The organism is Ruegeria sp. YTSA168 (assembly GCF_059610045.1).
Genome location: NZ_JBXWMW010000011.1, coordinates 56,150 through 110,556 on the forward strand (window position 1 = coordinate 56,150; position 54,407 = coordinate 110,556).

The 54,407-nt window shown below is 57.9% G+C and carries 63 protein-coding genes (2 of these 63 running past the window's edge); 37 read left to right on the top strand and 26 right to left on the bottom strand.

What is annotated here, in order from left to right:
• Nucleotides 1-926: the 5' portion of a FliI/YscN family ATPase gene (locus AC2FFE_RS16715; protein WP_496820152.1), read on the bottom strand. 412 nt of this gene lie to the left of the window's left edge; only the first 926 of its 1,338 coding nucleotides appear in the window; it begins with the start codon at nt 924-926; the stop codon falls past the left edge of the window.
• A gap of 87 nt (nt 927-1,013) precedes the next feature.
• Between AC2FFE_RS16715 and AC2FFE_RS16720 the strand changes: the two genes are divergently transcribed.
• The 9 genes from AC2FFE_RS16720 to AC2FFE_RS16760 are packed head-to-tail and all read left to right on the top strand — an operon-like array spanning nt 1,014 to nt 5,585.
• Nucleotides 1,014-1,403: a FlgB family protein gene (locus tag AC2FFE_RS16720; protein ID WP_480551469.1), complete on the top strand. Its 390-nt coding sequence runs from the start codon at nt 1,014-1,016 to the stop codon at nt 1,401-1,403.
• A 12-nt stretch (nt 1,404-1,415) separates the two neighbouring features.
• Nucleotides 1,416-1,802, top strand: coding sequence for a flagellar basal body rod protein FlgC (gene flgC / locus AC2FFE_RS16725; protein ID WP_170537180.1), 387 nt, complete (start codon nt 1,416-1,418; stop codon nt 1,800-1,802).
• Between the two features lie 12 nt (nt 1,803-1,814).
• On the top strand, nt 1,815-2,105 hold the full coding sequence (gene fliE / locus AC2FFE_RS16730) for a flagellar hook-basal body complex protein FliE (protein WP_496820151.1): 291 nt from the start codon (nt 1,815-1,817) through the stop codon (nt 2,103-2,105).
• A 3-nt stretch (nt 2,106-2,108) separates the two neighbouring features.
• A complete protein-coding gene (locus tag AC2FFE_RS16735) occupies nt 2,109-2,381 on the top strand; it encodes a flagellar biosynthetic protein FliQ (protein WP_480551472.1) in 273 nt (90 codons plus the stop codon).
• Entirely contained in the window at nt 2,381-3,091 is a 711-nt protein-coding gene (locus tag AC2FFE_RS16740) for a flagellar hook-basal body complex protein (RefSeq protein WP_496820150.1), read from the top strand. Before AC2FFE_RS16735 ends, AC2FFE_RS16740 begins: the two co-directional genes overlap by 1 nt.
• A gap of 21 nt (nt 3,092-3,112) precedes the next feature.
• Nucleotides 3,113-3,898 (top strand): flagellar basal-body rod protein FlgG, encoded by a 786-nt coding sequence (gene flgG / locus AC2FFE_RS16745; RefSeq protein ID WP_496820149.1) that lies wholly within the window; start codon nt 3,113-3,115, stop codon nt 3,896-3,898.
• The gene (flgA, locus tag AC2FFE_RS16750; RefSeq protein WP_496820148.1) at nt 3,898-4,314 is read left to right on the top strand and encodes a flagellar basal body P-ring formation chaperone FlgA; all 417 of its coding nucleotides are present in this window, start codon (nt 3,898-3,900) and stop codon (nt 4,312-4,314) included. The genes flgG and flgA overlap by 1 nt, the downstream gene beginning before the upstream one ends.
• Entirely contained in the window at nt 4,314-5,045 is a 732-nt protein-coding gene (gene flgH, locus AC2FFE_RS16755) for a flagellar basal body L-ring protein FlgH (RefSeq protein WP_496820147.1), read from the top strand. The genes flgA and flgH overlap by 1 nt, the downstream gene beginning before the upstream one ends.
• Nucleotides 5,046-5,054: 9 nt before the next feature.
• Nucleotides 5,055-5,585: a flagellar basal body-associated protein FliL gene (locus AC2FFE_RS16760; protein WP_496847168.1), complete on the top strand. Its 531-nt coding sequence runs from the start codon at nt 5,055-5,057 to the stop codon at nt 5,583-5,585.
• 34 nt (nt 5,586-5,619) lie between these two features.
• On the opposite strand, the gene AC2FFE_RS16765 is transcribed toward AC2FFE_RS16760, so the two are convergent.
• The 7 genes from AC2FFE_RS16765 to AC2FFE_RS16795 form a co-directional block, all read right to left on the bottom strand.
• Nucleotides 5,620-6,006: a hypothetical protein gene (locus AC2FFE_RS16765; protein WP_496820145.1), complete on the bottom strand. Its 387-nt coding sequence runs from the start codon at nt 6,004-6,006 to the stop codon at nt 5,620-5,622.
• The gene (gene flhB, locus AC2FFE_RS16770) at nt 6,003-7,091 is read right to left on the bottom strand and encodes a flagellar type III secretion system protein FlhB (RefSeq protein WP_496820143.1); all 1,089 of its coding nucleotides are present in this window, start codon (nt 7,089-7,091) and stop codon (nt 6,003-6,005) included. The genes AC2FFE_RS16765 and flhB overlap by 4 nt, the downstream gene beginning before the upstream one ends.
• Nucleotides 7,088-7,858: a flagellar biosynthetic protein FliR gene (locus AC2FFE_RS16775; protein WP_496847169.1), complete on the bottom strand. Its 771-nt coding sequence runs from the start codon at nt 7,856-7,858 to the stop codon at nt 7,088-7,090. Before AC2FFE_RS16775 ends, flhB begins: the two co-directional genes overlap by 4 nt.
• Nucleotides 7,855-9,882 carry a flagellar biosynthesis protein FlhA gene (gene flhA / locus AC2FFE_RS16780; RefSeq protein ID WP_496847195.1) on the bottom strand — a complete coding sequence of 676 codons (2,028 nt, stop codon included), beginning with the start codon at nt 9,880-9,882 and terminating at the stop codon, nt 7,855-7,857. Before flhA ends, AC2FFE_RS16775 begins: the two co-directional genes overlap by 4 nt.
• A gap of 69 nt (nt 9,883-9,951) precedes the next feature.
• On the bottom strand, nt 9,952-10,650 hold the full coding sequence (locus AC2FFE_RS16785; RefSeq protein WP_496820141.1) for a transglycosylase SLT domain-containing protein: 699 nt from the start codon (nt 10,648-10,650) through the stop codon (nt 9,952-9,954).
• 73 nt (nt 10,651-10,723) lie between these two features.
• Nucleotides 10,724-11,152, bottom strand: a complete 429-nt coding sequence (locus tag AC2FFE_RS16790; RefSeq protein WP_496847170.1) for an Lrp/AsnC family transcriptional regulator — start codon at nt 11,150-11,152, stop codon at nt 10,724-10,726.
• A gap of 51 nt (nt 11,153-11,203) precedes the next feature.
• Nucleotides 11,204-12,424: an MFS transporter gene (locus AC2FFE_RS16795; protein WP_496847171.1), complete on the bottom strand. Its 1,221-nt coding sequence runs from the start codon at nt 12,422-12,424 to the stop codon at nt 11,204-11,206.
• Nucleotides 12,425-12,634: 210 nt separating this feature from the next.
• Between AC2FFE_RS16795 and AC2FFE_RS16800 the strand changes: the two genes are divergently transcribed.
• From AC2FFE_RS16800 to AC2FFE_RS16830, 7 genes are all read left to right on the top strand, one after another.
• Nucleotides 12,635-13,249: a ribonuclease D gene (locus AC2FFE_RS16800; protein WP_496847172.1), complete on the top strand. Its 615-nt coding sequence runs from the start codon at nt 12,635-12,637 to the stop codon at nt 13,247-13,249.
• Complete coding sequence (locus tag AC2FFE_RS16805; RefSeq protein ID WP_496820137.1) at nt 13,246-14,208, top strand: KpsF/GutQ family sugar-phosphate isomerase; 963 nt, start codon at nt 13,246-13,248, stop codon at nt 14,206-14,208. Before AC2FFE_RS16800 ends, AC2FFE_RS16805 begins: the two co-directional genes overlap by 4 nt.
• Nucleotides 14,209-14,220: 12 nt before the next feature.
• Entirely contained in the window at nt 14,221-14,820 is a 600-nt protein-coding gene (locus AC2FFE_RS16810) for an LPS export ABC transporter periplasmic protein LptC (RefSeq protein ID WP_496820136.1), read from the top strand.
• Nucleotides 14,821-14,823: 3 nt separating this feature from the next.
• A complete protein-coding gene (locus tag AC2FFE_RS16815; RefSeq protein ID WP_496847173.1) occupies nt 14,824-15,315 on the top strand; it encodes an LptA/OstA family protein in 492 nt (163 codons plus the stop codon).
• Entirely contained in the window at nt 15,315-16,073 is a 759-nt protein-coding gene (gene lptB, locus AC2FFE_RS16820; protein WP_170537150.1) for an LPS export ABC transporter ATP-binding protein, read from the top strand. The genes AC2FFE_RS16815 and lptB overlap by 1 nt, the downstream gene beginning before the upstream one ends.
• Before the next feature lie 252 nt (nt 16,074-16,325).
• A complete protein-coding gene (gene hpf, locus AC2FFE_RS16825; protein ID WP_496820135.1) occupies nt 16,326-16,889 on the top strand; it encodes a ribosome hibernation-promoting factor, HPF/YfiA family in 564 nt (187 codons plus the stop codon).
• Between the two features lie 58 nt (nt 16,890-16,947).
• Nucleotides 16,948-17,412: a PTS sugar transporter subunit IIA gene (locus AC2FFE_RS16830; protein ID WP_496820134.1), complete on the top strand. Its 465-nt coding sequence runs from the start codon at nt 16,948-16,950 to the stop codon at nt 17,410-17,412.
• A 65-nt stretch (nt 17,413-17,477) separates the two neighbouring features.
• Here AC2FFE_RS16830 and dalA read toward each other — a convergent pair whose 3' ends face one another.
• Entirely contained in the window at nt 17,478-17,993 is a 516-nt protein-coding gene (gene dalA / locus AC2FFE_RS16835; protein ID WP_496820133.1) for a divisome-associated lipoprotein DalA, read from the bottom strand.
• Between the two features lie 168 nt (nt 17,994-18,161).
• Between dalA and AC2FFE_RS16840 the strand changes: the two genes are divergently transcribed.
• Nucleotides 18,162-18,761, top strand: a complete 600-nt coding sequence (locus tag AC2FFE_RS16840) for a L,D-transpeptidase (RefSeq protein ID WP_496820132.1) — start codon at nt 18,162-18,164, stop codon at nt 18,759-18,761.
• 140 nt (nt 18,762-18,901) lie between these two features.
• The gene (locus tag AC2FFE_RS16845; RefSeq protein WP_170455786.1) at nt 18,902-19,084 is read left to right on the top strand and encodes a hypothetical protein; all 183 of its coding nucleotides are present in this window, start codon (nt 18,902-18,904) and stop codon (nt 19,082-19,084) included.
• A gap of 75 nt (nt 19,085-19,159) precedes the next feature.
• Here the strand turns inward: AC2FFE_RS16845 and hemH are convergent, their stop codons facing one another.
• Nucleotides 19,160-20,209: a ferrochelatase gene (gene hemH, locus AC2FFE_RS16850; protein WP_496820131.1), complete on the bottom strand. Its 1,050-nt coding sequence runs from the start codon at nt 20,207-20,209 to the stop codon at nt 19,160-19,162.
• Between the two features lie 56 nt (nt 20,210-20,265).
• Nucleotides 20,266-21,096: a methyltransferase domain-containing protein gene (locus AC2FFE_RS16855; protein WP_496820130.1), complete on the bottom strand. Its 831-nt coding sequence runs from the start codon at nt 21,094-21,096 to the stop codon at nt 20,266-20,268.
• Between AC2FFE_RS16855 and AC2FFE_RS16860 the strand changes: the two genes are divergently transcribed.
• The 4 genes from AC2FFE_RS16860 to AC2FFE_RS16875 are packed head-to-tail and all read left to right on the top strand — an operon-like array spanning nt 21,077 to nt 23,421.
• Nucleotides 21,077-21,856, top strand: coding sequence for a double zinc ribbon domain-containing protein (locus AC2FFE_RS16860; RefSeq protein WP_496847174.1), 780 nt, complete (start codon nt 21,077-21,079; stop codon nt 21,854-21,856). The two genes, AC2FFE_RS16855 and AC2FFE_RS16860, sit on opposite strands and share 20 nt — an antisense overlap.
• Nucleotides 21,857-21,879: 23 nt before the next feature.
• Nucleotides 21,880-22,137, top strand: a complete 258-nt coding sequence (grxC, locus tag AC2FFE_RS16865; protein WP_480551495.1) for a glutaredoxin 3 — start codon at nt 21,880-21,882, stop codon at nt 22,135-22,137.
• Nucleotides 22,137-22,967 carry a carbon-nitrogen hydrolase family protein gene (locus AC2FFE_RS16870; RefSeq protein WP_496820127.1) on the top strand — a complete coding sequence of 277 codons (831 nt, stop codon included), beginning with the start codon at nt 22,137-22,139 and terminating at the stop codon, nt 22,965-22,967. Before grxC ends, AC2FFE_RS16870 begins: the two co-directional genes overlap by 1 nt.
• A 13-nt stretch (nt 22,968-22,980) precedes the next feature.
• Nucleotides 22,981-23,421, top strand: a complete 441-nt coding sequence (locus AC2FFE_RS16875; RefSeq protein WP_496820126.1) for a MarR family winged helix-turn-helix transcriptional regulator — start codon at nt 22,981-22,983, stop codon at nt 23,419-23,421.
• A gap of 2 nt (nt 23,422-23,423) precedes the next feature.
• On the opposite strand, the gene ubiG is transcribed toward AC2FFE_RS16875, so the two are convergent.
• Nucleotides 23,424-24,170, bottom strand: coding sequence for a bifunctional 2-polyprenyl-6-hydroxyphenol methylase/3-demethylubiquinol 3-O-methyltransferase UbiG (ubiG, locus tag AC2FFE_RS16880; RefSeq protein WP_496847175.1), 747 nt, complete (start codon nt 24,168-24,170; stop codon nt 23,424-23,426).
• Nucleotides 24,171-24,218: 48 nt separating this feature from the next.
• Here ubiG and pip point away from each other — a divergent pair, with 48 nt between their 5' ends.
• The 6 genes from pip to infB all read left to right on the top strand — a co-directional run bounded on the left by pip (nt 24,219) and on the right by infB (nt 31,509).
• Complete coding sequence (gene pip, locus AC2FFE_RS16885; protein WP_496820124.1) at nt 24,219-25,196, top strand: prolyl aminopeptidase; 978 nt, start codon at nt 24,219-24,221, stop codon at nt 25,194-25,196.
• A complete protein-coding gene (locus AC2FFE_RS16890) occupies nt 25,193-26,011 on the top strand; it encodes an ABC transporter substrate-binding protein (protein WP_496820122.1) in 819 nt (272 codons plus the stop codon). The genes pip and AC2FFE_RS16890 overlap by 4 nt, the downstream gene beginning before the upstream one ends.
• Nucleotides 26,012-26,170: 159 nt before the next feature.
• A complete protein-coding gene (gene rimP / locus AC2FFE_RS16895) occupies nt 26,171-26,761 on the top strand; it encodes a ribosome maturation factor RimP (protein ID WP_496847176.1) in 591 nt (196 codons plus the stop codon).
• Complete coding sequence (gene nusA / locus AC2FFE_RS16900) at nt 26,761-28,377, top strand: transcription termination factor NusA (RefSeq protein WP_496820119.1); 1,617 nt, start codon at nt 26,761-26,763, stop codon at nt 28,375-28,377. Before rimP ends, nusA begins: the two co-directional genes overlap by 1 nt.
• Nucleotides 28,378-28,399: 22 nt before the next feature.
• Complete coding sequence (locus AC2FFE_RS16905) at nt 28,400-29,023, top strand: RNA-binding protein (protein WP_496820118.1); 624 nt, start codon at nt 28,400-28,402, stop codon at nt 29,021-29,023.
• Between the two features lie 8 nt (nt 29,024-29,031).
• Complete coding sequence (infB, locus tag AC2FFE_RS16910) at nt 29,032-31,509, top strand: translation initiation factor IF-2 (RefSeq protein WP_496820117.1); 2,478 nt, start codon at nt 29,032-29,034, stop codon at nt 31,507-31,509.
• A gap of 186 nt (nt 31,510-31,695) precedes the next feature.
• Here the strand turns inward: infB and AC2FFE_RS16915 are convergent, their stop codons facing one another.
• The 8 genes from AC2FFE_RS16915 to AC2FFE_RS16950 form a co-directional block, all read right to left on the bottom strand.
• A complete protein-coding gene (locus AC2FFE_RS16915; protein ID WP_496847177.1) occupies nt 31,696-33,015 on the bottom strand; it encodes a ferredoxin reductase family protein in 1,320 nt (439 codons plus the stop codon).
• Between the two features lie 27 nt (nt 33,016-33,042).
• Complete coding sequence (locus tag AC2FFE_RS16920; protein WP_496847178.1) at nt 33,043-33,477, bottom strand: helix-turn-helix transcriptional regulator; 435 nt, start codon at nt 33,475-33,477, stop codon at nt 33,043-33,045.
• A gap of 134 nt (nt 33,478-33,611) precedes the next feature.
• Nucleotides 33,612-33,923 (bottom strand): PepSY domain-containing protein, encoded by a 312-nt coding sequence (locus AC2FFE_RS16925; RefSeq protein WP_496820114.1) that lies wholly within the window; start codon nt 33,921-33,923, stop codon nt 33,612-33,614.
• A 267-nt stretch (nt 33,924-34,190) separates the two neighbouring features.
• Nucleotides 34,191-35,018, bottom strand: coding sequence for an alpha/beta hydrolase (locus tag AC2FFE_RS16930; protein ID WP_496847179.1), 828 nt, complete (start codon nt 35,016-35,018; stop codon nt 34,191-34,193).
• Nucleotides 35,019-35,021: 3 nt separating this feature from the next.
• Entirely contained in the window at nt 35,022-35,909 is an 888-nt protein-coding gene (locus AC2FFE_RS16935) for a tryptophan 2,3-dioxygenase (protein WP_496847180.1), read from the bottom strand.
• 64 nt (nt 35,910-35,973) lie between these two features.
• Nucleotides 35,974-37,002 (bottom strand): L-threonine 3-dehydrogenase, encoded by a 1,029-nt coding sequence (gene tdh, locus AC2FFE_RS16940; RefSeq protein ID WP_496847196.1) that lies wholly within the window; start codon nt 37,000-37,002, stop codon nt 35,974-35,976.
• Nucleotides 37,003-37,016: 14 nt separating this feature from the next.
• Entirely contained in the window at nt 37,017-38,201 is a 1,185-nt protein-coding gene (locus tag AC2FFE_RS16945; RefSeq protein ID WP_496847181.1) for a glycine C-acetyltransferase, read from the bottom strand.
• A 107-nt stretch (nt 38,202-38,308) separates the two neighbouring features.
• A complete protein-coding gene (locus AC2FFE_RS16950) occupies nt 38,309-38,872 on the bottom strand; it encodes a helix-turn-helix domain-containing protein (RefSeq protein WP_496820110.1) in 564 nt (187 codons plus the stop codon).
• 116 nt (nt 38,873-38,988) lie between these two features.
• Here AC2FFE_RS16950 and AC2FFE_RS16955 point away from each other — a divergent pair, with 116 nt between their 5' ends.
• A complete protein-coding gene (locus AC2FFE_RS16955) occupies nt 38,989-40,164 on the top strand; it encodes an acetyl-CoA C-acyltransferase family protein (protein ID WP_496820109.1) in 1,176 nt (391 codons plus the stop codon).
• 96 nt (nt 40,165-40,260) lie between these two features.
• Here AC2FFE_RS16955 and ubiB read toward each other — a convergent pair whose 3' ends face one another.
• On the bottom strand, nt 40,261-41,790 hold the full coding sequence (ubiB, locus tag AC2FFE_RS16960; RefSeq protein ID WP_496820108.1) for a 2-polyprenylphenol 6-hydroxylase: 1,530 nt from the start codon (nt 41,788-41,790) through the stop codon (nt 40,261-40,263).
• Nucleotides 41,791-42,543 (bottom strand): bifunctional demethylmenaquinone methyltransferase/2-methoxy-6-polyprenyl-1,4-benzoquinol methylase UbiE, encoded by a 753-nt coding sequence (gene ubiE, locus AC2FFE_RS16965; protein WP_496847182.1) that lies wholly within the window; start codon nt 42,541-42,543, stop codon nt 41,791-41,793. It abuts the gene before it with no gap.
• An 86-nt stretch (nt 42,544-42,629) separates the two neighbouring features.
• Between ubiE and mutM the strand changes: the two genes are divergently transcribed.
• The 6 genes from mutM to recF all read left to right on the top strand — a co-directional run bounded on the left by mutM (nt 42,630) and on the right by recF (nt 49,274).
• Nucleotides 42,630-43,481 carry a bifunctional DNA-formamidopyrimidine glycosylase/DNA-(apurinic or apyrimidinic site) lyase gene (gene mutM / locus AC2FFE_RS16970; protein WP_496820106.1) on the top strand — a complete coding sequence of 284 codons (852 nt, stop codon included), beginning with the start codon at nt 42,630-42,632 and terminating at the stop codon, nt 43,479-43,481.
• A gap of 65 nt (nt 43,482-43,546) precedes the next feature.
• Complete coding sequence (gene acuK, locus AC2FFE_RS16975; RefSeq protein WP_496820105.1) at nt 43,547-44,323, top strand: acryloyl-CoA hydratase; 777 nt, start codon at nt 43,547-43,549, stop codon at nt 44,321-44,323.
• Nucleotides 44,324-44,550: 227 nt separating this feature from the next.
• Entirely contained in the window at nt 44,551-44,814 is a 264-nt protein-coding gene (gene rpsT, locus AC2FFE_RS16980; protein WP_496820104.1) for a 30S ribosomal protein S20, read from the top strand.
• A gap of 556 nt (nt 44,815-45,370) precedes the next feature.
• Nucleotides 45,371-46,768 carry a chromosomal replication initiator protein DnaA gene (gene dnaA / locus AC2FFE_RS16985; protein WP_496847183.1) on the top strand — a complete coding sequence of 466 codons (1,398 nt, stop codon included), beginning with the start codon at nt 45,371-45,373 and terminating at the stop codon, nt 46,766-46,768.
• Between the two features lie 227 nt (nt 46,769-46,995).
• The gene (gene dnaN / locus AC2FFE_RS16990; RefSeq protein ID WP_496820102.1) at nt 46,996-48,117 is read left to right on the top strand and encodes a DNA polymerase III subunit beta; all 1,122 of its coding nucleotides are present in this window, start codon (nt 46,996-46,998) and stop codon (nt 48,115-48,117) included.
• Between the two features lie 59 nt (nt 48,118-48,176).
• Nucleotides 48,177-49,274, top strand: a complete 1,098-nt coding sequence (recF, locus tag AC2FFE_RS16995; protein ID WP_496847184.1) for a DNA replication/repair protein RecF — start codon at nt 48,177-48,179, stop codon at nt 49,272-49,274.
• Here the strand turns inward: recF and AC2FFE_RS17000 are convergent.
• Entirely contained in the window at nt 49,271-49,837 is a 567-nt protein-coding gene (locus AC2FFE_RS17000) for a carboxymuconolactone decarboxylase family protein (RefSeq protein ID WP_496847185.1), read from the bottom strand. The two genes, recF and AC2FFE_RS17000, sit on opposite strands and share 4 nt — an antisense overlap.
• Before the next feature lie 100 nt (nt 49,838-49,937).
• On the opposite strand from AC2FFE_RS17000, the gene AC2FFE_RS17005 reads away from it, so the two are divergent.
• Together AC2FFE_RS17005 and gyrB are read left to right on the top strand one after the other, a co-directional pair.
• Nucleotides 49,938-50,510 carry a TetR/AcrR family transcriptional regulator gene (locus tag AC2FFE_RS17005; protein WP_496847186.1) on the top strand — a complete coding sequence of 191 codons (573 nt, stop codon included), beginning with the start codon at nt 49,938-49,940 and terminating at the stop codon, nt 50,508-50,510.
• 102 nt (nt 50,511-50,612) lie between these two features.
• Nucleotides 50,613-53,030, top strand: a complete 2,418-nt coding sequence (gyrB, locus tag AC2FFE_RS17010) for a DNA topoisomerase (ATP-hydrolyzing) subunit B (RefSeq protein WP_496820098.1) — start codon at nt 50,613-50,615, stop codon at nt 53,028-53,030.
• Between the two features lie 63 nt (nt 53,031-53,093).
• On the opposite strand, the gene AC2FFE_RS17015 is transcribed toward gyrB, so the two are convergent.
• The 3 genes from AC2FFE_RS17015 to AC2FFE_RS17025 all read right to left on the bottom strand — a co-directional run.
• Nucleotides 53,094-53,606: a GNAT family N-acetyltransferase gene (locus tag AC2FFE_RS17015; protein ID WP_496847187.1), complete on the bottom strand. Its 513-nt coding sequence runs from the start codon at nt 53,604-53,606 to the stop codon at nt 53,094-53,096.
• Entirely contained in the window at nt 53,603-54,157 is a 555-nt protein-coding gene (locus AC2FFE_RS17020; RefSeq protein WP_496820096.1) for a helix-turn-helix domain-containing protein, read from the bottom strand. Before AC2FFE_RS17020 ends, AC2FFE_RS17015 begins: the two co-directional genes overlap by 4 nt.
• A 120-nt stretch (nt 54,158-54,277) precedes the next feature.
• Nucleotides 54,278-54,407: the final stretch of a Fe(3+) ABC transporter substrate-binding protein gene (locus AC2FFE_RS17025; RefSeq protein ID WP_496820235.1), read on the bottom strand. 887 nt of this gene lie beyond the right edge of the window; 130 of the gene's 1,017 nt are visible here — the last part of the coding sequence; the start codon falls outside the window, past its right edge — the gene reads right to left on this strand; the stop codon is at nt 54,278-54,280.

Sequence of the window (54,407 nt, forward strand, 5' to 3'; positions counted from 1 at the left end):
GCGGTGATGTCGCCTTGTTCCGGCGTGCCGGGCCCGGCGCGTTCGCAGAGCCTTGAGATGAGGGGCGTGACCGAAGGAGGGAAACCACGCAGCGAAGGGGCTTCCCCCATCGCAACGGCAATCTCGCGATGGGCCTCGGCAAAGCGGGTGACCGAATCGGCTAGAAACAGAACGCTCAACCCCTGATCACGCAGATATTCGGCCACCGACATGGCCGACCAGGCGCACCTCCGTCGCGCCAAGGCGGATTGATCTGACGTGGCTGCGATCACAACCGACCGTTTCATTGCCTTAGGGCCAAGGGCATGGGTGACAAACTCATTCACCTCGCGCCCGCGCTCACCCACCAGGGCTACAACGACCGCATCGGCCTGCATTGATTGCGCCAGCGTGGCCAGCAGGGTCGATTTCCCAACGCCAGAGCCCGCGAACAGACCAATGCGCTGCCCGCGGACGATGGGAAGCATGGTGTTGAGCGCGGCAAGACCGGTCGCCATCCGGGCCCCCAATGGCTTGCGATCAACAGCGGGTGGCGGAGGATGCATGATGTCGCGTTCCTGCGTACCACCCAAAAGCGGTTTGCCATCCAGCGGTTTGCCGAACGGGTCTATCACCCGACCCAGCCAATGCATCCCAGGTGCAAAACCCGGCGAAGGGTCTAGAATCACCCGATCCCCCAGGCTCACGCCATCGGCTGTGCCTCCGGGCATCATGTGAATATGGTCTGTATCCACATGCAACACCTCGCCGGTCAGATCGGGCCCGGAGCGGCGGTGCAGAGTCAGCAAATCCCCGACGCACGCTTTTTGGTTCAACCCACTGATTTCTATGGTGCCTTGTGCAACGCCAGACACCAGTCCGACATGACGTGCCGTATTCATCCGATCAAATTCGCATTTCAGAAGCATAGGGTCGAGGTCTGACATCGTGGGTTCTCCAACTGAGTTCTGAAAACTGTTTCTAAAGGAATCGGGGTTAAGCCTTGATTGAAATTGATCGAGGGAGAAGCCCCGATGTTCTATGACCTGAACGTCTTTAAGACAGCGCACGCAATGGCAACCCATGCTGGACAACGGCAGGCCGTCATCGCGCGCAACATGGCCAATGCAGATACACCGGGGTACCAGCCCCGCGATATTGAGGCCTTTAAATCAGCCTTCGAAAACACCGGTCCACAAACGCAGATGATGGCCACCCGGCATGGGCATCTGAATGGTGTCGGCATGACCGGGCACAGCTGGGCTGAGTTTGCAGCCGACCCCAGCGGTGATCCAAATGGCAACGGTGTGTCACTGGAAGAAGAGATGCTGAAAGCCGTCGACGTCAAACGGCAGCATGACAGGGCGCTGGCCATCTATAAATCCTCGATGAACGTTCTGCGCACCAGTCTGGGTCGCGGGTAAGCGGAGGGTGAGATGAGCGATTTTTCCCACTCCCTCACGGCCTCGGCCAGCGCTTTGCGAGCGCAGGCGGCCCGGCTGCGTCACGTGTCCGAGAATATCTCGAACGCGGATACGCCCGGATACCGGCGCAAGACGGTTCCGTTTGAAACGGTGCAGCAGGACGGCAAAGCCATGGTGCAGGCCGGGCGCGTGCAATTGGATCGTCGCGATCTGCAACGCGTGCACGACCCAAGCCATCCGATGGCGGATGAAAGCGGGCACTACCTGGGCTCAAATGTTGATCTGATGATCGAGATCGCCGACGCGCGCGAAGCGCAGCGCAGTTACGAGGCCAATCTCAAGATGTTCGACCAGACGCGCAAAATGTCGTCGTCGCTAATGGAATTACTCCGGAAATAAAGGAACGCCAGAATGGATATCCGATCCCTTACCGCCGCGCAGAACTATGCCGGCGCACGCCCCGCCACGCAGGCCGACCCTGATCACAGCGCTATGGCGCAGGGGATGCGCGCGTCTTTTCAAGACTTTGCGGCGACGCTGAAACAGAGCGAGCAGATATCGCAGGCCGCGATGACCGGACAGGCGGATCCGCACGCGCTGGTGCAGGCGCTGGCCCAGACCGAACTGGCCGTCGAAACTGCGGTTATCGTGCGGAACAAGGTGGTCGAGGCCTATCAGGAAATCCTGCGGATGCCGGTCTGAGCGATGCTGAGCGAAGGTTTGTTCTATGACATCGTGCGCCAGGCGCTGTGGATCGCGGTGATCACCTCGGTTCCCATCCTCGCCGTGGCGTTGGTGTCGGGGTTGGTCGTTGGTCTGTTCCAGGCGCTGACCTCGGTCCAGGAAATGACCCTGACCTTCGTGCCCAAACTGATCGCAATCGTCATCGTGTTCTGGATTTCCATGGGCTTCATGACCCAAACGCTTGTCACCTTTTTTACAGGCACCCTGGTGCCGCTGATCGCCGGAGGTCGCTGATGGATACCGCCTATGTCACTTTATCCCGTCAATCCGGGTTGATGAACGAAATGCGGCTGGTGGCGAACAACATCGCCAACGCCAATACCACCGGCTATCGTCAGCAGGGGTTGGTGTTCTCGGAATTCATTCGTGACATGCCCAATACGCCGTCCCTGTCCATGAGCCGGGCCGAGGCGCGCAATACCTCTCTGCAACAGGGGGTGTTGACTGAGACCGGAGGGCAGTTTGACTTCGCCATCGAGGGTGAGGGGTTCTTTATGCTCGAAACGCCCGACGGCAATCGCCTGACGCGGGCGGGCAGTTTCACACCAAATGCGCAGGGTGATCTGGTGGCCGCGGATGGTTCCGCCGTTCTGGACAGTAATGGATCACCGGTGTTCATTCCCCCGGATGCGGCGACCATCGATGTCGGCGCGGATGGAACGCTCAGCGTAAATGGGCAGTTGTTGGGGCAGATTGGCGTCTATCGGGTGGCTGATCCTACGACTTTGGTTCGTGAAGGCAACACGCGCTTTCGGCCTCAGGGCGATGTCGATCCGGTTGATGAACCCGTTGTCCTGCATCGCTTTCTGGAAGGATCCAACGTGAACGCGATTGAGCAGGTCACGCGCCTGATCGAGATTCAGCGCGCCTATGAGCTGGGTCAAAGCTTTCTGGAAACCGAGGATGCGCGTGTGCGCGGGGCCCTCGATGCGCTGATGCGCTGACCTGAACAAGGAGAATTTGATATGCGTGCTTTGAAAATCGCAGCCACAGGCATGACGGCGCAGCAGATGCGGGTGGAGACGATCTCGAACAACCTCGCGAACATGAACACCACCGGTTACAACGCCCGACGCGCCGAATTTGCCGATCTGCACTATCAGCAGATGGCACGCGCTGGCGCAGTCAATGCGTCGGACGGAACGGTTCTGCCGACAGGTATCCAACTGGGTCTGGGGGTTCGCCCCGCCGCTGTCTCGGTCCAGCTGGCGCAAGGCGCGCTGTCGGCCACGGGTAGTGACCTCGACGTTGCCATCGAAGGGCGCGGTTATCTTGAGGTGACGCTGCCAAATGGGCAATCCGCCTTTACGCGCGACGGTAGCCTGAAGCGATCCGCCGAAGGGCTGATCGTCACGTCGGACGGGTTCGCCGTGGCGCCTGAGATCACGATCCCCGATGATGCGCGGTCGATCTCGATCAACGCCTCCGGTGAAGTCTACGCCTATTTCGACGACACACCCGAAGGGCAGTTGCTGGGTGAGTTTTCGCTGGCCAGTTTCTCCAATGCCAAAGGGCTTGAGGCGATTGGCAGCAATCTGTTCAAAGAAACCGAAGCCTCGGGCGCGCCAATCCAGGGTGTGCCTGGCGAGGATGGGCTTGGCACCTTGCGACAGGGATACCTGGAAGACAGTTCAGTCGACGCCGTGCGCGAGGTCACTGAACTGATCGAAGCGCAACGCGGGTATGAGATGAACGCCAAAGTCATCACCGCCGTCGATCAGATGATGAGCGCTACGACACAGGTGCGCTGATGAGGGTTCTTGGTCTGATCTTTCTAATGGTGGCGCCGATAAGTGCACTTGCCGATATAGTGGTCCCGACCCGCACGATACGCGCGAAAGAGGTCATTTCGGCGGCTGATCTGGAATTGAAACACGCTGATATGCCCGGCGCGGTAAGCGACCCCGAGGAGCTGATCGGGTTTGAGGCACGGGTCGCCTTGTATCCGGGCCGGCCGGTACGTGCGGCAGATGTCGGCCCGCCGGCCATCGTGGATCGGAATGATTTGGTGGTCTTGGTCTTCAAGCGGCAACCCCTGTCGATCACCACCGAGGGGCGGGCCCTTGGGCGCGGTGCCGTGGGTGAACGTATCCGGGTCATGAACCTGTCGTCCCGCACAACGGTCACCGGTCTGATCCGGCCCGATGGTCAAATCGAGGTAAAGTAATGTCTAGACTGTCTAAACCCTTTCTGCTGACGATTTTCGCGCTTTCGGCCTGCAGCCGCTTTGATCACCTGGGCAAACCGCCCAGCTTTACACCCAAAGACGACTCACCCGAGCAGGTGGCGATGCTGTGGCCGGGATTGCCTTTGCATACTCAAACCCAGCGCGCGGTCGATAGATCATCGCTCTGGAGTGGTGGCCAGCAATCCCTTCTGGGTGATCAAAGGGCGATCAAGAAAGGCGATATTCTGACGGTCGTCATTGAGCTGGACGAAGAGGCGGAATTCTCGAACAATACCAGCCGCTCGCGTTCGGGTTCGGAATCCCTTGAGGTTCCTAACCTGTTCGGCCTGCCTCAGCGTGCGGAAGACCACTTGCCCGAAGGGGTAACGTTAGAAGATGCGGTTGGGATTGAATCCGATTCCGCCAGTTCCGGCCGCGGATCGGTCCGGCGAAACGAGAAGCTGACCTTGCGGGTCGCCGCGACCGTTCTGGATGTGTTGCCAAACGGTGTTTTGTCGATATCGGGATCGCAGGAACTGCGGGTCAACTTTGAACTGCGAGAGCTTTTGGTTGCTGGCTATGTCCGCCCCCAAGATATCTCGCGCAAGAACGAGATCACCTATGACAAAATCGCGTCCGCCCGCGTGTCTTACGGTGGGCGCGGCCAGATCACCGATGTTCAGCAACCTCGTTTGGGTCAGCAAGTGCTCGACTCGCTATTGCCCTTCTGAGGATTGCATATGATGAAGATCTTGCTTCCAGTCGTGTTTCTTGTGCTGGGTCTGGGCGCCGGGATTGGTGCCGGTGTGTTCTTGATGCCTGAAAAAGCACCCGAGGCTGTTTCCGAGGAAAAAGAGACCAAGGAAAAGCCGGATAAAGGCGACAAGAAAGACAAAAATGATAAGAAAAAAGTATCAAAAAAAGCTGCGAAAGACGATGAGGCAGGCGGCTTTGAGTATCTAAAGCTGCCCAAGCAGTTTGTTGTTCCCGTGGTCAAGGATGACCAGATCACGGCGATGGTAACGATGTCTCTCAGCATCGAGGCTGATCCGGCGATCACCGAAACATTTTATGCTATCGAACCCAAATTGAGGGACAGGTTTCTGCAGGTGCTTTTTGATCATGCCAATACCGGCGGATTTGACGGGATATTTACCGAGTCCGACAATCTGACCGTGTTGCGCAAAGCGCTGCTGGAAGTTGCGCGCAAGGATTTGGGCTCATATGTCTCTCAGGTTTTGATCATGAGCGTGAACCGGCAAGATAGCTGATTTCGTTCTTGCCTGACCGGTCACGGCCAGGCCTTTAAAGGTTCGAGCGCGTCTTGTCTTTTGCTTTTTGCTGCGCATCACGCATGGTCTCGGATACAGATGCGATGGCCTGCTGGCGCCCGAACGCAGTCCGAAGTTGTTGCATCGCGACCAGTTTCTGAGCACGCACACGCGCCAGCTCCATGTTCAATTGGCGGCGCGTCGCAGATTCCCAGGCATTCCAAAGGATATCCGTTCCGGTAACACGATAGCCTTCGGCCCCTGCACTGTCCTGTCGTGCCTGTGTCACCTGATTGTCCAACCGCACCAATTGTGTCTGTACCTGTGCTTCTGCCTCGATCACCGGGCGCAGCGCCTGATGGTGCTTCTGAAACATGGCATCGGTTGCCATCTGCAAGGCCGAGAGTTTTTTCAGATTCATCGGATCTGACCTTTCGCCCGTTTGCGCATTGCTTCGGCAAATCGGATCGCAGCCGCGACAGGGCGGTAGTGTTCCTCTGGAACTTCCTCGCCGATATCCACCGTTGCGTGCAGGGCACGGGCTGTAGGTGGGTCAGAATGGATGGGAACACCGGCCTCACTGGCGGTCGATCTGATTGCAGCTGCGACTTCGTCCACACCTTTGGCCACGCAAACGGGTGCGGAACCCGGCGTGCGCGACCATTTGAGGGCCACGGCGAAATGGGTCGGGTTGACAATGATGACATCCGCCGTGGGCACGTCAGACATCATCTGGTTGGTTGCAATTTCCTGAGCGCGTTGACGCCGCTGTTGTTTCACATGCGGATCACCTTCGGCGTCTTTGGTTTCGTCCTGTATTTCTTTGCGGGACATGCGGTTTTTGCGCATATGCTCGGCATATTGCCAAATGTAGTCGATGACGCCGATGGCGAATGCGATGGTGATCACGATGAATAGAAACCGAAACAGAAGGTTCATCATCAGCAGGATAGATGATATCGCAGGCGCTGCGCTTGCCGAAACGATCTCGGTCAGGTTTGCCTTTAGGAACAAGGCCAGACAGATACCGTAGATCAGCAGTTTCGAGAAGCTTTTGGCAAACTCGAACAACCCGCCGCGCCCGAATTTGTTTTTTGCATTCGAAACGATCGAAATGCGCGATATCTTGGGTTTCAGTTTGGTCGGCGCAAAGATTAGCGCGCGCTGGGCGATCAGGCTCAGCAGGACAGCGGCCGCAGGGATCGCAAAAAGCATGGATACTGGTATCAAGGCTCCTCGCAAAAGTCCGGCTACTGGTGTGGTGGCTGGCCCGGTCGTCAATAGCTGCGCCAGAGTATCCGACTGATCAATCATGACCATAAACAATGTGCCCAGATGCTGGGCCGTGTACTGACCGGCGGTTAACAGCGCGATGATCAGCCCGGTATAGCCGGCGACCACGGACAGGTCGCTGGATTTGGCCACCTCACCCTTTTCACGTGCTTTTAGCAGTTTCTGGGGGGTGGGTTCAAATGACTTGTCACTGTCATCATCCGAGGCGCTCATGGTGTAGCTCCGGCCGGGTTGATCAGAAAGCCGTTCAAGGCGTCAGACCAAACTGACAGGATCAGCGGCGCACCGGCAAAGAGCAGAAACAGGCCTGCGAACGTGATCGCAGGGGCCCCGACAAAGGCTACCATAAGCTGCGGCATCGCTCTGTTGATGACGCCCAGCGCCAGGTTGTAGATCAGTGAGGCGATCACGAACGGGGCCGCCAGCGCAAACGCCAGATTGAAACTGGACGAGATCTGAGCGACCCCCCATTGCGACAGGTCCGAAGAGGCGGGAAGGCTGCCCATCGGGAACATCGCATAGCTGTGGATCAGGAACTGGGCGGCGCGGATATGAAGCCCCAGGATGACGGCCAGGGTCAGCCCGGCCAGCATCAAAAAGTACCCCATCGCCGGAAGAGGGTCAGCTGCCCCACCCAGTAGTTGCGAGAGCGAGGTGGACTGCGCGGCGATGGCTCCAGCGGTTTGTAAGGCCAGAACGAACAGGCGCAGCCCGATACCAAGGACCATTCCGACCAGAACCTCCGTTCCCACCAGGCGCACCATGGGCAAAAAACCGGGCGCAAGGTCTGGCGGTGTAACGGCGGATAAGATGATCAGTGTGAAGGCAATCGAAATGCCCAGTTTCACACGCACGGGAATGCTGCGTTCGCCAAAGGCGGGCAACAGCGACACGAAGGCCGAAACCCGCAAAAAAACCGCAAACAGATGCCAGAGGTTTTGGCCGATCGGCCCCAATAATTCTGGCGGTAAGGCGATCATGCAGGAATGGTTCCGACCAGGGACGGGCGTGCCTCTAGCCCGATCTCTTCAAACGACAGAACCGGGTTTGCAATGCCCCGCGCCTGCATGATTGTGCGCAGCAACCGACGCCGCCGGGTCGAGGTTACGACGGCCGGAAACAGCCCGTTATCTGCAGACTTGGCAACGCTGCTGACCACGCCATCGGCCAGTTTGTTAAACAGATTGGGGGGTAGCGCGACATCCAGCCCGGCATTGGGCGCGTCGATCTGGTAACTGGCGAACGCATCCTCCCACTCCGGGGCGAGCTGGATCAGGGGGATCGATCCGTCTTCGCGTTTCATTTCGGCGACCAGTTGGAAGCCCAGCCGTTGGCGGACAATCTCGCAAATCCCTTCGGGTTGGGTGGTGGTCAGCCGTGCCTCGGCCACGCTTTCCAGGATCAGGGCCATGTTGCGGATCGAAACGCGCTCGTCCAGCAACAGCCGGAGAACCGCGTGCAACGTGTCGATCGGAACTTTGTCCGGGATCAGTTCGTCCAGCAGTTTCTTATTCGCCTCGGCCCGCACCGGATCGCTCAGCCGGGTCATTTCAGAGAGCAGACGCCGCAGTGATTTCAGCGTCAACAGGCGCGAGAAGTTCTGTTTGATGATCTCCAGCAGATGGGTCGCCAGTATTTCGGGGGGTGAGACGATGGTGGCGCCGCTCAGCGCGGCATCTTCCTGATCTTTGGGCAATATCCAGCGTGCAGGGGCCCCGTAGACAGGTTCAGTCACGTCATTGCCGTCAGGCAGCAGGTCAAACCCGTCCTGCACCAGCGCAAGGACCAGATCGGGATTCAGAACACCACGCGCCTGTTCCACGCCCTGTACCTTGATCACATAGGTACCGGTTGGCAGGTCGGCGCGGTCGGTGAGGCGAATTTCGGGGAGGATCAGGCCGAAGGTCGAGGCGACATAGGTTCGCATATTGGCGATTCGCGCATCCAACCCGGTGCCCTGGTTCAGCACCATGCTGACCAGATCAGGCGCAAATTCCAGATGGACATCGTCGAGGTCCAGAATATCCCCGATGGCTTGCGATACGGGCGCGTCTGCCTCGTTCGATTGAGGTTCTGGCGCAAGCGCCTCTGCCTTTTGGCTGCGGTGGACGTGGTACGCCGCATAGCCAAGCACGCTCGCGCCGAGGATAAAGGGCAAAAACGGCAGGCCGGGCACCAAGGCAAACAGAACCATCAGCAGCGCTACCGTGGCGAGCGCTGCGGGGTGCTTGCCCAGCTGTGAGAAAATCGCGTTGTCGGTGGCCCCTTGGGTGCCGCCGCGCGCCAGCAGTAGGGCAGAGGCGATTGAGATGATCACAGCCGGAATTTGCGAGACCAGTCCGTCACCCACCGTCAGGATGGCATAGGTCTCGAACGCGGACGCCACCGGCATTCCATGCACGATCACGCCCATCACCAGCCCCATGACAAGGTTCAGCAGGGTGATCAATAGCCCGGCAACAGCGTCCCCTTTAACGAATTTCGAAGCCCCGTCGAGCGAGCCGAAGAAGGTGGTTTCCTGTTGCTCACGCTCGCGCCGCTCCTTGGCTTGCTGGTGGTCAATAGCCCCGGCGGACATGTCGCTGTCGATGGCCAGCTGTTTGCCGGGCATACCGTCCAACGCAAACCTTGCCCCGACCTCGGCCATACGGGCAGCGCCCTTGGTGATGACCATGAAGTTCACGATCAGCAGCACGCCGAACACCACAAGGCCCAAAAAGATGCTGCCGCCCATAACGAAATTGGCAAACCCTTCAATCACATCCCCGGCGGCGTTGGGACCGGTATGGCCCTGACCGATGATCAGCTTGGTCGAGGATACATTCAACGACAGCCGCAGCATCAGCGACGCCAGCAGGATCGTCGGAAAGGACGAGAAATCCAGCGGGCGTTCAATGAACAAGGTCAGCGTGAAGATCAGAATCGCCAGCGCGAAAGAGGCGGCCAGCCCCACATCCAGCACCCAGGCGGGCATGGGCAGGATCATCATCACGATGATCGTCATCAGCGCCAGCGCCAGCAAAACGGTGGGCGAGAACAGGGATCGGGGGTCGATCTTGAGCAAGCTGAACTCCTAGTTGAAGGCGATGAAGGCCGTGGCGCCGCCGCCGCTTGGCACCAGTGATCCCAGCATTCCCTGCCCCGATTGCGTGGGCTGAAGCGGGATCAGCGGGGCGGCAGCGTCGGTGAATGGATCGCGTGACATCGCTGCAGTTTGTGCCGCGGGTGCTGTATCCAACTGGGCCAACACGGTCTGGAATCGGCCTTTGTAGGCGCGCGCCAAATCAGGTGTGCGCGAATGATAGGCCCCCGCGGCGGCAGGCCAGGACCCCAGTTCCGTATACAGGTCCTTCAGAAATCGCGCGGCATAAAGGGCATTTTCATCCGGATTGAACATAGCGTCGATGGAGCGGAATGCCGCGCCGTGCCAACGATAGTTGAGTTGAAAACATCCGACATCAAAGCTGCGTTTGCCCGCTTTGAACACGTTGAACACATAAGATTTAGCCTCGATTTCGGTATCGAACCAAACCCCTTGCCCTTCGACATTGATGGTCCAGGGCCAAGGGGTGTAGTGGTCGCCAAAGCTGCGACCGGTTTCAACCCGCGTTATCGCGCGCAGCACATCCAGCGGAACATCTTCGGACAATGACGCCCTGCGCGCCGCCTGATCGCAGATATCACCGGTGCGCGCATCGGGCAGGGCAAAACCCGCCTGTGCGGTCAGCACTTGCGTCACTAAAAGAGAAAACAAAAATTGGCGTGTTGGCATTCTGCCGGTCCGGGATTCTGATCTGTCCCGGCCAAGCTAGCCAAGCATTGGTTTACAGGCGGTTATCGGCGGTTCATTTTCGGTCGATGCGCCGACCGAATACCACGCTGGTATTGGTGCGCAAAACGCCGGGGATTTTGGCCAGATCATCGACCAGAATATCCAGATCTTCGATCCGGGGAGCCTCGGCCGACAGCAGAAGGTCAAACTCGCCATTGATTGACAAGCAGAGTTTGACCTCGGGGTAGGTTTCCAGCCGCTTGATGATACGGGTGGTTTCCTTTTGCTGCACTTCAAGCAGTACAATCACCTGCACCCGAGGCGCGTCATCGGCTGTGTTCAAAACAACGGAATAGCCCGCAATCACGCCGCGTTCTTCCATGCGCTTGATCCGCTCGTGCACCGTGGTGCGGGCCAGGCCCAGCTTTGCTGCGATGGTCGTGGTAGTGTCGCGGGCGTTGTGTTGCAGAGCTGCGATAATGCGGCGGTCAATCTGATCCATGAGGTCTCCGGCATGGGGTCATATTGGTGTAAAGCAGGTTTGCACCGCGGCTCAAGGTTTCTGCGTCGCTTGGATGTGGTCGGACCGGGGCCAGATCGACAGGGCGGTGATCAGACCCAGACTGGCAGCACTGCCCATACCAGCCAGCGCGATTGTTGCCCCAAACCGTGTCATCAGCCAACCAGCGAGCGGGTACAGCACCAGCCAGCAGGCGTGAGTAAGTGTGAATTGGGCGGCGAAGGCGGCCGGGCGATCCTCGGGCTTGGCCGAACGGGTCAGCAGGCGGCCCGACGGCGTCATGGACATGGAATACCCAAACCCGGCCAGCACCCAAAGCCCGGTCAGCATCGGCAGTGACAAGGTTGTGGTGCTTGATACGATGGCTGCAAGCACCATCGTGGCCGTTCCAATTGTCGCACCGGTCAACATGACCCGTCGCTCCGGCACCTGATCCAGCAAGGGCGGCAATAGAAACGCTGCGATCATCGATCCCCCGCCGAAGCCCGCAAGGGCAATGGCCACAGCGCTTTCGGGCAGGCCCAGATCGGATCGCACCAGGACCACCGTATTCACGATGACCATCGAACTGATTGCCGCAGCGCACCAACTCAGCGCCAGCAAACCGCGCAGGCGGGGTGTCGCCAGATAAAGACGGATGCCGCGTGTGGTCCGGTCATAAATGCCTTTGCGTCCAGATGGTTTGGGCGATGGGAGGATCACCGAGACCACCAGAAGGGCCGAGGCGATAAAGCCGAGGCTTGTGCCCAGAAACAGGGTGTTGAAGCTGACAAACAGCAACAAAAGCGCCGCCAGAGTCGGACTAAGCAGGCTTTCAAGGTCATAAGCCAGGCGCGACAGAGACAGAGCGCGGGTATAGTCGTGCTCATCCGTCAGCACATCGGGGATCGTTGCCTGAAAGGCCGGGGTGAACCCTGCCGAGGCCGATTGCAGCACAAAGATCAGAACAAAGACCTGCCAAATATCCGTAACAAAAGGCAGGCACAGTGCGGCGGCTGCGCGAACAAGGTCAAGAACCACCAGCAGTTTGCGCCGATCAAGCTGTTCCGCAAAGGCTGCCGCAAGTGGGGCGATGGTTACATAGGCAATCATTTTGATGGTCAAAGCCGTACCCAAGACCAACCCCGCGGCCTCGCCCGCCAGATCATAGGCCAGAAGGCCAAGCGCGACAGTGGCCAACCCCGTTCCCGTCAAGGCAACGACCTGCGCGGCCAGCAGGTGGCGATAGGTTCGGTTGTGCAGGACGCTGAGCATAGGTCAGACATGCTCCGTAAGGGGTATGGGTTTCAATTGCCCCCATCGTGTTCGGTTGGGATACGACCATCGGGGAGACTGGCCATTATGAGCCACTATCCAACAATTTAGGCGGATAACAAGACGCGTTGACCTTACAAGCCGGACGGCGTTGAGTTTAGTGTCCAAACCGCCTATCTCGGGGTGCGAGACCGCACAAAGGATAAATCCGTGGCGAACCATCTGTATAAGAATGACCTGCCGGACGGGCTGGACCTGGGGCCTGTCGTGGCCATCGACTGTGAAACCATGGGGCTGAACCCGCATCGGGATCGCCTGTGCGTGATCCAGATGTCCGGAGGCGATGGCAACAGCCATATTATTCAAGTCGAAAAAGGACAGACTGAGGCTCCGAACCTGTGCGCCATGCTGGAAAATCCCAATGTGTTGAAACTGTTTCACTTTGGTCGGTTCGATATCGCCGCGATGTATCATGCGTTTGGGGCGCTGGCGGCTCCGGTCTACTGCACCAAAATCGCCAGCCGTCTGGTGCGCACCTATACCGACCGTCATGGGCTTAAGAACCTGTGTCAGGAGCTGATCGGCGTCGATATCTCGAAACAACAGCAGATGAGCGATTGGGGCGCCGAAACCCTGACCGATGCGCAGTTGGATTATGCCGCGTCAGACGTTCTGTACCTGCATCAACTGCGCGACGCGTTGGACGGGCGGCTGGACCGCGAAGGTCGGTCCGAGATGGCGCAAGCCTGTTTTGACTTCCTTCCAATGCGTGCGAAACTTGACCTCGCAGGCTGGCCCGAAACGGATATTTTTGCGCACTCATGACTGATACCGAAGCTTTCCTGAAAACAGCCCGACAGGTTGTCACCGATGAGGCCCGCGCGTTGGACGTGTTGGCCGACAGTCTGGACGCGCATTTTGTAGAGGCGATTCAGATGATCCTTCAGGCCACGGGCCGTCTGATCGTCAGCGGGATCGGTAAATCCGGCCATATCGGTCACAAGATCGCAGCAACCCTGGCCAGCACCGGTACGCCTGCCTATTTCGTGCATCCCGCCGAGGCGAGCCATGGCGATCTGGGCATGGTGTCGAAGGGCGATGTGGTTTTGGCGATCTCGAACTCTGGCGAAGCGCCGGAACTGGCCAACCTGTTGGCCTTTACCCGCCGGTTCGGCATTCCGTTGATTGGTCTGTCCAGCAAGCCTGAAAGCTCACTGATGAAACAGGCCGATGTTCATTTGCTGATCCCATCGATGGGTGAGGCCTGCGGGTTCGGCATGGTGCCTTCGATCTCGACGACATTGACCCTGGCCATGGGCGATGCGCTGGCGATCGCGTTGATGAAGTACCGTGATTTCAAGCCCGAGAACTTCCGCGACTTCCACCCCGGCGGTAAGCTGGGCGCGCAGTTGAGCAAGGTGCGGGACCTGATGCATACGGATATGCCGGTTGTGACCTCTGAAACTCCGATGAGTGATGCCCTGCTGGTCATGAGCCAAAAGAGCTTCGGCGTTGTGGGGGTCACTGACGAGGCTGGGCGCCTGTTGGGCATCGTCACGGATGGTGACTTGCGTAGGAACATGGATGGCTTGTTGGAGAAATCCACCCAGGAGGTGATGACCCGTGACCCGATGACCATTGCACCCAATGCTTTGGCCGAAGAAGCGGTGGCCATCATGAATGACCGCAAGATAACCTCACTTTTTGTGGTCGACCCGGATGCAGGTGGGCAGGCGCAGGGGCTGCTGCATATTCACGACTGTCTGCGCGTCGGGCTGGGTTAAGGAGTGGCAGAGGTGGACCGCTATTCCCGCATGGTACAGTTCCTGAAGGTTCTGTTGCCGCTTGCGGCCATTTTGCTGCTGTCCACCGTATTCCTTTTGTCGCGTAGCATTGAAACCAATGTATCGGGCCCGTTTACGCAGCAGGATATCGATGCGCGTTTGGCTGAACAGGTGGTCACGCAGCCCGATTATCGCGGCACCACCCGCAAAGGCGAAGACGTGCAGATCGGTGCCACAAAAGCAACGCAAGGCACAGAAGGGTCGATGCCAACAGCCTCAGAGTTCCAGGGTCGGTTTGGGTTGCTAAGCGGTGGCGCAATCACGCTGGATTCGAATTCAGGCATGATCCGCCCCGACAAAGGCACAGCGACCTTTGTGGGTGATGTGGTGATCAGAACAGCAGATGGCATCGAAGTTACCACCGATTTGCTGAACACCGCTTTGGACGAAATCCGGGGGGATACGCCGGGTCAGGTCAACGGAACCGGCCCCATCGGTGATTTTTCCGCGGGTCGCATGACGTTTGGGGCCGAAAAAAAGGACGGCCCGGTCCATATTCTTTTTACAGACGGCGTGAAGCTGGTGTATGAGCCTCAGAAAGCAGAAAGATAACCTGTGTTTGATTTTCGTTTCGTCCTTTTGAGTTTTGCGCTTGTAACAGGTGCTGTTTCTGCAACTGCGCAGCAGGCGCAGGTGGCTTTTGGTGCCACGCGCGCGGACCCGACCCTGCCGGTCGAGGTGACCTCGGAAACCCTGAATGTGAACCAACAGGACGGCTCGGCCGAGTTTGTCGGCAATGTGGTTGTCGTGCAGGGCGAAATGCGGCTGACGGCCGAACGGGTTCTGGTGATCTACAACCAGGAACGATCCGCCATTGAACGGCTGGAAGCGACCGAGAATGTGGTTCTGGTCAGCCCGCCCGACGCTGCCGAAGGTGATTGGGCCGAATACACTATCGACAGCGGCGTGATCGTGATGCGGGGCAATGTGTTGCTGACCCAAGGGCCCAGCATCATCAGCGGTGATCAGATGAATGCAAACCTGACCACAGGCACCGCAACCATGACCGGCCGGGTCAAAACGATCCTGCAGCAGGGGAACAACTGATGGCGCGTCCCCAACTGTCGGTCGCCGAAGGCAATTCCGGGCTTCGGATTGAAAAGCTGCGTAAATCCTATCGGAAGAAAACCGTTATCCGCGACGTGTCGATGACGCTGGACCGGTCCGAAGTTGTTGCGTTGTTGGGCCCAAATGGTTCAGGCAAAACCACAACATTCTATTCTGTGGCCGGGCTGGTCTTTCCCGAAGCAGGCACAGTGACGATTGACGGCCAGAATGTCACCACCTTGCCGATGTACCGTCGCGCCAGGATGGGGATCGGTTATCTACCGCAAGAGATGTCGATTTTTCGGGGTATGAGTGTTGAGGACAACATCGCCTCGGTTCTTGATATCACCGTCAACCATGCGCACCGCCGCAAAGAGCGACTGGAAGAACTGCTGTCGGACTTTTCCATCGAACATCTGCGCCGCGCGCCGGCGCTGGCCTTGTCCGGTGGCGAACGGCGTCGGGTCGAGATTGCGCGCTGTCTCGCTGCTGATCCGAAATACCTGCTACTGGACGAACCCTTTGCGGGTGTTGATCCGATCAGTGTGGGCGATATTCGCCACTTGGTCGCGGATTTGAAAAAGCGCGGGATCGGGGTTTTGATCACCGATCACAATGTTCGTGAAACGCTGGAAATCGTCGATCGCGCCTATATTCTGCACGACGGTCAGGTGCTGATGTCCGGCACGCCGGGCGAAGTGGTGGAGAACGAAAACGTGCGCCGCGTCTATTTGGGCGAAAACTTCCGTATTTCATAGACTTGCGCGGAATTGCGCCGGGCGCATGCTGGAAATCGCGTATATACGCACTTGTTTTGATTGACTCTTCCGCCGCCTCTTGGCTCAATTGGGCCATGGCATTTATTCGGTTCCAGACTGGATCTCGATGTCCCTTCCCCGAAGGGTCGGGTCAACAGCAACCGATCAGAATGTCGATACCCCCCACCCGATAAAAACAAGTACGTTGCGCGATGCAGCGTCAGAATGGGTGTGAATTGTGAAGGAGATCACATGCGTTACCAAATCAGCGGAAAACAGATCGACATCGGCGCGGCCCTGCAAAACCACGTGCAGACCGAGCTGGGCGAGGTCGTTGGCAAATATGCCCAGCGTCCGACTGATGCCAACGTCGTCTTTTCCCGTTCAGCGCATGAATATGTTTGCGAAACCACTGTCCATTTGTCGACGGGCCTGACGGCGCAGGCCAAAGCCCATGCGACCGAGATTTACGCGGCGTTTGAGGCGTGCTGCGACAAGATGGAAACACAATTGCGCCGCTACAAGCGTCGTCTGAAAGACCATCACAAAGATCGGTCCGAGCCGGTTGAACTCTTTGGAGCGTCCTCTTATATCCTCGCCTCTGACGAATCGGACACGGCTGATGAACCCGAATCGCTGCAGCCCATGATTGTGGCTGAGATGGAAACAAAGATCCCATCGCTCAGCGTCGGTGAGGCCGTTATGCAAATGGAACTTGCCGGCGCCCCGGTGCTGGTGTTCAGGAATGAAAACAAGGATGGGTTGAATGTCGTGTATCGTCGGGATGACGGTAACATCGGCTGGATCGATCCTTAACAGGCAAGATTGAAAAGGCGGGGTCCCGCATTTGCCGGGCCCGCTACGGAGCATGATCATGGAGCTTTCGAGCATTCTGAAGCCCGAAGCAGTACGTGTTTTGTCAGCAGCTTCCAGCAAGAAGCGGCTGTTCCAGGAAATCGGTGAGGTCGCTTCGGCGACGCTGGGTCTTGAGGCCCAGTCCATCGTTGATTGCCTGTTGGAGCGTGAAAGCCTTGGCCCAACAGGTGTTGGCCATGGCGTGGCCCTGCCGCATGCACGCCTGCCCGAGATCACCGGCGTATCCGGCGTATTTGTGATGCTGGAGAAACCGATCGATTTTGGATCGGTGGATCGTCAGCCGGTGGACATCGCCTTTTCCCTGTTCGCCCCTGAAGAGGCGGGCGCAGATCATCTGAAGGCATTGGCCCTTGTGTCACGTACCCTGCGTGACAGTTCGGTCTGTGCTAAGCTGCGGGCCAACCCTGATCCGGTCAAGCTCTATGCTATTTTGACCGAAGCACAATCGATGCAAGCTGCTTAGAGACCTGATGGAATAAAAAAAGCCCCCGAGATTCGGGGGCTTCTTTTATTGGGTGTATTCCCGGATCAGCCGCCGGTTCCCATCTCCAGCGTCCACCAGATTTTCCCGCCATCTTCCTGATGCCAGGCAAAGCCCATCTGAGTCGCCTTGGGGTCCATGATCACCGAACGCGGGCCGGATTCCTGCATCCAGGCAGCAAGTGTTTCTGTTTCAGTTTCATAGGTTTCCGAAATCGCCTCGCCCAGGAACGTCCCGAAATACCCGACCCGAGCGGCGCGGTCGATGGGGGATGAGCCGTCCGACCCAAAATGCCAGGGGCGATTCTGCCGGGCCATATCCTTGGAATGTGTCGCCGCAGCCGCGTTGAGCTGTGAGTTGAGCTGTACAGCCTGCAACCCTTGGGCCTGACGCAGCGCATTAACCGAATCCAGCATCCGGAACTGCAGCTTTTCGGGGTTGCCGCGAATTTTATATACGGTGGGCAAGGGGCGGCCATCAGCACCCAAGGTGGTGGGCCCAGTGGTGGTACATGCCGCCAGCGCGACAAGGCAAAGCAAGAGTAAAGAAACGATACGCGTCATGATCGACCTGATGATTGTGTCGTTAACGGGCATACCGTGCCAGACGGTGCGGGGCAAACGCCCAATGTCACAGGGCCGCATGATTCTGCCGGTTTGATTTGCGACTGAAGCATTCTGGCAATAGAATGCCCAAAAATTCAGAACTCGCCCTCGCAAAGGACCGCACTCATGGTCAAGAAACGCATTTCCTCTCAGACCCGTCGGGGTTTCCTGTCTGGCGCGGCTGCCGTGGTGGCAAGCCCGGCGTTGGCGCAGTACATCCCGGGCGATCCATTGCGCCCTGCGCCCGAGCCCGAAGCTGCCGTGCGCCGCAACGTCTCGGGCTTTCGTGCGCTGGAGTGGCAGCCTTACTTCTCGAACACCAGAAACGGGGCCATTCTGGTCGATACGGTGTCGCGGGCGCTGCATTATTGGTCAGATGACCAAACTGTGTACAAACTCTACCCGTCATCGGTGCCGTTGACCGAAGAAATGACCCGACGTGGCCGCACCAGCGTCATCCGCAAGGTCGAGGGCCCAAGCTGGGCGCCGACCCCGTCGATGAAGAAGCGGAATCCTGAATGGCCCGACTATATCCCACCCGGACCGGATAACCCATTGGGAACACACGCTTTATATCTTGGGTGGAAGTACTACCGCATCCACGGAACGCATGACACGCGCAAAATTGGCCGGAAATCATCGAACGGCTGCATCGGTCTGTTCAATGAAGACATCGCCGAACTGTTTTCGATGGCCAAAGTCGGCACGCAAGTGTTGCTAATTTGACGACATTTTCGCGCAGCTGGTGGCTTGGCGTTCAAGTTGCAATTGCATTCCAACCGCTTTGCTGATTAGAAAAAAACCACGAGGTAAGTCTTAGATGCGCGTTCCAAAAAACTGGAATCGCGCAAATTCTGGAGGTTAATATGAAAAAACTCGTTCTCGCCGCTGCTCTGACTGCTGCTGCTTCGACCGCATATGCGGGCAACCTGGAAGAGCCGGTTGTTGAAGCACCTGTTGTTGTCGAAGAAACTCAGGGTTCTTCGCAGGGCATCCTGCTGCCTCTGATCCTGCTGGTCGTTGTGGCCGCAGCTGTTGCAGCTGGCTAAGCTCACGAGCTTTATCCAGAGAAAAGGCGGTGGAGCGATCCACCGCCTTTTTTCATGCCTGAAAGCTGGGGCTGATTAGTCCAGCCAGCCCTTCAGATTGTCTTCGATGATCTTGCCCAGCGCTGAGATGTGCGAATCGTCGTCATTGAGGCAGGGAATGTAAGTAAAGCTTTCGCCGCCTGCCTCTTCAAAGCTTTCCTTGATCTCTTCGTTGATCTCTTCCAGCGTTTCGATGCAATCGGCGGAAAAGGCCGGCGCGATCACGGCGATGTTCTTTTTGCCCTGACGCGCCAGATCAGCCACGTGATCCACGGTATAGGGTTTCAGCCACTCCTCAGGCCCGAAACGGGACTGGAAGGTGGACACAATCTGATCATCCGACCAGCCCAGGCGTTCTTTCAGCAGTCTGGATGTCTTTACGCATTGGCAGTGATAGGGATCGCCCTGTTGCAAATAGCGTTCGGGCATCCCGTGATAGGAACACACAAGCACATCTGGCTTGGCGTTCATAGCGGCATAGGCTTGCTCGACTGACTGCGCCAATGCCTCGATATAGGTGGGTTCGTCGTAGTAGGCCGGTACGGTGCGGCTGGCTGGTTGCCAGGTCTCTTCCATAAGGGCGCGAAAGAACTGATCATTGGCCGTTGCGGTCGTCGCCCCGGCATAGTGTGGGTAAAGCGGAAAAAACAAGATGCGGTTGCAGCCCTCTGCCACCATCTGGCGTACCTTGGACTTTGTCGACGGATTGCCGTAGCGCATGCAGAAATCGACCATCACCTGATCGCCATAGCGCGCCTGCATCGCATCGCGCAGCTTGGCGGTTTGATCCTTGGTGATCGTCATCAACGGGCTTTCGCCCTTATCGTGGTTCCAGATCGATTTATACGCCTCGCCCGAGCTGAAGGGCCGTTTGGTCAGGATGATGCCCTGTAGGATCGGCTGCCATTTCCAGGCCGGGTAGTCGATCACGCGGCGGTCCGACAGAAACTCGTTCAGATAGCGCCGCATCGGCCAGTAGGTGTAATCATCCGGCGTACCCAGATTGGCCAGCAGAATACCCACGCGCCCCATCTTGACTTTGGGGTGATCGGCTGGAGCATGCGCAGGGCGGATTGCATCGAACATTTGGGTCTTCCTGAGTTTTTACATTCTGGCCTGAGATAAAGGGAAAAACCCAATCGTCAATCGGGCAGTTTGCCCTCATCCGTGTTCAGCGCGTCGGCAAGGCGCATCTGAGCCGATCCCGGGCGCAATGGTTTGGGTTGGTTGTCATCCGGTGACCATCCGGTCAGACAGATCATGTCGAACGTGGCGGGCAGGCGGCCATCAGGCGTGGCAAAATGATCGGCATAAACCACTTGCGCACGCGCAAATACCTGTTGGCGGGTAGGTGACTTCAGTCGGTCAGTCAGCACATTGGTCTCTCCCATTGCCCGCAAATCATGCATCAGATGAGTCAGATCGCGATATTCGGCCGTCAGAGGCACTGCATCTGCCACGGGCAAGGCCAGACCGGCCCGCTGAAGCAGCGCGCCCAGGTCCCGAAGTTCTGCCATGGGGGCGATCCGGGGGCTGAGCCCGCCTGTCACCTCAATCTCGGCCTGACCGAGCGATGCGCGCAACTGATGCAGGGTCTCCCCACCCAGACACACAGCCAGCAACAAGCCATCAGGGCGCAGGGCGCGGCGGCATTGGATCAATTGCCCGACCGGATCATTGGCCCAATGCAGCGCCATCCCGTGAACGATCAGATCATGTGCGCCTTGGGTCAGGGCAAGGGTTTCGTCATCTGCGACGATCCGAGCGTCCGGCAATACGTCATGCCAGATATGTGGAAACGGAGTCACAATCGCCGGTGCCGTAAAGGTTCTGTTAACCATGCTCAGCCGATCCTGAACCTCGCCCACGGCGGCGCGGTGCAGGAACAGGGCACTATCCTGAACCCGCGCGCGGCGGCGCGACAGGGTTGGACGATCAAAAAGCGAGGGCGCATTGGACACTGGCAGCTTCATACCCCGCAAGTATCGCATTTGGCAGCGCGTGCAAACCGCGTTGCAACTGGTCTACCCACCCAGATGCCTGAGCTGCGGTGCCTTGACCGACTCGGATTTTGGCCTTTGCGGACAGTGCTGGCGCGACACGCCATTTATTGGCGGGACGGTTTGCGACAGTTGTGGTGTGCCGGTCCCGGGCGAGGGCGATGGGTATCGGATCGACTGCGACGATTGCCGAAAGACACAACGCCCCTGGCAAGACGGTCGGGCCGCCTTGTTATATGAGGGGCGCGCAAAGTCTCTGATCCTGGCACTCAAGCACGGGGATAGGCCCGAACTGGCCCGGCCTGCCGCACGCTGGATGGCACAGGCAGGGCGTGACCTTATCCGGCCTGACATGCTGATCGCTCCGGTTCCGCTGCATTGGTCCCGCATGATAAAAAGGCGTTACAACCAATCCGCGCTTCTGGCCCAACACCTGGCCGCTGAAACGGGGTCAAAGGTCTGCCCGGACCTGCTGGTGCGCCACAAACGTACCCCTGTGCTGGACGGTAAAACCGCTGCGCAACGGGCTGAGGTTCTGGCTGATGTCATCGCGCCGCATCCCAAGCGACGGCAACAGATCTCGGGGCGCGATGTCCTGTTGGTCGATGATGTGATGACATCCGGAGCGACGCTTGCGGCGTGTACGCGGGCGTGCCGCGCTGCCGGGGCAAATCATATTTCCGTGTTGGCGCTGGTACGCGTTGCCAAGGATGCCTATTTCGCCCAAGATTGAGCGAAACCCGAAGGGACGGAAACATGAAACCGGTTGAAATCTATACATCGCCGCTTTGCGGCTTTTGCCATGCCGCAAAGCGCCTGCTGAAGCAAAAAGGCGTTGAATTCAAAGAAATCGACGTGCTGATGCACCCCAAGCGCAAGCCCGAAATGATCCAGCGCGCGGGTGGTAAACGTACTGTGCCGCAGATTTTCATCGGTCCTGACCACGTGGGCGGCTGTGATGACCTTTATGAGCTGGACCGCCAGGGCAAGCTGGATCGTCTTTTGGCGGCCTGATGAAAACCGCCCTGCTGCAAATCACCTCAACGGACGACCCGGCCGCGAATCTGGATATGGTTCGCAACATGATGGCCGAGGCCGCCGCGCAGGGCGCGCAGTTCATCCTTACGCCCGAGGTCACGAATTGCGTGTCCAACAGCACCACGCGGCAGTGCGCGGTGTTGCAGCATGAGGAAGACGATATCACTCTGGCCGGTCTACGGGCACAGGCGGTCGAGTTGGGCGTTTGGCTGCTGATCGGGTCGTTGGGGGTCAAGACCCACGACCCGGATGGCCGCTTTGCGAATCGCAGCTTTATGATCAACCCGCTGGGTCAGATCGTGGCGCGGTATGACAAGATTCATATGTTCGACGTGCAGGTCACCGAAACCGAGACGTTTCAGGAGTCAAAAAACTACCGCCCCGGCGAACACGCGGTTGTAGCCAAGACTGATTTCGGCAAGGTCGGCCTGACCATCTGCTACGACATTCGTTTTCCTCATTTGCATGCCGCGTTGGCGCAGGCCGGAGCGCGTATCCTGACGGTTCCGGCGGCGTTTTCTCCCGTCACCGGAGCGGCCCATTGGGAATCGCTGTTGCGGGCGCGGGCGATTGAAACTGGCTGTTGGGTGCTTGCCCCGGCGCAAACAGGTGCACATCCCACCACGCGGGGAAAGACCCGCCATACCTACGGTCACAGCATGGTCGTGGCTCCGTGGGGAGAGGTCGTCATCGACGCAGGCACCAATCCGGGCATTCACTTTTTCGATTTGGATGATAGTTCTGTGACAGAGGCGCGCCGGCGTGTACCTTCGCTGACGCATCGCCGCCCTTTCGACGGACCCTGATCCAGAACGGACCATGACAGACGACACCAATGCCCTAGCGGTCACGCTGTTCAGCGAGATCCTGACCGCCGATCAGCTATTGCGCAACCGGCTCAGCCGGGTGCTGCCCAAGGGCATGGAAATCTCGCATTTCTCGGTGCTGAATCATCTGGTCTTTGTCGGAGACGAGCGCAGCCCGGCGCAATTGGCCAACACATTCCACGTGACCCGAGGGGCGATGACCAACACCTTGGCCAAGCTGGAATGGGCCGGATACATCCACATCCGCCCTGACTGGGACGACGCCCGCCGCAAGATGGTGGCCATCAGCCCCGCCGGTCGCCGCGCGCGCGATCAGGCGATCGCGTCGATCGCCCCTCTGATCAATCGCGTAGTCGGAGAGCTGGGGTTGGAGCGGGTTCGGAGTACACTACCGGTGTTGAGGGATTTGCGGTTGCAGTTGGAGGGGGAGTAGAGTCACCCCGCCTTCACACTCGCCGTCACATAATTCACGCTCAAATCCCGGTCCGAGATCGACCAGTTCCACAGGATCGGGTTGAACACGAACCCTTTGCGGTCCACCGGCTCCAGCCCGGCTTGGCGTAGCAGGTCAAACAGCTCATCGGGGGTGATGAACTTGTTCCACTCATGCGTGCCGCGCGGCAGCCAGCGCATGACGACCTCGGCCCCGAAAATGGCCATCGCATAGGATTTCGGGTTGCGGTTGATGGTGGAGCACACCTGTAACCCGCCGGGTTTCAGCAGTTGCTGCGTGGCGGTCAGGTAGGATTGCGGGTCGGCCACGTGTTCGACCACTTCCATGTTCAGCACCACGTCGAATTGTTCGCCTGCGGCGGCCATATCCTCGGCCGTGGTGTGGCGATAGTCGATCTCCAGCCCCGATTGTTCGGCATGGATGCGGGCGACGGGCAGGTTGCGCTCGGCGGCATCTGCGCCCACGACCGTCGCGCCAAGGCGGGCCATCGGTTCGCTCAGCAAACCTCCGCCGCAGCCGATATCCAGCAGGCGCAGGCCTTCGAACGGTTCCGCAGCCTTCAGATCACGGTCAAATTCCCCGGCGATTTGCTGTGTGATATAATCCAGACGACACGGATTCAGCATATGCAAAGGCTTGAATTTCCCGTTCGGATCCCACCATTCCGCGGCCATCGCCTCGAATTTTGCGATCTCGGAGGGGTCCACCGTGTTCGGATGCGCTTGCATTCCTGTCTCCGTATGCTCTTTTACGCTTAAGGACTATATAGGGCCATAATGGACAAGTACCCGGACCAAAAGCGCGCAGTGCAATATTTGTACCCGCAGATCGACCCGTTCGATCAGCGATTGGTCAGCGTGGGCGAAGGGCACCAGATTTATATGGAACAAAGCGGCAATCCTGACGGGCTGCCAGTAGTGGTTCTGCATGGCGGTCCCGGTGGTGGTTGCAGCCCCGCGATGCGGCGCTATTTCGATCCGCGCGTGTTCCGGGTGATTCTGTTCGATCAGCGCGGATGCGGGAAGTCGCGCCCCCATGCGTCAGTCGAGGACAATACGACCTGGCATCTGGTTGAAGATATTGAACGCCTGCGGTCGCTTCTGGATATTGACGAATGGACGGTGTTTGGCGGCAGCTGGGGCGCGACTTTGGCGCTGATTTATGCGCAGGCCCATCCGGATCGGGTGAGCCGCCTGGTGCTGCGTGGGGTGTTTCTGGCGACCCAGGCTGAGCTGGATTGGTTCTATGGTGGGGGTGCAGGCAGGTTCTGGCCCGAGCCATGGGCGAAGTTCACTTCGCTGCTGGCCGAAGATGAGCTGTCGGACACGATCAAAGCCTACAACAAACGCCTGTTCTCGGGTGATCGGGCGACCGAGGTCTTGTATGCCAAGGCTTGGTCCGCATGGGAAAATGCGTTGGCATCGATCCATTCAAACGGCGTGGTGGGCGAAAGCCCCGGCGAATATGCTCGGGCCTTTGCGCGGCTCGAAAATCACTATTTCACCAACGGCGCCTTCTTGGAGAAGGACGGGCAGATTCTGGATCAGATGGACCGGATTGCACATATCCCTGGCCATATCGTTCAGGGCCGGTACGATATGATCTGCCCGCCTCAAGCGGCGTGGAGCCTTGCGGATCGCTGGCCAAATGCCGAGCTCAAGATGGTACGTCAGGCCGGGCATGCCCTTTCCGAGCCGGGCATCAGCGCCGAGCTTGTGCGCATCATGGACCGTGTAGCGGAGGGGTGGGCATGACCCGGATGGATCGCCGTGCTTTGTTCGCTTCGGGTGCTGCGGCTGCATTGCTGGCGGCAACGGGGGCGTCTTTGGCGGATACACCCAAGGCTGGCGGGACCTTGCGTTTGGCTGTACCGCGCGATGACAGCCTGGAACAGGTCGCCCGTGGCGCTGTGTTCGATACCCTGACCGAAATCGCGCCCGACGGGACGCTACGGCCCGAGCTTGCGACTTCTTGGCAGACCGATGCGGATGCCCGCGTCTGGACGTTCAATCTGCGAGAGGGCGTTCAATTCCACGATGGGTCTAACCTGGAACTAGCGGATGCTCTTCCCGTGTTGGCCGAATTTGGGCGGGCAGAGGCCTTGTCTGCATCTGCAATGCGCGTTGAGCTTGCGACGCCAAACACGGGGCTGCCGTTCCTGTTGGCAGACACAAGGTTTGTGATTACGCGGAACGGTTCAGGTGTGACGCCCTTGAAACTGGCCAACGGCACGGGCTGTTACCGCGTTGAAAGGGCCGAAGATGATCGGAATTTTCTGGGGCGAAAAGTGGCCGATCACTATAAGGGCAATACCGCCGGATGGGCCGATAAGATTGAGGTCATCGTGATCCCCGACGCGCAGGTCCGGGCCGAGGCGTTGCGCGATGGCTATGTCGATATCGCAGCTGTGCCTGCCGGTGATCAGCTGCGCGACAAACGCGGCCTGCGATTCTTCCCGAATGACAAGGATATGTCGCTGGCTGTTGCGCCGCATGTCGGGATGCCCAGACAGATCGGCAAGGCTGCGCTGGATGATGGGCGCATCGCCGAAAGGTGGTGGCTGGCGTAAATTCGATCACGTTTTGCGCCGGGGGTTGCAGACTCGGAAACTCCTGCGTATATGCAGTTGCAACAGCGGCGCGTTGGACTTCGGGTTCAAGGCTCCACCGGAAAATTCGACGGGCCGCGCGCCCGTTTTTTTGTGCCCGATTGAAGGGTAGAGAACCTGATGACAAACGACCTTATAGCCAAAGCGGCCATCGACCGGCGACTGGCCGAGATCATCACCCCCGTGATCGAGGATCTGGGGTATGAACTTGTCCGCATCCGTTTGATGAGCGGCAAGACCACCACGATGCAGATCATGGCCGATAAGCCCGATGGCGGTATCGAAGTGGATGACTGCGCCGAGATTTCGAACGCGGTCAGCGCCACACTGGATGTCGAGGACCCGATTTTGGACGCTTATACGCTGGAAGTGTCCAGCCCCGGGATCGATCGGCCCCTGACCCGTCTCAAGGATTTTGAGACTTTCGAGGGATACGAGGCCAAGATCGAAACTACCGAACTGATTGACGGTCGCCGCCGATTCAAGGGTGAACTGGCTGGGATCGAAGGGGATGAGGTTCTGATCAACATCCCCGAAGGGCCTGAAACCATCACCATCGGTCTGCAATTCGACTGGCTGAGCGACGCCAAGCTTGTGCTGACCGATGATTTGATCAAGGAAATGCTGCGCCAGCGCAAAGACGCCGGTGCCCTGAACGAAAACGCTTTCGACGAGATTGAGACCGAAGGGTCCGAAGAGGAGACGAACTGATGGCAATCACCTCAGCCAACCAGCTGGAGCTGCTGCAGACCGCCGAGGCCGTGGCCCGCGAAAAGATGATCGACCCCGGTCTGGTTGTCGAAGCGATGGAAGAATCGCTCGCGCGTGCCGCCAAGAGCCGTTACGGCGCCGAGATGGACATCCGCGTCAGCATCGACCGCAAGACCGGCAAGGCGACCTTTACTCGCGTCCGCACCGTGGTCGAGGATGAAGAGCTTGAGAACTATCAGGCAGAGTTTACCGTCGAGCAAGCCAAACAATACATGGAAAACCCCGAGGTCGGTGATGTCTTCGTCGAAGAAGTGCCTCCGGTTGAAATGGGCCGAATTGCGGCTCAGTCCGCCAAGCAGGTAATCCTGCAAAAGGTTCGCGAAGCCGAGCGGGATCGTCAGTACGAAGAATTCAAGGATCGTGCAGGTACCATCATCAACGGTGCCGTCAAGCGCGAGGAATTCGGCAACGTCATCGTCGATCTGGGCGGTGCCGAGGCTGTTCTGCGCCGCAATGACAAGATCGGCCGCGAAAGCTATCGCCCGAATGACCGTGTGCGTGCGTATATCAAAGAGGTTCGTCGCGAAGTACGTGGCCACCAGATCTTCCTGTCGCGCACTGCGCCGGAATTCATGGCCGAGCTGTTCAAAATGGAAGTGCCGGAAATCTATGATGGTATCATCGAGGTCAAGGCCGTGGCCCGTGACCCTGGTTCACGCGCCAAGATTGCCGTGATTTCCTATGACGGTTCCATCGACCCCGTCGGTGCCTGCGTTGGTATGCGCGGTAGCCGCGTGCAAGCCGTTGTGAACGAGCTGCAGGGTGAAAAAATTGACATCATCCCGTGGAACGAAGATCAGCCGACTTTCCTGGTGAATGCTCTGCAGCCTGCCGAGGTCTCCAAGGTTGTTCTGGACGAAGAAGCTGGCAAGATCGAAGTTGTGGTCCCCGAGGAGCAACTGAGCCTCGCCATCGGTCGCCGTGGTCAGAACGTGCGTCTGGCCAGCCAGCTGACCAACCTGGACATCGATATCATGACCGAGGCCGAAGAATCGGCGCGTCGTCAGAAGGAATTCGAAGCTCGCACTCAGCTGTTCATGGAAACGCTGGATCTGGACGAATTCTTCGCCCAGCTGCTGGTGTCGGAAGGGTTCACCAACCTCGAAGAGGTGGCCTATGTCGAGATCGAAGAACTCTTGGTCATCGACGGTGTGGACGAAGGCACCGCACAGGAATTGCAGACGCGTGCGCGGGAATTCCTGGAGGCACAGGCCAAGGCGGCGCTGGATGCGGCTCGTGCGCTGGGCGTCGAGGACAGCCTTATTGAATTCGAAGGCCTGACACCCCAGATGGTAGAGGCGCTGGCCAAGGATGATGTGAAGACGCTGGAAGACTTCGCAACCTGTGCTGACTGGGAACTGGCCGGTGGCTGGACCACGGTCGATGGCGAACGCATCAAGGATGACGGTGTTCTGGAACCCTTCGGCGTCACGCTGGAAGAAGCGCAGGATTTGGTGATGACAGCGCGCATCATGCTGGGTTGGGTTGATCCGGCCGAGCTGGAGCAGGCTGAAGACGAAGACAGCGACGTTGCAGAAGAGGAGGCCGAGGCCTGATTTCAGGGCCTCGGGTGCGCACATGGGTCGCAGTGGCGTCCATAAGGATCGGGCCGACGGGCCAGAGCGGAAATGCATCGCCACGGGCGAGGTACAGCCCAAATATGGGCTGATCCGCTTTGTCGCCGGACCAGATGGGCAGGTCTATCCGGATGTCGCGGCGAAACTGCCGGGGCGCGGGGTTTATGTGGCGGCAGATCGCACCGCATTGGACAAGGCCGTTGGCAAAAAGCTGTTCTCGCGCGGGTTCAAGGCGCAGGTAAGCGCACCCAAAGACCTGATCGACGAGGTGGAAAAGCAGGTTGCACGCCGGGTGATCGAGCTGTTGAGTCTGGCGCGCAAGTCTGGTGATGCGGTCGCGGGTTATGAAAAGGTCAAGACCTGGCTGGACCGTGAAGAGGCGCAAGTGCTGCTTCAGGCCGCAGATGGATCGGGGCGTGGCAAGTCGAAACTCAGCACGCCGCACTTTGGAAAATACATCGGTTGGCTGACGGCAGACGAATTAGGACAGGCATTTGGGCGCCAAACGGTGATTCATGCGGCCTTGGCCTCTGGCGGACTCGCCAAACGTGTTGTAGAGGAAGCGCAGCGCCTGCGTGGCTTGCGCGAAACGGATGACGGCGGCAGGGGCCGCGCGGAAGGGTAAGAAGCTTTATGAGCGATAATGACGGCAAAAAGACATTGGGTCTTCGTGGCGGGGCGCGCCCCGGAAATGTGAAACAGAGTTTCAGCCACGGACGCACCAAGAATGTCGTGGTGGAAACCAAGCGCAAGCGCGTGGTGGTTCCCAAGCCGGGTGCCAGCAAGCCGGGTGGCGGTGCTGCGCCGTCGGGTGATCCGTCGCGTCGTCCTGCAGGCATTTCCGATGCGGAAATGGCACGCCGTATGAAGGCATTGCAGGCCGCCAAGGCCCGCGAATCCGAAGAAGCGGCACAGCGTGAAGCGCAGGAAAAAGCGCGTGAAGAAGAACGTGCCCGCCGTCGTGCAGAGCAAGAGGCCAAGGAGCGCGAGCAGCGCGAAGCTGAAGAACGCGCTCGCGCCAAGGCCGAAGAAGAAGAACGTCAGCGCAAAGAGGCTGAAGAAGCCGCCAAGCGCGCGGCTGCGGCTCCGGCTCCTGAAGAACCAAAAGCCGCGCGCAGCCCGGCTAGCAAACCTGCGCCAGCAGCGACACCACGCAAGCAGGATCGCGAGCGTGAGCAGCGCGGCAACCGCGGCAAGGGACGTGATGACAACCGCCGCTCGGGCAAGCTGACACTGGGTCAGGCGACCGGCGGCGAAGGCAACCGCCAGCGTTCGATGGCAGCCATGAAGCGCAAGCAGGAGCGCGCGCGTCAGAAAGCCATGGGCGGCACGGTCGAGCGGGAAAAGGTCATTCGTGATGTTCAGCTCCCTGAGGCGATCATGGTTTCGGAACTGGCCAACCGTATGGCCGAGCGTGTGGCCGATGTGGTCAAGTCGCTGATGCAGATGGGCATGATGGTTACACAGAACCAGACCATCGACGCCGATACTGCGGAACTGATCATCGAAGAGTTTGGGCATAAGGTGACTCGCGTCTCCGATTCGGATGTCGAAGACGTCATCAAAGAGGTTGAAGACAGCGAAGACGATCTGCAGTCGCGCCCGCCGGTCATTACCATCATGGGTCACGTTGACCACGGGAAAACCTCGTTGTTGGACGCTATCCGCGACGCGCGCGTTGTGGCTGGAGAGGCCGGGGGCATCACCCAGCACATTGGCGCTTATCAGGTAAAAACCGATGGCGGAACGACACTGAGTTTCCTGGATACACCGGGCCACGCGGCCTTTACTTCGATGCGTTCGCGCGGGGCTCAGGTCACGGATATCGTGGTTCTGGTTGTTGCCGCCGATGATGCGGTGATGCCGCAGACGATCGAGGCGATCAACCACGCCAAAGCGGCCGAAGTGCCGATGATCGTGGCGATCAACAAGGTCGACAAGCCAGATGCAAACCCGGACAAGGTGCGCACCGATCTGTTGCAGCACGAAGTCATTGTCGAGAAGATGTCGGGTGAAGTTCAGGACGTCGAAGTGTCCGCGATCACCGGCCAGGGTCTGGACGAATTGCTGGAGGCCATTGCGCTGCAGGCCGAGATTCTGGAATTGAAAGCCAACCCCAACCGCGCCGCCCACGGTGCCGTGATCGAAGCACAGCTGGATGTGGGCCGCGGCCCCGTCGCCACTGTTCTGGTTCAGAACGGCACACTGCGTCAGGGCGATATCTTCGTCGTGGGTGAGCAATACGGTAAGGTTCGTGCGCTGATCAACGACAAGGGTGAGCGCGTCAAAGAGGCTGGCCCCTCGGTTCCGGTCGAGGTTCTGGGTCTCAACGGTACGCCCGAAGCGGGCGACGTTCTGAACGTGACCGAGACCGAAGCGCAAGCGCGCGAGATTGCCGCCTATCGCGAGCAGGCCGCCAAGGACAAACGCGCCGCCGCCGGTGCCGCGACGACCCTTGAGCAGCTGATGCAGAAGGCCAAGGAAGACGAGAACGTCGACGAACTACCAATTCTGATGAAAGCAGACGTTCAAGGCTCGGCTGAGGCCATCGTTCAGGCGATGGAGAAGATCGGCAACGACGAAGTGCGCGTGCGCGTTCTGCACTCGGGCGTAGGTGCAATTACCGAAACGGATGTCGGCCTGGCCGAGGCTTCCGGTGCGCCGATCCTTGGCTTCAACGTGCGTGCCAATGCGTCGGCGCGGAACACAGCGAACCAGAAGGGTGTGGAAATCCGGTATTATTCGGTGATCTATGACCTCGTGGATGACGTGAAAGCTGCCGCATCCGGCCTGCTGAGCGCCGAGATCCGCGAGAAGTTCATCGGTTATGCCGAAATTCGCGAAGTCTTCAAAGTCACTGGCGTTGGCAAGGTTGCCGGCTGTCTGGTCACCGAAGGCGTTGCCCGCCGGTCCGCAGGCGTGCGCCTGCTGCGCGACAATGTGGTGATCCACGAAGGCACGCTGAAGACGCTGAAACGCTTCAAGGACGAAGTGACCGAGGTTCAGTCGGGTCAGGAATGCGGTATGGCATTTGAGAACTACGATGATATACGCCCCGGCGACGTGATCGAGATTTTCGAGCGCGAAGAAGTCACTCGAACGCTGGACTAACTCGGTTCACGAAGAAATTTGAAGCAGCGGTCCAATCGGGCCGCTGTTTTTTTGCGCGGCGAACTTACGGTGCATTGTTTGAGGCGTTCTGCTTCCGGATGGTATCAATCACCATGCAACCTCGGACCTGCTGCCAAGTTGATCTGATCCAATGGCAGGTGTGCGGACGGAGCGGCTGTCAGTATCTTAAGGCTCAATAGCCGCTTCAGCTTGCGGCGAGGCTTTCGGTGCTGAGATCTCCCTTCGCTTCAGGATCCAAGCTGCAAGCGCTTTCAACCCAACGCCCGTCCGGAACTCAAACTCTTCGTAGTGAAAATTTCGAGCATTTACGCCACACTGCGCCAAGCCTTTCCTGAGTGTATCACGCAGCGAAACGGGACCGCAGAATGAGACACGCATCTTTGACAGATTGCCGTGAACACCTTGGGAAATCATCTCTGCTGAAAGTCTCTTTCCCTCGTTCGAGGTGACCAAGTGCAGGTCAAGGTTAGATTTCGCACCCGCAAGGGCCTTCAGCTCCGAAAGATGTGGTGCTTGGTCCCTGGATTTTACGCAGTAAAAGAGATCAACGTGCTCGGCGCTTTCTTCAAGAGCATGTGCCCAAGCCAGAAACGGGGTAATGCCGATGCCCCCGGCAACCCAGATCTCTTGCGTTTTTCCAGTATGTCGAAACCTGCCAAAAGGTCCCTGGACCCGTACATCCTGACCAATCTGAACCGCGTTCTTGAGGCTAGCTGTGAAATCGCCGAGTGCCTTGATCGTTACCCGCAGCGAGCCGTTTTCATCAATCTTCGAAAAGCTGAATGGATGAGGCTCCGCCTTGCCCGCGCCAGTGAACCGCAACACACCGAACTGCCCCGGTTTGGGGCGCATTGGTTTCCCTTCAGGTGACAATGTGATGGCCATGGCGTCACCCGTGGCTTCAATGTCTACGATCTTGTAGCCGTAGCTCGGGCGCATCGTTTCTGGCAGAAGCATCCAGATGTATGCCGCAAGCCCCACCAAACAGAAAAACCCGGTATAGAGCCCTGACGGGTCGCTCATGGCAAAGGGCTTCATGATGAAAAAGAAATGGAATGTCCCTGCGGCGAACATCGCTCCCATGGCTTTGTGGGTCCATTTCCAGAGGTGATATGGAATGAACGTCGCAACCGACACGACCACGAGGATCAACAAGCCATAAAGGCTGATCTCGCCTAAGGTTTCCGCCAATTCGTTAAGTGCAGTTTCGCGGCCCAGGCCGCTCATGTCCGCATCAATCGTATCGTGCAGCAAAAGCGCTATCATGACGAGGATGCCTGCCCATTTGTGCAAGACGTAAACGCGGTCCAACCCACCAAAGAAGGTTTCAATCCCTCGCAACCGAGTAGATAGGATTTGCCCCCAAGCCATCAGGGTCAACGCTGCAAGACCAAGAAACTGTGAAAAGAGGGCAACCTTGTCAGTCACATTCGGCAGCGAAAAGAGTTGAAATGCGGGAAAGAGCGCTGTCGCCGCAATGATCAAAAGTCCAATAGGGTTCATGATAATGTCCTAAATTGCCGCTTTCTGCGTCGAAGCAACCAAGCTATCTGCCATGAGATCATCTAGAAAAACGCTTATGAGCTGCAAACGTCCTGCGACATCTGCCTTCTTGTAGACAGAGGCGCATTGCGCCTTCACCGTTCCCTGCTTGGTGTCACGAATCTTGGCCATTTCCGCGATGGAAAACCCTTTGATTGCCAGAATTGCAATCTCACTTTCAGCATTGGTCAGCGACCAGTCCTTGAAGCGCGATTCCATGACCTCCGTGAATGCGCCAGAAGCGATCTTGATCTGATTTTCCAGTTGGTCATGCCGCGTCAGCAATTGACGGAGTTCATTGCCGGTAAACGCCAACCCAAAAAACAAGGCGATCGTCACCAACGCCTCGAGAACGTCGCTTTCCGCGAAGCGGTTGAATGAGGAAGGCCAAAGCAGATCCCACACGATGTCCATCAGGAAATACGCACAACAGATGGCTTGAAGCGCAAAAAGGGACCAAAGAACCGCAACACGAGACATATTCAAACCTTCATCCTTGGCAAAGGTGCGCCCCTTTTGGAGGGCACACACGAAAATGTTTAATTATTTTCTCCTTCGTCGTCATCCTCGTTTGCGTCTTCACCGTCCTCGTCATCATCCTGGTAGGCGTTGAGCACCAAGCTGGTTTCCGGCGAGACCTCGAACTCGAAGGATTGACCGCCGATCGTGGCTTCGACTTCGATTTCTCCATCCTCCGTTTCGATCTCGGTGATGGTATATCCCTGTGCTTCCAATGCAGCTTGGATAGCAGTCTCCGAAGACCCGAGTTGATCACCAATGTTGACCTGCGCAAGCGCAGCGCCGGGGATAAGAAGCGATGCAAGAAGAGCCGTTTTGCCAAGGTTGGCCATGTTGTTTTCCTTTCATTGACTGATGTCACCGCGTTGTGCGGTTGCTTCTACATCGGCGGAATAGTCACCGGGAAAAATTGGACTTTCGGGAGGTTTTGAGCGGCCTAGGCCGAATGTTTACGAATGAAATCGGCCATTCGTGCGGTCCGCTGCATCGGTGAGTTTGGGCTCCAAGCTGACATTCGAAGCTCTGCACAAAAGTGTGGTTTGTTATGGTTGTATCGGTTTGCGATGCGGCGAAAATCTCGCCGAAGTCCAATACTCTGCCTACTGTGACACCGCCAAAAACGTCCTCGAATGCATGATGATATCAAAATGGTGCATCCCCTTTTGCAGGTCGAAACTGACGGCATGCCCGGCTTTGCGCAGCAGTTCCGCATAGTCCCGGCTTTGGCGGATGAACTCGGGCGTGTCCCTTTCGGCGACGGTCACGTGGTAGCGCGGACCGGGACGAGGCAGGTTGCGGATGGGCGACAGGTCATTTACCTCGACCGGGGTCAGTTGCAGCGGGTCGTTCACCGGGGTCAGGCTGATCGGTTCCAGATCATAGACCCCGCTGATCAGGATCACATCACGCACCCGCAACCCGGCGCGGGCCAGATCGTTGGCTGAACGTGCCATGACCATACTGGCCAGATGCGCGCCTGCGCTGTGCCCTGATAGCGTGATCCGCGAGGGATCAAACCCAAGCGTTTCGGCCTGCGAGGCCAGCCATAACAGCGCGTTGCTGCATTCTTCGACCATATCCCCGATGCGGGCGTCGGGGGCGAGCGTGTAGTTCAGCGTCGCAAAGGAGTGTTCAGCCTCGATCAAGGTCGGGGCCATCATAGCAGACTCGCGCTGGCTGAGCGCCTGCCAATATCCACCATGGATGAATACATGGAGCGGCGCGCCTGCGCCTTTGGCCGGGAAGAAATCCAGAACCTGAGTTGGGCTTTCGCCATATGCAAGGTTTTCTTGCACGGTCATTTGCGCGCGGTGTTGTGCACTCAGGGCGGCATAACTGTTCAGATAAGGCGTGAGGTCGCCGCCGACCATGGAACTGGGGGAATATTCCTGCTCCAGCTCGGACTTGGAAAACCCGCGATACAGCATCACCTACTCCTGATCTGTGTACATCAACTCGGTACGTACATCGTAGAGATCATGGAAGAACCGCAGATCCAAGGCCTTGCGCAAGAAGGAGACGCCGCTGGATCCGCCTGTGCCCGGTTGGTTGCCGATCACGCGCTCGACTGCAGTGACATGATCGAAGCGCCAGCGCTGGAACAGGGATTCCACATCCATCAGCTTTTCTGCCAGCGCATACAGCTGCCAATACCGGCCCGTATCGCTGTACACTTGCGCCCAGATTTTCACCACGCGAGCGTCCCCTGAATAGGGTTGTGCATAGTCGCGGTCCAACAGGTCTTGCGGTACATCGAAGCCCTGGCGCGCAAGCATATGCAACACCTCATCATACAGCGACGGTTTTGTCAGGGCCGCGTTCAGCTGCTCCATGACCTCGGGATCATGTTCATGAACCTTCAGGGTCGAGGCATCCTTATTGCCCAGAATGAATTCGATCTGGCGGTACCCGTAGCTTTGAAAGCCGGACGAACTGCCAAGGGCCTGACGGAATGTCATGTAATCGGCAGGTGTCATGGTCAGCAGGGTTTCCCATGCGGTGATCAACTGCCGTTGAATGGCTTTGATCCGGTCGATGTTCTTCATCGCCGGGCCGAATTCATCCTGCTGCAAGAAGCGTCGTACTTCGACCAGTTGGTGATGCATCAGTTTCAGCCATAGCTCACTGACCTGATGGATGATGATGAATAGCATTTCATCCGGCTGGGCCGGGTCCTGAAACGTACGTTGCAGGTTCAGCAGGGTCTTGAGTTGCAGAAAGTCGCCATAGCTTTTGCGGTGGGTCTCGGCGAAATTGGTGACCAGTGAGTCCTCAATCCCGCGTTCAAGGTACCGGTCTTCATTGGCTTTATCGCTCATGCTGCCTCCCCACGCGCGCTGTTTGCTACGTGTGTAGAGGCTGCGTTTGCAACTTTCCAGTGGTTCAAGTCCAGTCCAGAACAACCTTGCCGGATTGGCCGGACTTCATGGCGGCAAAGCCTTTGTCAAAGTCGTCCACGCCATAGCGATGGGTGATCACACGACTGACATCCAAACCGTTCTGCAACATGGCGATCATCTTGTACCAGGTCTCAAACATCTCGCGGCCATAGACACCCTTGATGGTGATTGCCTTGAATACGATGCGGGACCAATCGACCGGGGATTTGCCAGGGGGGATACCCAGCAGAGCAATCTTGCCGCCCATCACCAAGGCTTCGACCATCTGGTCCAGCGCGGCCTGAGACCCAGACATTTCCAGACCAACGTCAAAACCCTGTTGCATCCCAAGCTCGGTGATGACGTCGTTCAGGTCCTCGGCGGATACATCGACAGGGCGCACGGTTGGCACCACATGTTTGGCCAGCTTTAACCGATCGGCGTTGATATCAGTAATCACCACGTTTCGAGCACCCGCATGGCGCGCAACGGCGGCGGCCATGATCCCGATCGGGCCTGCGCCAGTGATCAGAACATCCTCGCCCAGCAGATCGAAACTTAGTGCGGTGTGAACGGCATTGCCGAGCGGGTCGAGGATGGCGCCGATTTCATCAGGCACCTCATCGGGCAGCGGGACGACATTGAAGGCGGGCAGCTTTAGGTATTCAGCAAAGGCACCTTGTTCATTCACGCCGATCCCGCGGGTGCCGGGATCCAGATGGAACTTGCCTGCACGGCTTTGGCGGCTGTCGGTGGTGATCAGGTGACCTTCGCCAGAACACCGCTGCCCAATCTCAAGCGCGGTCACGTTCCGCCCGATCTCGACAATCTGACCGGCAAATTCATGGCCTGTGATCATCGGAACCGGCACGGTATGAGACGCCCAGTCATCCCAATTCCAGATGTGAATATCCGTGCCACAAATGCCGGTCTTGTTGACGCGGATTAAGACCTCGTCCGGGCCGATCTCGGGCACTGGGGCCTGCACCATCCACAACCCCTCTTCAGGTTTGGATTTCTCCAGCGCTTTCATCGTGTTGGGGCGCATCAGATCACTCCCAGGTCCTTGCCGACCTTGCCAAAGGCAGCCAAGGCGCGATCCAGTTCCTCGCGCGTCAGGGCTGCATTCATCTGCGTTCTGATCCGCGCTTGCCCGCGCGGGACAACCGGGAAGAAGAAGCCCGAGACATAAACGCCTTCCTCAAATAGCTTTGCCGCCATATCCTGTGCCAGCTGAGCCTCACCCAGCATGACGGGGATGATCGGATGTTCCCCGGGCAGCAGATCAAACCCCAGCTTCTCTAGCCCGGCGCGCCAGTACTTGGCGTTGCCGAACAGTTGGGCGCGCAGCATGTCACCTTCTTCGACCAGCCGAATTGCCTCCAACCCGGCGGCGACGATGGAGGGCGGCAGCGAGTTTGAGAACAGATAGGGCCGCGCCCGCTGCCGCAGCAGGTCGATTACTGGTTGGCGCGCAGCGATGTAGCCGCCGATTGCCCCCCCAAGTGCCTTGCCCAGGGTTCCCGTCAGGATGTCGACTTCAACACCGAAGTGATCTGGCGTGCCAGCCCCGTTCGGCCCCATGAAGCCAGTCGCGTGGCAATCGTCGACCATGACAATGGCGTCGTATTTGTCGGCCAGTTCGCGGATTTTCGGCAGGTTGGCCAGATAGCCGTCCATCGAAAATACGCCGTCAGTGGCGATCATGATATGTCGCGCGCCGTCCTCGCGTGCTTGTTTCAACCACGCCTCGAGATCGTTCATGTCGTTGTTCATGTAGCGATAGCGCTTGGCCTTGCACAGGCGCACGCCGTCGATGATCGAAGCGTGGTTAAGACTGTCCGAGATGATAGCATCCTCGGGGCCCAGTAACGGTTCGAACAGCCCCCCGTTTGCGTCAAAACAGGCAGCGAACAGGATTGAGTCGTCCTTGTTCAGGAACTCGGCCAGCTTCTGTTCCAACTCCCGGTGGATATCCTGGGTGCCACAGATGAACCGAACGGAGGCCATGCCAAAGCCTTTCGGCTCCATCGCATTTGTTGCTGCGTCGATCAGTGCGGGATGATCCGCCAGACCCAGATAGTTATTGGCGCACAGGTTGATCACCTGTTTGTCGCCTACCGTAATCTCACCGCCCTGAGGCGAGGTGATCATGCGTTCGCGTTTATACAAACCCTCGGATTCGATCTGTGCGAGTGTGTCCGTGATGTGGGACAGGAATGCATCTGCCATGGCGACCTCCGATCAACTGAGTCGCATATCTATCATAACGGATACGTTTCCCAAATAGGGGAAATACAATATTCAGGAAAAATATCCGCGAAGACGGATTTCACGGATCAGGCGTTCTTGACGATCAGGAACACGCGCGCTGCATCAATCGCTGAAATGGAATGCACAATGTCGACCGCATATCGCGCGGTATCGCCTTGGTGCAGTTCGGAAACCGCCGCGCCAGAGGTAATACGGACAGCACCTTCAAGCACGGTCAGCTGTTCCCGTGCCCCCCGCGCATGCGGTTGGCTGTTCAGCGCCCCACCGGCTTCGAACTGGATATCGTAGACCTCATGCCCTCCGGCCTCTTCCGGGGGAGAGAGGATGCGGATGCGGCATTTCTCGCCCATATTGTCGATGCTGGGCACTTCGGCCTGACGCAAAACTTCGATCTGGTCGGTGCTGTTGGCATCGTCCAGAAGGCCCGCGAAATCGACCTGCAAGGCGCGGGTCAGGTTCCACAAGGTCGAGATGGTGGGGCTGCTTTCGCCGCGTTCGATCTGGCTGACCATGGACCGCGAGACGCCGCTGAGATTGGCCACCGCTTCCAGCGAAAGCCCTTTGGCCCGGCGCGCCTCTTTCAGGCGGGCGGGCAGGCGGGTCAGGATATCGTCTGTGTTTTCCGTCATGACGGAATCCATGCGTGTTGCGAGAGCGGATGTCAATTCTGACCGTGACGGGACGTCTTGCGCGACAGGGTCATTCAGCGGGTGCATAGTAAGCGCAAATTCAGGAGGATTGTCCCATGACCGATATTGTAATTCTCGACGGTGCGCGCACCGCAATTGGCACCTTTGGCGGTGCATTGGCATCGACTGCGCCGATTGAGCTGGCAACCGTGGCGACTGAAGCAGCGCTTGAGCGTTCGGGTGTTGAAGGTGCTCAGATCGGGACCGTTGTCTTTGGTCATGTGATCAATACCGAGCCGCGCGATATGTACCTCTCGCGGGTTGCAGCGATGCAGGCCGGGATCCCGAACGGGACACCTGCGATGAATGTGAACCGTCTGTGTGGTTCTGGTGCGCAGGCCATTGTGTCGGCGGTGCAGGCGCTGATGCTGGGTGACGCGGATTTTGCGGTGGCAGGCGGTGCTGAGAGCATGTCTCGCAGCCCCTATATCGTGCCTCAGGCGCGCTGGGGGGCAAAGATGGGTGATGTATCATCCTTGGATATGATGCTGGGGGCGCTGAACTGCCCGTTCGGAACTGGCCATATGGGTGTTACGGCCGAGAACGTTGCGGATGAGCATCAGATCAGCCGTGAACAGATGGATGCGTTTGCCCTAACCAGCCAGACCCGCGCGGCGGCTGCGATTGAGGCAGGATATTTCGAAAGCCAGATCGCGCCGGTTCAGGTCAAGATTAAGCGGGACATGGTTGACTTTGTGGTGGACGAACACCCCAAAGCGACCACCGCCGAAGCGCTGGCTGGTCTGCGTCCGGTATTCAAGAAAGAGGGGCGCGTGACGGCGGGCAATGCCTCGGGCATCAATGATGGCGCCGCGGCGATGGTTCTGGCCACAGCGGATGCGGCGGAGAAGGCTGGGTTGAAGCCCAAGGCGCGGGTGTTGGGATATGCCCATGCAGGCGTCAGGCCCGAGGTGATGGGGATTGGCCCGGTTCCAGCGGTTCAGCACCTGTTGAAGAAGACAGGCTTGTCAGCGGCAGACTTTGATGTGATCGAAAGCAACGAGGCCTTCGCCTCGCAAGCTTTGGCGGTCAATCAGGAACTTGGTTTGGATGCTGCGAAGGTGAACCCGAATGGTGGAGCGATCGCGCTGGGACATCCGGTCGGTGCGACGGGTGCGATCATCACTCTGAAGACACTATACGAGCTGGAGCGCACAAGGGGGTCGAAGGGATTGATTACCATGTGCATTGGGGGCGGTCAGGGAATCGCCCTTGCCATCGAACGGCTTTGATCAGAGATCGGGCGGGGGGCTGTCTGCCCCCCATCGCGCCATGGGCGCGATTCCCCCCGAGGATATTTATGGCCAGATGAAGCAGGTGGGCTGGATCTAGCTGAGCGTCATGATCAGAAGAACCGCCGCAGCTCCGAGAACGGCGCCGAGTACGGTTGTGAGGATGCCGCGTAGAAGGCCTGAATCATTGGGCTCTTCTTTTTGCGTTTGTGCGATGAGTGCGTTTTCTACCAGCGCGGGCAGACGCGGGCCGAACCTGGCCAGAACCAGAGCGGTTTTTCCAAAGTCCCGCAGCGCCGCGCGTGGGCCGATTGAGCGTTTGATGTAATCTTCGACCACGGGGCGGGCGACTTCCCAGATATTCATATGCGGATCGAGTGAACGGGCGACGCCTTCGACGACAACCATGGTGCGTTGCAGCAGAATCAATTCGGTCCGGGTTTCCATGCCGAAGCGTTCGGTCACCTCGAACAGGTAGTTTAGCAGGCGACCCATGGAAATATGTGAGGCGTCCATTCCAAAGATGGGTTCGCCCACTGCGCGCAGGGCGCGCGCGAATTCGTCGACATCCCGGTCGGCTGGGACGTATCCGGCCTCGAAATGAACCTCGGCCACGCGCTTATAGTCGCGGCGGATGAAGCCAAAGAGGATCTCGGCATAGACCCGGCGGGTGTATTCGTCGATATGGCCCATGATGCCGTAGTCATAAGCGATGATATCGCTGTTGGCAGCGACCTTGAGGTTGCCCTGATGCATATCGGCGTGGAAGTAGCCGTCGCGTAACGCGTGTAGCAGGAACAGGCGCAGGACGCGCTCGGCCAGATCGCGGCGATTGTGGCCCGCAGCATCCAGCGCGTCATTGTCACCCAGCGCGACCCCGTCGGCCCAGCTGAGCGTCATGACCCTGCGGGCCGATAGCGACCACACAACCGGAGGCAACCAGAACCCAGCATCATCCTTGGTGTTGGCGGCATATTCCGAAGCGGCAGCGCTTTCGAGGCGCAGGTCAAGTTCGCCACGCACGACGCCGTCGAAATGTTCGATCACCTCCATCGGGCGGAGGCGGCGTGCGCCGGGGGCAAAGAGTTGCACGATGCGGGCGGCGAAATAGAATGCGTCGACATCCTTGCGGAAGGCACGTTCGATGCCCGGGCGCAGGACTTTGACGGCCACGTCTTCGCCTGTAGTGACCAGTTTAGCCTTGTGGACCTGTGCGATCGAGGCAGCGGCGATGGGGGCGCTGAATTCACTGAAGATGTCACTGACGGGTTGCCCGAGTTCCTTTTCCACCTCAGCCATGGCTTCGGCTTTGGAGAATGGCGGGAGCTTGTCCTGCAAGACGCGCAATTGTTCGGCCAGTTCATCGCCGACAACATCGGGACGGGTCGAGAGCACCTGCCCGAACTTGATATAGGCGGGGCCAAGTGCGGTCAGGGCGCGCGTCGCGGGGGGCATATCCGGATCGCCCTTGTAGCCCAGCCATTGAAAGGGCTTACCCAGGGCGTGGGCCACGAAGCGCAACGATCTAGGGGCCTCAAACGCATCCAGTACCACGTTCATGGCGCCGGTGCGTTCCAGCGTGGCGCCCGTTCGGATCAGGCGAATGATATTGTGCGGGCCGCGCATCTAGATTTTCCAGCCGGAATGCAGCGCGGCAATTCCCATGCTTAGGTTGCGGTACTTGGCGTTTTCGAACCCGGCGGTGCGGACCATGTTCAGGAATGTCTCTTGATCGGGAAACTTGCGGATCGATTCCACGAGATACTGATAGCTGTCGTAGTCATTGGCAATCAGCTTGCCCATGCGCGGGATGACGTTGAAGCTGTAGAGGTCATAGAGTTTCTGCAGCCCGTCATTCGGCAACTGGCTGAACTCCAGCACCATCAGGCGGCCGCCGGGTTTCAGGACGCGGAACGCCTCGTTCAGCGCCTCTTGTGGGCGGGTGACGTTCCGGATGCCGAAGGAGATCGTGTAGACGTCGAAGGTGTTGTCTTCGAACGGCAGCGACATTGCATCGCCCACCACCCAGTCCAGACTTTCAGACATCTGATCCGCCTCGGCCCGTTGACGGCCTTCGATCAGCATCGATTCGGTCAGATCCAGCACGGTTGCGTGGCCATGACCGGCGCGCTTGAGGAAGCGGAAGGAAATATCTCCGGTGCCCCCGGCCACATCCAGCAGGCGTTGACCGGGACGGGGCGCGAGCCAATCCATCATCGCATCTTTCCAGATCCGGTGAATGCCCATCGACATGACATCATTCATCACATCGTATTTCGAGGCGACAGAACTGAACACGCCTTGCACGCGCTCTGCCTTGTCCGCCTCGCGCACGGTTTCGAACCCGAAATGAGTGGTGTTGTCGTTGATGTCAGACATTTGCCTTGCCGTTTGTCGAATTTCGCTTCTGTTATAGGGCCATGAGAAGCGGGCACAATGCGGCCCTTTGGTATAGGAGCCATGTAATGCCCGAGTTGCCTGAGGTCGAGACTGTAAGGCGCGGCCTTGCTCCGGCGATGGAAGGTGTGGTGATCGCGCAGGCGGACGTGAACCGCCCTGATCTGCGATGGCCATTTCCCGAGCAGATGGCCGAACGCCTAACCGGGCAACGTGTTGAACGGCTGCGGCGGCGGTCAAAGTACATTCTGGCCGATCTCAGCAGTGGTGAGACCCTTTTGGTGCATTTGGGCATGTCAGGTCGGATGACCGTGTCCGGCGATCCGTTGGGCCAGTTCGTGCATGAGCACCCAATGGCGCAGAAACATGACCATGTCGTATTCCATATGGCCAACGGAGCCCGCGTGACGTTCAATGATCCGCGCCGGTTCGGGGCGATGGACCTGTTGCAAACGGCGACGGCCGACGATCACAAGCTGCTATCTGTTCTGGGGCCAGAGCCCTTGGGCAACGACTTCCACGAACAACACCTGATCGACGCGTTCAAAGGCAAGAATACGCCCGTGAAATCGGCGCTTCTGGATCAGGGAATCGTTGCTGGTTTGGGTAACATTTACGTCTGCGAGGCGCTTTATCGAGGTCGAGTGTCGCCACGTCGCAAAGCCGGGCAGATTTCTAAGCCGCGTGTTGCAACCTTGGTACCGATCATCCGGCAGGTGCTTCAGGATGCAATTGATGCTGGCGGCTCGTCGCTGCGGGATTTCCGCCAAGCTGATGGAGAGCTTGGATATTTTCAGCACAGCTTTGACGTCTATGGGCGAGAAGATGAACCGTGCCGTACCGAAGGATGCGGCGCTTCGATCAAGAGAATCACCCAGTCCGGTCGCTCATCCTTCTATTGTGCGCAATGCCAAAGATAACTTGATCCAAGTTTTTCGCGTGATAAGGAATCGTACCTGAACGGAACAACCGGAAGCTAAACCTTATGGCTTTTGAGACGATCATCGTCGAAATCGAAGACCATGTCGGGCTGATCAAGCTGGACAGACCAGACGCAATGAATGCGCTGAACACTCAGTTGGTGAGTGAACTGTGCGACGCGCTGGAAGAAGCAGACCAGAACGATAAGGTGCGCTGCATTGTGATCACCGGCTCGGACAAGGCCTTTGCTGCAGGTGCGGACATCAAGGAGATGTCCGAGATGAGCTTTGTCGATGTGCTTAGCGCGGATCTTTTTGCCTCGGTCAACGAACGTGTAGCGGCTATTCGCAAGCCGATTATTGCGGCGGTGGCGGGTTACGCGCTGGGCGGTGGATGCGAAATGGCCATGATGTGTGATTTCATCATTGCCGCTGATACGGCCAAGTTCGGCCAGCCCGAGATTAATCTGGGTGTGATTGCAGGCATCGGTGGTACGCAACGCCTGACGCGCTTTGTCGGCAAGTCCAAAGCCATGGACATGAACCTGACGGGTCGTTTCATGGATGCGGAAGAGGCTGAACGCTCGGGGCTTGTCAGTCGGGTTGTTCCGGCCAAGAAGCTGCTTGAAGAAGCCATGGGAGCAGCACAGAAGATCGCCGAGAAATCGCTGCTGACGGCGGCCGCTGCCAAAGAGGCGGTGAACCGCAGCTATGAACTGCCCCTAAGCGAAGGTTTGTTGTTCGAGCGTCGCGTGTTCCATTCGATGTTTGCGACCGAAGATCAGAAAGAAGGCATGGCGGCCTTCCTGGAAAAGCGTGCGGCTCAGTTCCGCGACAGATAAAGCGCAAATTGGTGAGAGACTGGCGGGCAGGTCCCGCCTTTTTCATGTCTGGCAGATGCGGTTCAAGAATCGGCTTGGCAAAGCCGGAAAACTTGGGTAGGTAGCGCCGCTATACATGCGCGTGCGGCCCGCCTGGCCCGACTCACACTCGTGATTTCTGATCCGGTGCGGATATGTCCGTGGCGCGCAACCCAAGATAACCGTACCGAACAAAGGTCAAGAAACACATGGCTAACTCGCCCCAGGCAAAGAAGCGCGCCCGTCAGAACGAAAAGCGTTTCGCTGTAAACAAAGCGCGCCGTTCGCGCATCCGTACCTATCTGCGCAAAGTCGAAGAAGCGATCGCATCCGGCGACAAAGATGCTGCCACCTCAGCCCTGCGCGCGGCGCAGCCCGAGCTGATGCGTGGCGTTACAAAAGGCGTCTTCCACAAGAATACCGCAGCCCGTAAAATGTCGCGCCTGTCGGCGCGCGTCAAAGCACTGGGCTAAGTCTTCTGCATGACCTTGGGTCATGTCAGAAAGGCTGAACCAATTTCGAAGGCGTCGCGAAGTGCGGCGCCTTTTTTGCTGTTGCCGGAATGCCGCGTCCTCACAAAACCGAGAGATTCTTTCGGCCAAAGAGCCGAGTCAATATCAGAGTTTCGTTGCCGCGCCCCATGCCATCTTGCTACCACTGATTCAGCGATTCACTCGCTTGGGGGGACAGGCTGTTTCCACGATCAAACTGACGGGCATCAGAATGATTGTGGGGTTGGCGTCGATGACCGGCTTTGTCCGGGCTGCCGATTTGCTACGGATCTCGGACTAACCGATGGTTCTGGCTCTGTCTAGAAAATGTGTGTGCTATCTGCGACCCGGTTCGTCGGGCGGCTGATTTTTGTCAGCCGTCTTAACCAGAGCGCTGTTGCATTCAGGTGACGATCTCGTCGAACCATTCGGTTTGGCGCATATGACCCCTATGCGTGATGAATCCCTAAGCCGGGAAACCGGTTCCGTATGAATAAGGCCGACAGGCCAATAAAGAATGGGATGCGTGAGGCGCTGAATGACACAAGAGAAATGGGGACTACTGCGTAACAAGTTGATCAAGGTAATTGGCCGGAACAACTACACGACCTGGATTGAACCTCTGACGTTTGAAGAGTTGCAAGATGGTGTCGCGGTGTTCTCTGTGCCGACCAATTTCATGGGCAACTATGTCAGTCAGAACTTTGCCGATCTCATTTTGTATGAGCTGAACACTTCGGGGGAAACCGTGCAGCGTTTGGATTTCCGCGTTGCGGCGAATACCCCGGCGCGTCCGAATGCCGTCGCGAAACCAGTGGTCGAAGCGGCAGCAAGCGAGACCGTCGACGCGCCTGTGGCACCCCGTTCTGATGCCGCGCAAGAGGCGTTGGATTCGATGCAAGCCGCGCCTTTGGATCCGCGTTTTACCTTTGACAGCTTTGTGGTGGGCAAGCCGAACGAACTGGCTCATGCCGCCGCGCGTCGTGTGTCAGAAGGCGGGCCCGTTACATTCAACCCGCTGGTCCTCTATGGGGGTGTTGGACTGGGTAAGACCCACCTGATGCACGCCATCGCCTGGGAGCTGAAAACCAAACACCCCGAACTGAATGTGCTTTATCTGTCGGCGGAACAGTTCATGTATCGCTTCGTGCAGGCCCTGCGGGAACGCCGGATGATGGATTTCAAACATCTATTCCGGTCGGTCGACGTGCTGATGGTTGATGATGTGCAGTTCATCGCGGGCAAGGATTCCACTCAGGAAGAATTCTTTCATACCTTCAATGCGCTGGTGGATCAGAACAAGCAGATCATTATCTCGGCTGACCGCGCCCCGGGTGAGATCAAGGACCTGGAAGATCGCGTAAAATCGCGCCTGCAATGTGGATTGGTCGTCGATCTGCACCCGACCGATTACGAACTGCGTCTGGGCATCCTTCAGAACAAGGTTCAACAGCATATCAGCACTTATCCTGATCTGGTAATTGCGGATGGGGTGCTTGAATTCCTGGCTCATCGCATTTCGACCAATGTGCGCGTGTTGGAAGGCGCTTTGACCCGTCTGTTTGCTTTCGCCTCGCTGGTTGGGCGTGAGATCGACATGGAGTTGACGCAGGATTGTCTGGCCGACGTGCTGCGCGCCTCGGAACGCAAAATCACGGTCGAAGAGATTCAACGCAAAGTGTCCGACTACTACAACATCCGTTTGTCGGACATCATCGGGCCCAAACGTCTGCGCTCTTACGCGCGTCCGCGTCAGGTGGCGATGTATCTGTGCAAGCAATTGACCAGTCGCTCCTTGCCCGAAATAGGGCGCCGGTTTGGTGGACGCGACCACACCACGGTCATGCATGGTGTCAAGCGGATCGAAGAATTGAAAGTCACCGATGGCCAGATCGCGGAAGACGTGGAAATGTTGCGCCGCGCGCTCGAAGCCTGAGGTCTAAGGCATAACCAGTCAGCGATGCCCCGGATGTAATGTTCGGGGCGTTTTCTTGTGCGGTATTGTCCACGGTCGCGCGTGAACTGTATCTGGCAGCGCACGCGCCCCTTGACCGAACGAGTTTTCCAAACCAGAAATCCGTAAAAAATCCTTGTGCCTCAGGGTGGAACCGCTAACGTGCCAGTCCCGCCCATTTCGGCACGCAAGTCAGAGGAATTAAGGGTATGAAGATCAGCATCGAACGCGGCACCCTTCTCAAGGCCGTTTCACAGGCCCAATCTGTTGTCGAACGCCGGAACACGATCCCGATACTGGCCAATGTGCTGATCGAGGCCGAAGGGGATCAGGCTCAGTTCCGTGCCACCGATCTGGATATCGAGGTTGTCGACAAAGCCCCCGCTCAGGTAGAGAAGGCCGGGGCGACGACGGTGGCTGCGACAACGCTGCATGAAATTGTGCGCAAATTGCCTGATGGTGCGCTGGTTACTTTGACGGCTGACAGCGCCGCGGGTCGTTTGACGGTTGAGGCCGGGCGGTCGAATTTCTCGCTGGCGACCTTGCCGAAAGAAGATTTTCCGGTGATGGCCTCGTCGGAATACGCGTCAAACTTTACAGCATCGGCGGCTTTGTTGCGTCGGCTGTTTGATAAATCGAAATTTGCCATCTCGACCGAGGAGACCCGGTATTACCTGAACGGCGTCTATATGCATGTGGCGGATGGGTCTGAGGGTGGAAAAGTGCTGCGCTGCGTGGCCACCGATGGCCACCGTTTGGCACGGATTGATGCGGATCTGCCTGATGGCGCGGCAGATTTACCGGGCGTGATTGTGCCCCGCAAAACTGTGGGAGAGCTGCGCAAGCTGCTGGAAGATGATGAGATGGATATTGCGGTTTCGGTCAGCGAAACCAAGGTGCGGTTTGCAACACCTGATATCACTCTGACCTCGAAAGTGATTGATGGCACGTTCCCTGACTACACACGTGTGATCCCGCAGGGGAATACACGGAAGCTGGAAGTGGACGCTGCCGAATTTGCGCAGGCGGTGGATCGCGTTGCGACAGTCTCGTCCGAGCGGTCTCGGGCCGTTAAGCTCCAGTTGGATGGTGATAAGCTGGTGTTGTCGGTCAATGCGCCCGACAGCGGTGCAGCCGAGGAAGAACTGGCCGTGGCGTATGGCGATGAACGGCTGGAGATCGGGTTCAACGCGAAATATCTGCTAGAGATCGCGTCTCAGGTCGATCGCGAAAACGCGGTTTTCATGTTCAATTCGGCGGGCGACCCGACCCTGATGCGCGAAGGCAATGACCTGAGTGCGGTTTATGTAGTCATGCCGATGCGCGTCTGATCGCGCTGACGCGCGATGCCTCCGGCGGAGGTATTTTTGAACAGAAGAAGGGAGGGGTCATGGGATTGGCCCTGACCGAGCTTACGGTCTCACATTTTCGATCTCACAAACTGGCGCGTTTGTCTTTGGACGGGCGACCGGTTGCGATCCATGGGTCGAACGGGGCCGGTAAGACTAATATCCTGGAAGCGGTATCTTTGTTTTCCCCCGGTCGCGGAATGCGACGCGCGAGTGCGGCTGAGATGACGCGGCGGCCCGAGGCGCTGGGCTGGAAACTGTCTGGTTTGCTTGAGGCACAGGGCCAGCGGTTTGAGATCGAGACCTGGTCCGAAAACGGTGCAGCGCGGCAGGTTCGGATCGATGACAAGGCAGCCAGCCAGATAGATTTGGGGAAACTGGCGCGTGTTGTTTGGCTGACCCCGTCAATGGATCGGTTGTGGATCGAGGGCGCCGAGGGGCGGCGGCGGTTTCTGGACCGTATCGCGCTGAGTTTTGACCCCGCCCATGCCGAGGCGTCTCTGACCTATGAAAAGGCGATGCGGGAACGGAACCGTCTGTTGAAAGAGCAGGTGCGGGATGCCCATTGGTACGCAGCGCTGGAAGGGCAGATGGCAGAGACCGGGTACCGCATTTACGCGGCCCGGTTGGCGGCGCTGGATCATCTGCGAAACGCACAGGAACAGGCCGAGACGGCGTTTCCCTCGGCTGTGCTAGAAATGGTTCAGACCGAGGGTGCGATGCCGGGATCGGCTGAGGATTTGCAAGAGGCGTTGAATGAAAGCCGGTTTCGCGATCTTGCGGCGGGGCGCACTCTGGTCGGGCCGCATCGCTCGGATCTGTATGGTGTGTTTGCCGCCAAGGGCGTTCCGGCCAAGGATTGCTCGACCGGGGAGCAGAAGGCCCTGTTGGTGTCTTTGATCCTGTCGAATGCACGGGCACTTGCCGGGATGGTGGGGGCCCCACCGATTGTGTTGTTAGATGAAGTGGCGGCGCATCTGGATGCGGATCGCCGCGCAGCGTTGTATGATGAGATTTGTGCGCTTGGAGCTCAGGCCTGGATGACGGGAACCGGGCCTGAGCTGTTTGCGGATCTGGGCGACCGGGCCCAGACGTTGATCGTGAGTGATGGCCCTGAGGGCTCGGTCGTGTCCGCTTAGGCTGGTTCGCTGACTTTGCGTTCCCACAGAAAGCTGCGCATCACTTCATCCACCGGGGTCTTCGCCATGTGATTTACGTAGTTCGACATGGTTTTCTGAGCCAGCCCCAGAACCACGTCCAGAACGGCGCGGTGTGAATATCCAGCGTCAAAGAAGGCCTGCAGTTGGTCTTCGGTCGGGTTGCCGTGGCTTTTCATCACTTGCAGCGTGAAGGTGCGCAGCGCTTCAAGCTTGGCAGTAGGCAACGGTGTTTCGTTGCGCAATGCTTCGGTGAGGTCGTCCGAGATTTTCATCATCTTAGCGATGCCGGTGTGGGCGGGTACGCAGTAGTGACATTCGTTTTCTACGTTGATGGTCTGCCAGACCACGGTTTTTTCGTCATTGTCGAAATCTGTTTGCAGGAAGAGGCCGTGCAGAACCTGATAGGCCTCCAGGTGCTGCGGGCTTTCAGCCATCACCTTATGCAGGCCGGGCAGGCGGCCAAAGGCAGCTTGTGACTTTTCCAGCAGTGGTTTGGAGCCTTCTGGTGCGGTTTCAAGATCGTGGGATGGGAAATTGGCCATGTCGGAACTCCTGTTTCTGGCGCGATGAGTTGTATTTAGGGTTTATTGAGTGATCGCTCAAGTATATATTTGAGCAAACGTTCAAGAATTGGTGAAGCCCATGCCGCGCAAACCCGCCTATGACCGTGAGGCACTGATTGCCAAGGCCAGAGATCTGTTCTGGCGTCAAGGCTGGGCCGGGACGTCGTTGAAAGACCTGGAGCGTGAGTTGAAACTGAAGCCGGGCAGCTTCTACGCCGCTTTCGGGTCAAAGGATGCGCTGTATGCTTTGGCGCTTGAAAGCTATGCGCGCGAAGGCGTTGCGCGCTTGCAGGCGCTGGCCGATAAGCTGGGTCCGAAAGAAGCGCTCAAGGCGCAGCCAAGGTTGGTGATCGAAGCGGTCGAAAACCCGTCCAAGGCATGTATGCTGGCAAAAACCTATGCCGAGCTTCAGTCCAAAGATCATACACTTGCGGATCAGGCTGCCCTGCATATGGGTGATATGAAGGCCTGTTTTGCAGATCTTTTTCGACGCGCTCAGGCCGCCGGTGAGATCGGATCAGAGCATGATCCTGAACGATGGGCCGCGCGATACCAATCGGATATTCTGGGTCTGCGATTGTCGGCGGAACGCAAAGATGTGGATGCACAAGCGATTGCGGCGGATATCGCGGCGGATGTCGACCGCTTGTAGGTTGTCAAAATCGGCGCAGGCCAACACAAAATGTTGGGGTATCGCGTGACATTCCCCACCAGAAAACGTATAAGTTACCAAAATAATATAGGTACTAACGGCATGTCCGAAGACGCACAGGCACCCCAAGAATACGGCGCTGATTCCATCAAAGTTCTCAAAGGTTTAGAGGCGGTTCGTAAGCGCCCCGGTATGTATATCGGGGATACGGACGATGGCTCTGGCCTGCATCATATGGTGTATGAGGTTGTCGATAACGGAATTGACGAAGCCCTGGCCGATCATGCGGACCATGTGACGGTAAAAATTCACGCCGATTCCAGCGTGTCAGTCAGCGACAATGGGCGTGGGATTCCGGTGGACATTCATCCGGAAGAGGGTGTCTCGGCCGCAGAGGTTATTATGACCCAGCTACATGCTGGCGGTAAGTTTGACAGCAATTCTTACAAAGTGTCGGGCGGCCTTCATGGTGTTGGCGTTTCAGTGGTAAACGCCTTGTCCGACTGGCTGGAACTACGCATCTGGCGCGCGGGCAAAGAGCATGTGGCGCGATTTGAAGGGGGTGAAACCGCAGAGCATCTGAAAGTTGTTGGCGAGTGTGGTGATCGCACTGGGACCGAAGTGCGTTTTTTGGCTTCGACCAACACGTTTTCGAACCTAGAATACTCGTTCGAGACGCTGGAAAAACGATTGCGGGAACTGGCCTTTCTGAACTCGGGCGTGCGCATCATCCTGATTGATGAACGCCCTGCCGAACGGCTGGAAACGGAGCTGTTCTATGAGGGTGGCGTCAAGGAATTCGTTAAATACCTTGACCGGTCCAAGACCCCGGCGATGCCCGAGCCGATCTATATCAAAGGCGAACGCGATGAGATCGGCGTCGAAATCGCCATGTGGTGGAATGACAGCTATCACGAAACGGTTCTGCCCTTCACCAACAACATCCCGCAACGCGATGGCGGCACCCATGTGGCCGGTTTCCGAGGTGCGCTGACCCGCACGATCAACAACTATGCGCAATCCAGCGGGATCGCAAAAAGGGAAAAGATCAACTTTACCGGTGATGATGCGCGTGAGGGTCTGACCTGTGTGCTGTCGGTCAAGGTGCCGGATCCGAAGTTCTCGTCCCAGACTAAGGACAAGCTGGTCAGTTCCGAAGTTCGTCCGGCGGTCGAAGGTCTGATGAATGAAAAGCTGGCCGAATGGTTCGAAGAGAATCCTAACGAGGCCAAAGGGATCGTTGGCAAGATCATTGAGGCCGCATTGGCTCGTGAAGCCGCCCGTAAGGCCCGCGAACTGACCCGCCGCAAGACGGCGATGGATGTGAACTATCTGGCCGGCAAGCTGAAAGACTGTTCCGAGAAAGACCCGTCGAAGACCGAAGTCTTCCTCGTCGAAGGGGACTCAGCCGGCGGTTCGGCCCAAACAGGTCGGGATCGCCTGACTCAGGCCGTTCTGCCCTTGCGTGGAAAAATCCTGAATGTCGAACGCGCGCGGTTTGACCGAATGCTGTCCTCGCAGGAAATCGGTAACCTCGTGATGGCGCTGGGGACCGGCATTGGCCGCGATGAGTTCAATATCGAAAAGCTGCGCTACCACAAGATCGTCATCATGACGGATGCGGATGTTGATGGCGCGCATATCCGAACGCTGTTGTTGACCTTCTTCTACCGTCAGATGCCGGAACTGATCGAAGGTGGATACCTCTATATCGCGCAGCCGCCGCTTTATAAAGTTTCGCGCGGAAAATCAGAGGTTTACCTGAAGGATCAGGCGGCGCTTGATGACTATCTGATCAATCAGGGCGTCGAGGGTGCTGTTTTGAAGCTGGGTTCGGGCGAGGAAATTGTCGGCCATGATCTAACCCGCGTCGTCGACGAAGCGCGCCAGTTGAAACGTGTTCTGGATGCCTTCCCAACCCACTACCCGCGGCACATTCTCGAACAGGCTGCTGTGGCTGGGGCCTTTGTGCCCGGCGCGGTAGATGCCGACCTGCAAGGTGTAGCGGACAAGGTCGCCGCTCGTCTCGATCTGATCGCACTGGAATACGAACGCGGTTGGCAAGGTCGCATCACACAGGATCACGGCATTCGCCTGGCCCGTATCTTACGGGGTGTGGAAGAAGTTCGCACACTGGATGGCCCGATGTTGCGCTCGGGCGAGGCGCGTAAAACCGGCAGCTTCACGCAAAGTCTGCAGGAGATTTATAACAGCCCTGCTACTCTGATCCGCCGCGATCGCAGTCAGGCAATCCACGGCCCGCTTGACCTGTTGCGCGCCATTCTGGAAGAGGGTGAAAAAGGCCTGTCGCTGCAACGCTATAAGGGTCTGGGAGAGATGAACCCGGATCAGTTGTGGGAAACCACGTTGGACCCTGACGCCCGGACGCTGTTGCAGGTGCGCGTGGATGACATGGTCGACGCGGATGATCTGTTCACCAAGCTGATGGGTGACGTGGTCGAACCCCGTCGTGAATTCATCCAGCAGAACGCGTTGAGTGTGGAGAATCTGGATTTCTAAGGCGTCGTGTGGGCAGGATCGGTTTCTGCCCCCCCCAACCTTGATTGAACCTGACGCGGTGCGCTACGTCAGATGTTTGTACATATAGGTGGTGGGCTCTAGCGTGGGTTCAAACGGGTTGCGGCAATAGTTTGGGATTTCTCCGGCGATCTGAAAACCTATGCTTTGGTACAGCAGTTTCGATGGGTCGGTGCTGCGCGTGTCCAGAACCAAAAGGGTGTGGCCAAGGTCGCGGGATCGATCCATGAGCGCGTCCATTAATGCGCGGGCCAACCCGCGCCGCCTGGCGTTCGGATGAACCAGCAGCTTGGCGACATCGGCACGATGCGGCTGATTGGGCATGTTGGCTGGGATCAGTTGCGCCGTACCCAAAACACGGCCCGCATCGTACGCAACAAACAGGTCCAGCGCGTTCAGGTTCGGTCGCACATGATCGTGCCAATAGCTGCGAGCGTCTTCCATCGAGAAGGGCAGAACGAATCCGATACTCGCTCCGGTATGGACACAGGCATGCAGAATATCGGACAGGTCATCAACTGCGTCATCGAAATAGTCGTCCGAAAGCCGCGTGATCATATCAGCACCAAAATATAGCGTGCGCCACGCGCCGCCGTTGTTTCAAACCGTGTCGGGCCAGACAAATGGTAGCGCAGGCAATCTCCACCGCTAAGCTCGTGCGCGATGCCATCCACCGTGAGTGTCATCACTCCGTCCAGCACGATCAAATGATGTTCCTGCCCCGGTTTTGGTGGCGTATCATAGCGGATTACGGTGCCGCGTGGCAGGTGACATTCCAACACCTCGCCGTTTAACCCACGGGAGGGAGGCGAAATGGATCGACGGGTGAAGCCGGTTTCCGGATCGCTCCATTCCGTTTGCCGCTCATAAGGCACCCTGGCGTCGAAACTGTCCTCGACCATCATCAGCAGGCGCGACATGGGCAAGCCATAGGCGTTGCACAAACGACCAAGGTTTTCTGCGGTTGGGCTGACCTCGCCCTTTTCCATACGTGACAGGGTCGCCCGGCTGATGCCGCTGTGTCCGGCCAGTTGATCCAGTGACCAGCCACGGCCTTTACGTAACTCACTTAGTCGGTTTGCCAGGCGGGTTGAGAGGGAATCCAGCATTGTCCATATAGTAGAAATATTCTCAATTATGGAAAGTATTGCAGGCATTTATATATATAGCAACAAAAAAAGGGCGCAGAAAAATCTGCACCCTTCGCAATCTACCAAAGATCAGTTGGCTTATTTCCAACCAACCTCGTTAAAGATCTTCTGTGCTTCGGGCACGTTTTTGGCAACGGCAGACAGGTCTACGCTGTCCCCTTTGAAGTCACCCAGTTCCGAAACCGACGCCGAAATGGCAACGCCTTCA

Excerpts from the sequence above, each read along its gene's own strand:
- AC2FFE_RS16720 (WP_480551469.1), top strand. The coding sequence starts at position 1,014 with ATGTTCTATGACCTGAACGTCTTTAAGACAGCGCACGCAATGGCAACC.
- flgC (WP_170537180.1), top strand. The coding sequence starts at position 1,416 with ATGAGCGATTTTTCCCACTCCCTCACGGCCTCGGCCAGCGCTTTGCGA.
- fliE (WP_496820151.1), top strand. The coding sequence starts at position 1,815 with ATGGATATCCGATCCCTTACCGCCGCGCAGAACTATGCCGGCGCACGC.
- AC2FFE_RS16735 (WP_480551472.1), top strand. The coding sequence starts at position 2,109 with ATGCTGAGCGAAGGTTTGTTCTATGACATCGTGCGCCAGGCGCTGTGG.
- AC2FFE_RS16740 (WP_496820150.1), top strand. The coding sequence starts at position 2,381 with ATGGATACCGCCTATGTCACTTTATCCCGTCAATCCGGGTTGATGAAC.
- flgG (WP_496820149.1), top strand. The coding sequence starts at position 3,113 with ATGCGTGCTTTGAAAATCGCAGCCACAGGCATGACGGCGCAGCAGATG.
- flgA (WP_496820148.1), top strand. The coding sequence starts at position 3,898 with ATGAGGGTTCTTGGTCTGATCTTTCTAATGGTGGCGCCGATAAGTGCA.
- flgH (WP_496820147.1), top strand. The coding sequence starts at position 4,314 with ATGTCTAGACTGTCTAAACCCTTTCTGCTGACGATTTTCGCGCTTTCG.
- AC2FFE_RS16760 (WP_496847168.1), top strand. The coding sequence starts at position 5,055 with ATGATGAAGATCTTGCTTCCAGTCGTGTTTCTTGTGCTGGGTCTGGGC.
- AC2FFE_RS16765 (WP_496820145.1), bottom strand. The coding sequence starts at position 6,006 with ATGAATCTGAAAAAACTCTCGGCCTTGCAGATGGCAACCGATGCCATG.
- flhB (WP_496820143.1), bottom strand. The coding sequence starts at position 7,091 with ATGAGCGCCTCGGATGATGACAGTGACAAGTCATTTGAACCCACCCCC.
- AC2FFE_RS16775 (WP_496847169.1), bottom strand. The coding sequence starts at position 7,858 with ATGATCGCCTTACCGCCAGAATTATTGGGGCCGATCGGCCAAAACCTC.
- flhA (WP_496847195.1), bottom strand. The coding sequence starts at position 9,882 with ATGACGATCATCGTGATGATGATCCTGCCCATGCCCGCCTGGGTGCTG.
- AC2FFE_RS16785 (WP_496820141.1), bottom strand. The coding sequence starts at position 10,650 with ATGCCAACACGCCAATTTTTGTTTTCTCTTTTAGTGACGCAAGTGCTG.
- AC2FFE_RS16790 (WP_496847170.1), bottom strand. The coding sequence starts at position 11,152 with ATGGATCAGATTGACCGCCGCATTATCGCAGCTCTGCAACACAACGCC.
- AC2FFE_RS16795 (WP_496847171.1), bottom strand. The coding sequence starts at position 12,424 with ATGCTCAGCGTCCTGCACAACCGAACCTATCGCCACCTGCTGGCCGCG.
- AC2FFE_RS16805 (WP_496820137.1), top strand. The coding sequence starts at position 13,246 with ATGACTGATACCGAAGCTTTCCTGAAAACAGCCCGACAGGTTGTCACC.
- lptB (WP_170537150.1), top strand. The coding sequence starts at position 15,315 with ATGGCGCGTCCCCAACTGTCGGTCGCCGAAGGCAATTCCGGGCTTCGG.
- hpf (WP_496820135.1), top strand. The coding sequence starts at position 16,326 with ATGCGTTACCAAATCAGCGGAAAACAGATCGACATCGGCGCGGCCCTG.
- AC2FFE_RS16830 (WP_496820134.1), top strand. The coding sequence starts at position 16,948 with ATGGAGCTTTCGAGCATTCTGAAGCCCGAAGCAGTACGTGTTTTGTCA.
- dalA (WP_496820133.1), bottom strand. The coding sequence starts at position 17,993 with ATGACGCGTATCGTTTCTTTACTCTTGCTTTGCCTTGTCGCGCTGGCG.
- AC2FFE_RS16840 (WP_496820132.1), top strand. The coding sequence starts at position 18,162 with ATGGTCAAGAAACGCATTTCCTCTCAGACCCGTCGGGGTTTCCTGTCT.
- AC2FFE_RS16845 (WP_170455786.1), top strand. The coding sequence starts at position 18,902 with ATGAAAAAACTCGTTCTCGCCGCTGCTCTGACTGCTGCTGCTTCGACC.
- hemH (WP_496820131.1), bottom strand. The coding sequence starts at position 20,209 with ATGTTCGATGCAATCCGCCCTGCGCATGCTCCAGCCGATCACCCCAAA.
- AC2FFE_RS16855 (WP_496820130.1), bottom strand. The coding sequence starts at position 21,096 with ATGAAGCTGCCAGTGTCCAATGCGCCCTCGCTTTTTGATCGTCCAACC.
- grxC (WP_480551495.1), top strand. The coding sequence starts at position 21,880 with ATGAAACCGGTTGAAATCTATACATCGCCGCTTTGCGGCTTTTGCCAT.
- AC2FFE_RS16870 (WP_496820127.1), top strand. The coding sequence starts at position 22,137 with ATGAAAACCGCCCTGCTGCAAATCACCTCAACGGACGACCCGGCCGCG.
- AC2FFE_RS16875 (WP_496820126.1), top strand. The coding sequence starts at position 22,981 with ATGACAGACGACACCAATGCCCTAGCGGTCACGCTGTTCAGCGAGATC.
- ubiG (WP_496847175.1), bottom strand. The coding sequence starts at position 24,170 with ATGCAAGCGCATCCGAACACGGTGGACCCCTCCGAGATCGCAAAATTC.
- pip (WP_496820124.1), top strand. The coding sequence starts at position 24,219 with ATGGACAAGTACCCGGACCAAAAGCGCGCAGTGCAATATTTGTACCCG.
- AC2FFE_RS16890 (WP_496820122.1), top strand. The coding sequence starts at position 25,193 with ATGACCCGGATGGATCGCCGTGCTTTGTTCGCTTCGGGTGCTGCGGCT.
- rimP (WP_496847176.1), top strand. The coding sequence starts at position 26,171 with ATGACAAACGACCTTATAGCCAAAGCGGCCATCGACCGGCGACTGGCC.
- nusA (WP_496820119.1), top strand. The coding sequence starts at position 26,761 with ATGGCAATCACCTCAGCCAACCAGCTGGAGCTGCTGCAGACCGCCGAG.
- AC2FFE_RS16905 (WP_496820118.1), top strand. The coding sequence starts at position 28,400 with ATGGGTCGCAGTGGCGTCCATAAGGATCGGGCCGACGGGCCAGAGCGG.
- infB (WP_496820117.1), top strand. The coding sequence starts at position 29,032 with ATGAGCGATAATGACGGCAAAAAGACATTGGGTCTTCGTGGCGGGGCG.
- AC2FFE_RS16925 (WP_496820114.1), bottom strand. The coding sequence starts at position 33,923 with ATGGCCAACCTTGGCAAAACGGCTCTTCTTGCATCGCTTCTTATCCCC.
- AC2FFE_RS16930 (WP_496847179.1), bottom strand. The coding sequence starts at position 35,018 with ATGCTGTATCGCGGGTTTTCCAAGTCCGAGCTGGAGCAGGAATATTCC.
- AC2FFE_RS16935 (WP_496847180.1), bottom strand. The coding sequence starts at position 35,909 with ATGAGCGATAAAGCCAATGAAGACCGGTACCTTGAACGCGGGATTGAG.
- tdh (WP_496847196.1), bottom strand. The coding sequence starts at position 37,002 with ATGAAAGCGCTGGAGAAATCCAAACCTGAAGAGGGGTTGTGGATGGTG.
- AC2FFE_RS16945 (WP_496847181.1), bottom strand. The coding sequence starts at position 38,201 with ATGGCAGATGCATTCCTGTCCCACATCACGGACACACTCGCACAGATC.
- AC2FFE_RS16950 (WP_496820110.1), bottom strand. The coding sequence starts at position 38,872 with ATGACGGAAAACACAGACGATATCCTGACCCGCCTGCCCGCCCGCCTG.
- AC2FFE_RS16955 (WP_496820109.1), top strand. The coding sequence starts at position 38,989 with ATGACCGATATTGTAATTCTCGACGGTGCGCGCACCGCAATTGGCACC.
- ubiB (WP_496820108.1), bottom strand. The coding sequence starts at position 41,790 with ATGCGCGGCCCGCACAATATCATTCGCCTGATCCGAACGGGCGCCACG.
- ubiE (WP_496847182.1), bottom strand. The coding sequence starts at position 42,543 with ATGTCTGACATCAACGACAACACCACTCATTTCGGGTTCGAAACCGTG.
- mutM (WP_496820106.1), top strand. The coding sequence starts at position 42,630 with ATGCCCGAGTTGCCTGAGGTCGAGACTGTAAGGCGCGGCCTTGCTCCG.
- acuK (WP_496820105.1), top strand. The coding sequence starts at position 43,547 with ATGGCTTTTGAGACGATCATCGTCGAAATCGAAGACCATGTCGGGCTG.
- rpsT (WP_496820104.1), top strand. The coding sequence starts at position 44,551 with ATGGCTAACTCGCCCCAGGCAAAGAAGCGCGCCCGTCAGAACGAAAAG.
- dnaA (WP_496847183.1), top strand. The coding sequence starts at position 45,371 with ATGACACAAGAGAAATGGGGACTACTGCGTAACAAGTTGATCAAGGTA.
- dnaN (WP_496820102.1), top strand. The coding sequence starts at position 46,996 with ATGAAGATCAGCATCGAACGCGGCACCCTTCTCAAGGCCGTTTCACAG.
- recF (WP_496847184.1), top strand. The coding sequence starts at position 48,177 with ATGGGATTGGCCCTGACCGAGCTTACGGTCTCACATTTTCGATCTCAC.
- AC2FFE_RS17000 (WP_496847185.1), bottom strand. The coding sequence starts at position 49,837 with ATGGCCAATTTCCCATCCCACGATCTTGAAACCGCACCAGAAGGCTCC.
- AC2FFE_RS17005 (WP_496847186.1), top strand. The coding sequence starts at position 49,938 with ATGCCGCGCAAACCCGCCTATGACCGTGAGGCACTGATTGCCAAGGCC.
- gyrB (WP_496820098.1), top strand. The coding sequence starts at position 50,613 with ATGTCCGAAGACGCACAGGCACCCCAAGAATACGGCGCTGATTCCATC.
- AC2FFE_RS17015 (WP_496847187.1), bottom strand. The coding sequence starts at position 53,606 with ATGATCACGCGGCTTTCGGACGACTATTTCGATGACGCAGTTGATGAC.
- AC2FFE_RS17020 (WP_496820096.1), bottom strand. The coding sequence starts at position 54,157 with ATGCTGGATTCCCTCTCAACCCGCCTGGCAAACCGACTAAGTGAGTTA.